The 49936-nt window shown below is 64.7% G+C and carries 41 protein-coding genes, 1 tRNA gene, 2 pseudogenes and 1 other annotated feature; of the genes and pseudogenes, 13 read left to right on the top strand and 31 right to left on the bottom strand.

From position 1 onward, the window contains the following. Nucleotides 1-236: 236 nt before the first annotated feature. The gene (locus DWA33_RS21865; protein ID WP_244601371.1) at nucleotides 237-2963 is read right to left on the bottom strand and encodes a cation-transporting P-type ATPase; all 2727 of its coding nucleotides are present in this window, start codon (nucleotides 2961-2963) and stop codon (nucleotides 237-239) included. 499 nt (nucleotides 2964-3462) lie between these two features. Between DWA33_RS21865 and DWA33_RS21860 the strand changes: the two genes are divergently transcribed. The 3 genes from DWA33_RS21860 (at nucleotide 3463) to DWA33_RS21850 (ending at nucleotide 6281) form a co-directional block, all read left to right on the top strand. Continuing rightward, a complete protein-coding gene (locus tag DWA33_RS21860; RefSeq protein ID WP_114360607.1) occupies nucleotides 3463-3768 on the top strand; it encodes a hypothetical protein in 306 nt (101 codons plus the stop codon). 24 nt (nucleotides 3769-3792) lie between these two features. Continuing rightward, nucleotides 3793-4827, top strand: coding sequence for an AI-2E family transporter (locus tag DWA33_RS21855; protein ID WP_114360606.1), 1035 nt, complete (start codon nucleotides 3793-3795; stop codon nucleotides 4825-4827). 236 nt (nucleotides 4828-5063) lie between these two features. Then, nucleotides 5064-6281 carry an ABC transporter substrate-binding protein gene (locus DWA33_RS21850; protein WP_114360612.1) on the top strand — a complete coding sequence of 406 codons (1218 nt, stop codon included), beginning with the start codon at nucleotides 5064-5066 and terminating at the stop codon, nucleotides 6279-6281. A 260-nt stretch (nucleotides 6282-6541) separates the two neighbouring features. Here DWA33_RS21850 and DWA33_RS21845 read toward each other — a convergent pair whose 3' ends face one another. The 3 genes from DWA33_RS21845 to DWA33_RS21835 are packed head-to-tail and all read right to left on the bottom strand — an operon-like array spanning nucleotide 6542 to nucleotide 9700. After that, nucleotides 6542-7222 carry an ABC transporter ATP-binding protein gene (locus DWA33_RS21845; RefSeq protein WP_114360605.1) on the bottom strand — a complete coding sequence of 227 codons (681 nt, stop codon included), beginning with the start codon at nucleotides 7220-7222 and terminating at the stop codon, nucleotides 6542-6544. Next, the gene (locus DWA33_RS21840) at nucleotides 7215-8441 is read right to left on the bottom strand and encodes an ABC transporter permease (protein ID WP_114360604.1); all 1227 of its coding nucleotides are present in this window, start codon (nucleotides 8439-8441) and stop codon (nucleotides 7215-7217) included. Before DWA33_RS21840 ends, DWA33_RS21845 begins: the two co-directional genes overlap by 8 nt. After that, a complete protein-coding gene (locus tag DWA33_RS21835) occupies nucleotides 8438-9700 on the bottom strand; it encodes an efflux RND transporter periplasmic adaptor subunit (RefSeq protein ID WP_114360603.1) in 1263 nt (420 codons plus the stop codon). The genes DWA33_RS21840 and DWA33_RS21835 overlap by 4 nt, the downstream gene beginning before the upstream one ends. A gap of 148 nt (nucleotides 9701-9848) precedes the next feature. Here DWA33_RS21835 and DWA33_RS21830 point away from each other — a divergent pair, with 148 nt between their 5' ends. The 4 genes from DWA33_RS21830 (at nucleotide 9849) to DWA33_RS21815 (ending at nucleotide 12280) form a co-directional block, all read left to right on the top strand. Then, a complete protein-coding gene (locus DWA33_RS21830; RefSeq protein WP_114360611.1) occupies nucleotides 9849-10850 on the top strand; it encodes an alpha/beta fold hydrolase in 1002 nt (333 codons plus the stop codon). A gap of 77 nt (nucleotides 10851-10927) precedes the next feature. Next, nucleotides 10928-11233 (top strand): hypothetical protein, encoded by a 306-nt coding sequence (locus tag DWA33_RS21825; RefSeq protein ID WP_114360602.1) that lies wholly within the window; start codon nucleotides 10928-10930, stop codon nucleotides 11231-11233. 98 nt (nucleotides 11234-11331) lie between these two features. Continuing rightward, nucleotides 11332-11559 carry a DUF3222 family protein gene (locus DWA33_RS21820; protein WP_114360601.1) on the top strand — a complete coding sequence of 76 codons (228 nt, stop codon included), beginning with the start codon at nucleotides 11332-11334 and terminating at the stop codon, nucleotides 11557-11559. After that, on the top strand, nucleotides 11549-12280 hold the full coding sequence (locus DWA33_RS21815) for a transglutaminase-like domain-containing protein (RefSeq protein WP_114360600.1): 732 nt from the start codon (nucleotides 11549-11551) through the stop codon (nucleotides 12278-12280). The genes DWA33_RS21820 and DWA33_RS21815 overlap by 11 nt, the downstream gene beginning before the upstream one ends. On the opposite strand, the gene DWA33_RS21810 is transcribed toward DWA33_RS21815, so the two are convergent. From DWA33_RS21810 to DWA33_RS21745, 14 genes are all read right to left on the bottom strand, one after another. Next, nucleotides 12271-13137 carry an FTR1 family iron permease gene (locus DWA33_RS21810; RefSeq protein ID WP_114360599.1) on the bottom strand — a complete coding sequence of 289 codons (867 nt, stop codon included), beginning with the start codon at nucleotides 13135-13137 and terminating at the stop codon, nucleotides 12271-12273. The genes DWA33_RS21815 and DWA33_RS21810 overlap by 10 nt on opposite strands. A gap of 219 nt (nucleotides 13138-13356) precedes the next feature. Further along, entirely contained in the window at nucleotides 13357-14823 is a 1467-nt protein-coding gene (locus DWA33_RS21805; protein ID WP_114360610.1) for a diguanylate cyclase, read from the bottom strand. A 604-nt stretch (nucleotides 14824-15427) separates the two neighbouring features. Then, nucleotides 15428-16192 (bottom strand): SDR family oxidoreductase, encoded by a 765-nt coding sequence (locus DWA33_RS21800; RefSeq protein ID WP_114360598.1) that lies wholly within the window; start codon nucleotides 16190-16192, stop codon nucleotides 15428-15430. Beyond that, nucleotides 16189-17727, bottom strand: coding sequence for a class I adenylate-forming enzyme family protein (locus tag DWA33_RS21795; protein ID WP_114360597.1), 1539 nt, complete (start codon nucleotides 17725-17727; stop codon nucleotides 16189-16191). The genes DWA33_RS21800 and DWA33_RS21795 overlap by 4 nt, the downstream gene beginning before the upstream one ends. Next, nucleotides 17724-18755 (bottom strand): ABC transporter ATP-binding protein, encoded by a 1032-nt coding sequence (locus DWA33_RS21790; protein WP_114360596.1) that lies wholly within the window; start codon nucleotides 18753-18755, stop codon nucleotides 17724-17726. The genes DWA33_RS21795 and DWA33_RS21790 overlap by 4 nt, the downstream gene beginning before the upstream one ends. Next, the gene (locus DWA33_RS21785) at nucleotides 18733-19737 is read right to left on the bottom strand and encodes an ABC transporter ATP-binding protein (protein ID WP_114360595.1); all 1005 of its coding nucleotides are present in this window, start codon (nucleotides 19735-19737) and stop codon (nucleotides 18733-18735) included. The genes DWA33_RS21790 and DWA33_RS21785 overlap by 23 nt, the downstream gene beginning before the upstream one ends. Nucleotide 19738: 1 nt before the next feature. Beyond that, nucleotides 19739-20590, bottom strand: a complete 852-nt coding sequence (locus DWA33_RS21780) for an ABC transporter permease (protein WP_114360594.1) — start codon at nucleotides 20588-20590, stop codon at nucleotides 19739-19741. A gap of 2 nt (nucleotides 20591-20592) precedes the next feature. Then, the gene (locus tag DWA33_RS21775) at nucleotides 20593-21561 is read right to left on the bottom strand and encodes an ABC transporter permease (protein ID WP_114360593.1); all 969 of its coding nucleotides are present in this window, start codon (nucleotides 21559-21561) and stop codon (nucleotides 20593-20595) included. Nucleotides 21562-21581: 20 nt separating this feature from the next. Next, a complete protein-coding gene (locus tag DWA33_RS21770; RefSeq protein WP_114360592.1) occupies nucleotides 21582-23189 on the bottom strand; it encodes an ABC transporter substrate-binding protein in 1608 nt (535 codons plus the stop codon). 75 nt (nucleotides 23190-23264) lie between these two features. Next, nucleotides 23265-23699, bottom strand: a complete 435-nt coding sequence (locus tag DWA33_RS21765; protein WP_114360591.1) for a PaaI family thioesterase — start codon at nucleotides 23697-23699, stop codon at nucleotides 23265-23267. Continuing rightward, the gene (locus DWA33_RS21760; protein WP_114360590.1) at nucleotides 23696-24709 is read right to left on the bottom strand and encodes a quinone oxidoreductase family protein; all 1014 of its coding nucleotides are present in this window, start codon (nucleotides 24707-24709) and stop codon (nucleotides 23696-23698) included. The genes DWA33_RS21765 and DWA33_RS21760 overlap by 4 nt, the downstream gene beginning before the upstream one ends. 63 nt (nucleotides 24710-24772) lie before the next feature. Continuing rightward, nucleotides 24773-25639, bottom strand: coding sequence for a VOC family protein (locus DWA33_RS21755; protein WP_114360609.1), 867 nt, complete (start codon nucleotides 25637-25639; stop codon nucleotides 24773-24775). A 216-nt stretch (nucleotides 25640-25855) separates the two neighbouring features. After that, nucleotides 25856-27025, bottom strand: coding sequence for a M20 aminoacylase family protein (locus tag DWA33_RS21750; RefSeq protein WP_114360589.1), 1170 nt, complete (start codon nucleotides 27023-27025; stop codon nucleotides 25856-25858). 54 nt (nucleotides 27026-27079) lie between these two features. After that, nucleotides 27080-28279, bottom strand: coding sequence for a PLP-dependent cysteine synthase family protein (locus tag DWA33_RS21745; protein ID WP_114360588.1), 1200 nt, complete (start codon nucleotides 28277-28279; stop codon nucleotides 27080-27082). A gap of 214 nt (nucleotides 28280-28493) precedes the next feature. Between DWA33_RS21745 and DWA33_RS21740 the strand changes: the two genes are divergently transcribed. Further along, entirely contained in the window at nucleotides 28494-28961 is a 468-nt protein-coding gene (locus DWA33_RS21740) for an Lrp/AsnC family transcriptional regulator (protein ID WP_114360587.1), read from the top strand. A gap of 42 nt (nucleotides 28962-29003) precedes the next feature. Further along, nucleotides 29004-29338 (top strand): annotated as a pseudogene (locus DWA33_RS21735) (IS3 family transposase); the annotation flags it as partial. Then, nucleotides 29207-29323, top strand: a sequence feature (AL1L pseudoknot). Its footprint overlaps the pseudogene before it by 117 nt. Nucleotides 29339-29580: 242 nt before the next feature. Here the strand turns inward: DWA33_RS21735 and DWA33_RS21730 are convergent. The 4 genes from DWA33_RS21730 to DWA33_RS21715 form a co-directional block, all read right to left on the bottom strand. Then, nucleotides 29581-31476: a hypothetical protein gene (locus tag DWA33_RS21730; RefSeq protein WP_147270295.1), complete on the bottom strand. Its 1896-nt coding sequence runs from the start codon at nucleotides 31474-31476 to the stop codon at nucleotides 29581-29583. Continuing rightward, complete coding sequence (locus tag DWA33_RS21725; RefSeq protein WP_147270294.1) at nucleotides 31469-34567, bottom strand: HTH domain-containing protein; 3099 nt, start codon at nucleotides 34565-34567, stop codon at nucleotides 31469-31471. The genes DWA33_RS21730 and DWA33_RS21725 overlap by 8 nt, the downstream gene beginning before the upstream one ends. 37 nt (nucleotides 34568-34604) lie before the next feature. Beyond that, nucleotides 34605-35825 carry a restriction endonuclease gene (locus tag DWA33_RS21720; protein ID WP_114360584.1) on the bottom strand — a complete coding sequence of 407 codons (1221 nt, stop codon included), beginning with the start codon at nucleotides 35823-35825 and terminating at the stop codon, nucleotides 34605-34607. A gap of 258 nt (nucleotides 35826-36083) precedes the next feature. Beyond that, a tRNA-Ile gene (locus DWA33_RS21715) sits at nucleotides 36084-36159 on the bottom strand. Between the two features lie 410 nt (nucleotides 36160-36569). Here DWA33_RS21715 and DWA33_RS21710 point away from each other — a divergent pair. Beyond that, on the top strand, nucleotides 36570-37976 hold the full coding sequence (locus DWA33_RS21710) for a GGDEF domain-containing protein (RefSeq protein ID WP_114360583.1): 1407 nt from the start codon (nucleotides 36570-36572) through the stop codon (nucleotides 37974-37976). Nucleotides 37977-37992: 16 nt separating this feature from the next. Here DWA33_RS21710 and DWA33_RS21705 read toward each other — a convergent pair whose 3' ends face one another. Beyond that, the gene (locus DWA33_RS21705; RefSeq protein WP_114360582.1) at nucleotides 37993-39237 is read right to left on the bottom strand and encodes an MFS transporter; all 1245 of its coding nucleotides are present in this window, start codon (nucleotides 39235-39237) and stop codon (nucleotides 37993-37995) included. A 265-nt stretch (nucleotides 39238-39502) separates the two neighbouring features. Here DWA33_RS21705 and flhA point away from each other — a divergent pair, with 265 nt between their 5' ends. Beyond that, entirely contained in the window at nucleotides 39503-41632 is a 2130-nt protein-coding gene (gene flhA / locus DWA33_RS21700) for a flagellar biosynthesis protein FlhA (protein WP_167443259.1), read from the top strand. Nucleotides 41633-41964: 332 nt separating this feature from the next. Continuing rightward, nucleotides 41965-42165 (top strand): hypothetical protein, encoded by a 201-nt coding sequence (locus DWA33_RS21695; protein ID WP_114360581.1) that lies wholly within the window; start codon nucleotides 41965-41967, stop codon nucleotides 42163-42165. Between the two features lie 182 nt (nucleotides 42166-42347). Here the strand turns inward: DWA33_RS21695 and DWA33_RS21690 are convergent, their stop codons facing one another. The 4 genes from DWA33_RS21690 to fliI form a co-directional block, all read right to left on the bottom strand. Further along, entirely contained in the window at nucleotides 42348-43292 is a 945-nt protein-coding gene (locus DWA33_RS21690; protein WP_114360580.1) for an anti-sigma factor, read from the bottom strand. Further along, entirely contained in the window at nucleotides 43292-43840 is a 549-nt protein-coding gene (locus tag DWA33_RS21685) for a sigma-70 family RNA polymerase sigma factor (RefSeq protein ID WP_114360579.1), read from the bottom strand. The genes DWA33_RS21690 and DWA33_RS21685 overlap by 1 nt, the downstream gene beginning before the upstream one ends. Before the next feature lie 178 nt (nucleotides 43841-44018). Then, nucleotides 44019-44447, bottom strand: coding sequence for a flagellar export protein FliJ (gene fliJ, locus DWA33_RS21680; RefSeq protein ID WP_114360578.1), 429 nt, complete (start codon nucleotides 44445-44447; stop codon nucleotides 44019-44021). Nucleotides 44448-44555: 108 nt separating this feature from the next. Further along, nucleotides 44556-45881 carry a flagellar protein export ATPase FliI gene (fliI, locus tag DWA33_RS21675; RefSeq protein ID WP_114360577.1) on the bottom strand — a complete coding sequence of 442 codons (1326 nt, stop codon included), beginning with the start codon at nucleotides 45879-45881 and terminating at the stop codon, nucleotides 44556-44558. Nucleotides 45882-46248: 367 nt separating this feature from the next. Here fliI and ctrA point away from each other — a divergent pair, with 367 nt between their 5' ends. Next, a complete protein-coding gene (gene ctrA, locus DWA33_RS21670) occupies nucleotides 46249-46950 on the top strand; it encodes a response regulator transcription factor CtrA (RefSeq protein ID WP_011157191.1) in 702 nt (233 codons plus the stop codon). A gap of 282 nt (nucleotides 46951-47232) precedes the next feature. Here ctrA and DWA33_RS21665 read toward each other — a convergent pair whose 3' ends face one another. From DWA33_RS21665 to DWA33_RS25555, 4 genes and pseudogenes are all read right to left on the bottom strand, one after another. Further along, complete coding sequence (locus DWA33_RS21665) at nucleotides 47233-48111, bottom strand: CheR family methyltransferase (protein WP_114360576.1); 879 nt, start codon at nucleotides 48109-48111, stop codon at nucleotides 47233-47235. Next, a complete protein-coding gene (locus DWA33_RS21660; protein WP_114360575.1) occupies nucleotides 48108-49289 on the bottom strand; it encodes a protein-glutamate methylesterase/protein-glutamine glutaminase in 1182 nt (393 codons plus the stop codon). Before DWA33_RS21660 ends, DWA33_RS21665 begins: the two co-directional genes overlap by 4 nt. A 79-nt stretch (nucleotides 49290-49368) precedes the next feature. Further along, entirely contained in the window at nucleotides 49369-49734 is a 366-nt protein-coding gene (locus DWA33_RS21655) for a response regulator (protein ID WP_011157188.1), read from the bottom strand. Nucleotides 49735-49801: 67 nt separating this feature from the next. Beyond that, nucleotides 49802-49936: pseudogene (locus DWA33_RS25555) on the bottom strand (chemotaxis protein CheW); the annotation flags it as partial.

Here is a 49936-nt window from a genome sequence, read left to right as displayed (position 1 = left end):
ACCGGCGCCCCGTCCCGGATGGCCGTCCGGGACGGGGCATTCCCCGAAGGGAATGATGAAGGATAGCAGATCGCGCTAATACAAGGAGCCCGGCGAAGCCGGGCGTCTCGAAGGATGGGGCAACGCATTCCGTGCGTCACATGGTTCGAGACGGCGCTACGCGCCTCCTCACCATGAGGTTGTGCGTGTGGCAGGCGGTGCGGATCAGCTCTGATTCGATGAAAAACAGAACTGCTCTAGCCTCGGCTCGACCATCGCTTCTCCAGCTCCACCAGCACCAGCAGCGCCACGCCGACCGCGACGATGACGACACCGTCGGCGGGCGCGATCGGCCTGGTGTCGAACACCGCCTGCAGCGGCGGCAGATAGGTGAAGGCGAGCTGCGCCAGCACGACGATCGACACGCCGATCAGCACCGCGGGGGTGCCGACCACGCCCTGCCAGGTGATCGACGGGCCGCGGATGTAGCGGACGCTGAACAAATAGAAGATCTCCATCACCACCAGCACGTTGACCGCCATGGTCCGAGCCGTCTCGACCGGCAGACCGCGCGCGGTCGCCCAGGCGTAGATCCCGAAGGTGCCGATGACCATCAGCACCGAAACGAATCCGATTCGCCACAGCAGCAGCGGCGATAGCAGCGGCTGATTGCCGGGCCGGGCCGGACGGCGCATCGCGTTCGGCTCGGTCGGCTCGAACGCCAGCGTCAGCCCGAGCGCCACCGCGGTGATCATGTTGATCCACAAGATCTGAACCGCGGTGACCGGCAACGTCAGCCCGAACGCGATCGCCAGGATGATGGTGAGCGCCTCGCCGCCATTGGTCGGCAACGTCCAGCCGATCACCTTGACCAGGTTGTCGTTGACGGTGCGCCCTTCGCGCACCGCCGCGGCGATCGAAGCAAAATTGTCGTCGGCCAGCACCATTTCGCTGGCCTGCTTGGCGGCTTCGGTGCCCTTGCAGCCCATCGCCACGCCGACATCGGCGCGCTTCAGCGCCGGCGCGTCGTTGACGCCATCGCCGGTCATCGCGATCACCGAGCCGTCGTCCTGCAGCGCCTCGATCAGCCGGAGCTTGTGCTCGGGGCTGGTGCGCGCGAACACCGCGGCCTCGCGCGCCTGCCTGCGAAACTCGTCGGGCGCGGCGTCGTCGAGCTGCCGCCCGGTGACTGTCGCCGGATCGTCGGCGAGACCGAGCTGCTGCGCGATCGCCCGCGCGGTGGCGGCATGGTCGCCGGTGATCATCTTCACCCGGATGCCGGCGGCTCGGCACTCGGCGACGGCGTCGATCGCCTCGGGACGCGGCGGATCGATCAGTCCGACCAATCCCAGCAGCGTCAGCCCGGACTCGACGTGCTCGGGCAACAGATCGCGCAAGGCGCCGTCGCAATCGCACCGCGCGATTGCCAATACACGCTGCCCGTTCGCCGCCATCGTCTCGACCGCGGCCTCGAACGCATCGCGATCGAGAGGCTGCACGCCGTCCGATGTCGCAACGGTGTCGCACATCGCCAACACCACTTCCGGGGCACCCTTGACGTAAGCGACCGCGCCGCCGCGCTCGCCGGCATGCAGCGTCGCCATGTAGCGCGTGCGGGCGTCGAACGGCAGTTCGTCGAGGCGCGGGAATTCCAGCCGCGCCGCGGAGCTGTCGTGGCCGGCCTTCAGCGCCAGCGTGATCAGCGCGCCCTCCATTGGGTCGCCGTCGACCGACCAACCATCGTCGGCCTTGCGCAACTCGGCGTTGTTGCACAACAGCGCTCCGAGCGTGAGCTGCTCCAGCACGGCATCAGCCGCCGGATCGACCGGCTCGGCCCCTCGGATCTGAAATCCTCCGTCGGGCGCGTAGCCCGCGCCGTCGACATCGATCCGGCCGTGCGCGGTGACGACATTGCGCACGGTCATCTCATTGCGCGTCAACGTGCCAGTCTTGTCGGAGCAAATCACCGACACCGAGCCGAGCGTCTCGACTGCAGGCAGCCGGCGGATGATGGCGTTGCGCCGCGCCATCCGTTGCAGCCCGACCGCGAGCGTGATCGTCATCACCGCCGGCAGGCCTTCGGGGATCGCCGACACCGCCAGCCCGATCACGATCATGAAAGCGTCGTCCAGCCGATACGCCTGCACCAGCACCGCATAGGCGAACACCAACACCGAGACCGCGAGCACCACAAAGGTGATCTGCCGCGCGAACTGGTCCATCTGCCGCACCAACGGCGTCGCCAGCTTCTCCACCGCGCCGATCATCGCGCTGATCCGGCCGAGCTCCGTGCGCGCGCCGGTTGCGACCACCACGCCGCTGCCCTGCCCCTCGGTGACCAGCGTTCCGGAAAATGTCATCGAGCTGCGGTCGCCGAGCGCGGCGTCAACGGCCACCGCAGCGCTGCCCTTGTCCACGGGGACCGACTCGCCGGTGAGAATCGCCTCGTCGATGCGCAGATTGCGCCCGCGGACGATGCGCAGATCGGCCGGCACCCGGTCGCCGGCTTCGAGCAACACGATATCGCCGGGCACCACCTGGTCGGCCGGGATCGTCGTCCGGCGGCCGTCGCGCAGCACCGCGGCGTGCGGCTCGATCATCTTCTGGATCGCATCCAGGGCCTTTTCGGCCCGGCCTTCCTGGACGAAGCCGATCACCGCGTTGATCAGCACCACGCCGAAAATCACCGCCGCATCGGTGACGTGGCCGATCGCGGCCGACAGCACGCCCGCGGCGAGCAGCACGTAGATCAGGAGATTGTGGAACTGCAGCAGGAACCGCAGCAACGCGCTGCGCGGCGGCGCGCCCGGCAGGGCGTTCGGCCCGAACACAGCGAGCCGTTCGGCCGCTTCCTGCTGTGTCAGGCCGTCGGCGCTGCCGTTCACCGCGGCGAGGACGACCTCGACCTCCGCGGCGTGCCATCCTTGTTCGGGGGCGACCGCAGGATCGGTGGTGCTGCTGATGGATGAAGTTGCGTTACGCAATGATGACGCCTCTCTTCGAAATCTGACCATCGTCTGCCGCGAGTCGAATCTGGATCGCTCGGCGCCGAACAATTCGCCCGCGGATGCGATTGCGCAGAGTGCAGGACCAGCAGACTGACGTATCACCATCACAGCATTGATTCATGTCATTGCCGCCCCTCACTGCATACCCTCGCGGCCGCGCCGCTGTGATGCAAAGACGACCCAATGTGCAGATCGCCCTGCGCCGCCGCTGCTTTCATCGTTCGACGATGCGGTCGCCGAAGCTGCGGAACTAATGCGTCACGATGTCGCCTCGGCGGAGGCCGGTCGCCGTCGGGGCAGCCGACGCAGCCTCGCTGCCATCACGTCAGCCGCGCGAGCTGAGGAACCAACGCGAGCAGGTATGGGTTTCGTCGGAGTGTACGGATGAAGCGTCCGCGGGCGAGAGGTGTCGGGAGCAGCCCGGCACGTCGCTCGGACTCACGGGTCCACCCGATCACAACGAAAGGATCATTCCATGCTGTTACGCTCTGCTGCCGCAATAGCCGGTGTGATCGCGGCAACTCCCGGCCTCGCGAAAGCCCAGAGCAGTTTCCCTGCCTGCCCGTCACAGCAGAAGATCGAGCAGGTTGTCGGCAGCAAGGGACAGTTCGTCCCCGACGAATGCCGACATCTGAAGATCACCCGCGTTCGGTCCGGCGGCACCGAGCTGTGCATCCTGGACTTCCGGTCCGGGACGAATCCCGGAATCCTCGACAACATCGCCGATGCGACTTTGCCGACGCAGTGGTGGATCGCCTGCGACGACTTCAATCCTCGATAGCCCGGCGCAGCGGTGGACTCGGCGATGAACACCGAGTGGCGTTACTTCCGCCGTCTGCTGATTGCCGCGGGCGTCGTGTTTCTGTGCTACGTCGCGTGGTCGGTCGCCGACCTGCTGCCGCTGGTTTTCGCCGCCGTGCTGCTGTCGGTGCTGATGGCCGGCTTCGCCCGGGTGATTCAGTCCCGCCTGTCGGTCGGACACGGCTCGGCGCTCGCGATCGTCGTCTCCGCGCTGATCGTCGTCGTCGGGGCATTCGGCTGGCTGTTCGGCGCCGAACTTGCGGGCCAGCTCGGTGAGGTGTTCCGCCGTGCGCCGGACGCGCTGAACGCTCTCGGCAGCCAGTTCGGCTACGACGACGCGGCCGCGCGGATGCGCGACGAGCTCTCGTCCACCCCGAGCAGCGGCCTGCTGTCGCGTGCCGCCAGCATCGGCTACTCGTTCGTCGGCGGAATCCTCGACATCCTGCTGGTGCTCATCGCCGCGGTGTATCTGGCCGCCGATCCCAACGTGTATCGGGCCGGACTGGTGCTGCTGTTTCCGCGCGCTCAGCACGATCGGATTCAGGACGCGATGAACGTCACTGCGGCGGCGCTGCGACTCTGGTTCCTCGGCCAGCTGGTATCGATGGTGCTGGTCGGCTTCGCGTCAGGGTTCGCGTTCTGGCTGATCGGGCTGCCCTCCCCCATCGGATTGGGACTGATCGCCGGCTTGACTAATTTCGTGCCGATGATCGGCCCGGTGGTCGGCGCGTTGCCGGCGCTGCTGCTGTCCTTCACCCAAGGCGGTTCGGCGGTGATCTGGACCGGGCTGGCGATTCTGATCATTCAGCAGCTCGAGGGCAATCTGATCACGCCGATGGTGCAGCGTCGCGCCGTTCAGGTGCCGCCGGCGCTCATCCTGTTCGCGATCGCCGGCTTCGGGCTGCTGTTCGGCTGGCCCGGAATCATCCTGGCGGTCCCGCTGGCCGTGACCTGCATGGTGCTGGTGCAGAAGCTCTGGGTCCGTCAGACGCTCGGCGGACAGACCTCGGTGCCGGGCGAGCGTGACGCGGCGGCGTGAGCACTCGGCGAACGCGCGGAACACGCGCGCCGGCCGCGAATTCCGCACAAAGCAAATATCAGCAGTCTTGCCCGCGTAGCCGTGGGGCCGCGCCCCTGTGACGGAATAATCGCCGTCGTTCGTGCCATGCGCTGATTGGTCCACGCGATCGGCATTGCACCGCCGTGCCGCGCGTGCGTAGTATCGTCGCCGTGACGATCGAAAAAGATCGCGCCAAGAAAACGGGATGGAAACAGATGAGACTGTTCAAACTTGCGGCCGTGGTCGCGGCGACCTCTTTGCTCGCGCCCGGTGTCTCGCTCGCACAGAAGGCCTATGGGCCGGGCGCCAGCGACACCGAAATCAAGATCGGCAATTTCGTGCCCTACAGCGGCCCGGCGTCGGCCTACGGCATCGTCGGTCAGGTGCAGAGCGCCTACGTCAAGATGCTGAACGAGAAAGGCGGCATCAACGGCCGCAAGATCAATTTCATTTCGTATGACGACGCCTATTCGCCGCCGAAGGCGGTGGAGCAGACCCGCAAGCTGGTCGAAGGCGACGAGGTGCTGTTCCTGTACCACACGCTCGGAACGCCTTCGAACACCGCCGTCATGAAGTACCTGAACCAGAAGAAAGTGCCGCAGCTGATGCTGTCGAGCGGCGGCACGCGGTTCGGCGACGATCCGAAGACCTATCCGTGGACGATGCCGTTCAACCCGCCCTATCAGGCGGAGGGCCGGATCTACGCGAAGTGGATCATGGCGACCCACCCCAACGCCAAGATCGCCGTGCTGGTGGCGAACGACGACTACGGCAAGGACATCTACAAGGGCGTCAAGGACGGGTTCGGCGCCAAGGCCTCGATGATCATCTCGGAGGCGACCTACGACATCACCGATCCGACCATCGATTCCCAGATGGCCAAGCTCAAGGCGTCGGGTGCCGATCTGTTCCTCAATCTCTCCACGCCGAAATTCGCCGCGCTCGCGATCCGCAAGATGGGCGAACTCGGCTGGAAGCCGGTTCACGTGCTGAACAACGTGTCGTCGTCCGTGGGCGCAGTGATCAAGCCGGCCGGGATGGAATATGCGCAGGACGCCATCACCGCGAGCTATGTCAAAGATCCGACCGATCCGACCTGGAAGGACGATCCGGGCGTGAAGGAATGGGACGCGTTCCTGCAGAAGTACATGCCGGGTTCCGATCGTTCCAACGGCCTGTTGCTGTATTCCTACGGCGCCGCACAGACGCTGGAACACATCCTGAAGCAGGCCGGCGATAATCTGACGCGCGAGAACATCATGAAGGTGGCGACCAGCCTGAAGGGCTACGCGCCGGCGTCGCTGCTGCCCGGTATCACCATGAACACCTCGCCGACCGATCACTTCCCGATCGAGCAGATGCAACTGATGCGCTTCAAAGGCGATCGCTGGGAGATGTTCGGCGAGGTGCTTGAGGCGAGGGTTACGAACTAACCACCAACGCTAGAAGTGACGACGGATTCGCGGGGCCAGCCCCCGCGCATCCTTTCATTTGAACGATTGGCGCTGCCCCACCACTAGCTGTCATCCCCCGCGCATGCGGGGGATCTAGTATTCCAGAGCGGCTCTGGCGACGCCCTGAGCGACCAGCCAATACTCTGCAATACTGGGTCGCCCGGACGAGCCGGGCGATGACGGCGGAGTGTGACGCGGGCGACGTGCCATGCCTCGTCTAAAGCAGCGTCTTCTTTGCCCTACCCCGCAATCCTGCCATCCACCACGCGGACGATCCGGTCGCATCGTGCGGCGAGGTCGTCGTTGTGGGTCACGAGTAGAAACGTGGTGCCGCGTTCGCGGTTGATTTCGCGCATCAGTTCGAACACGTCGTCGGCGGATTTAGTGTCGAGGTTGCCGGTCGGCTCGTCGGCGAGGACGAGGTCGGGGTCCATCGCCAGCGCGCGCGCGACCGCGACGCGCTGTTGCTGGCCGCCGGACATGTTGGTGGCGCTGTTGTTGCGCCAGCGGCTGAGACCGACGCGGTCGAGCAGTTCGTCGGCGCGCTGCTCCATCGCCGTATCGGGGCGGCCGCGATCGACCAGCATCGGCATCATCACATTCTCGCGGGCGGTGAACGCCGAGATCAGGTAGTGATACTGGAACACGAAGCCGATGGCGTGGCCGCGCAGATGCGTCAGCGCCGAGTCGCCGAGCTGTCCGGTGTCCTCACCGTTGATCAGCAGGCGACCGCCGGTCGGCCGGTCGAGCAGGCCGATGATGTTGAGCAGCGTCGACTTGCCCGAGCCGGACGGCCCCATCAGCGCCAGGAAGTCGCCGCGCTGCATCGTCAGGTCGATGCCGTGCAGCACCTCGGTCTCGACCGGCGTGCCGACATTGTAGGATTTGCGGATCCCGTCGAGGGTGAGGACGTCAGCCACGGATCGCCACCACCGGATCGAGCCTTGCGGCACGCAGCGCCGGGGCGATCGCCGCGGCGACGCCGGTCGCGGTGGCAAGCACCGCGGCCCACACGAACAGATCGGGTTCGAGGATCAGCGGAAACAGCTCGCTGCCGTCGACCTGACGCGCCGAGCGATGCCAGGTGAACAGCGCCAGCGCGCCGAGCGCAGAGCCGAGCACCGACCCGACGAAGGCGAGCAGCCCGCCCTGGATCAGAAACACCTGAAGGATCTGGCCGCGCCGCGTCCCCATCGCGCGCAGGATGCCGATGTCCTTGGAACGCTGGATCACCGTCACGATCAGCACCGCGGCGATGCCGAACGCTACCGACAGGCCGACGAACAGCCGGATCAGCGTGTTGGAATTCTGCTGCGCCTGCACCGCGGTGAAGAACTGCGCGTTGGTCTTGATCCAGCTGTCCGCCTTCACCCGCAGCATCGCCTGCACCTCCTGGGCGATGGTCTCGGCCGTGTAGATGTCTGCCACCGTCAGATCGATCGAGGTGACGCCGCCGATCAGCCCGAGCATGCTCTGGGCGTTGCGCAACGTGACGAAGGTGTTGCGCTGATTGGCGGCCTTGTTGCCGAAATCGAAGATGCCCTTGATGGTGAGGATGCGATTGCCGGCGAGAGGCGTCGACACGATGATCTTGTCGCCCAGCGACGCGCCGAGATCGCGCGCCAGCTCGATGCCGATCAGGATGCCCTCGGTGGTGACCTGCGCCTCGCCGGCGACGATGAAGTCCGGCACCCTGACGATCTTGAAATAGATCTCCGGTTCGATGCCGTACAGCGTGACGGCGCGGCTGGTGTCGCCGCGCAGCGCCAGCGCCGAGCCCGATGCGGTGGCGGCGGCGTAGACCACGTCCGGCCGGGCCTGCATCTCGGCGCGGATCTTCGGCCATTGGTCGATCGAGATCATCCGCTGGGTCGGGCGCTGCACCACCGCGGCCTCGACCGTGCCGGGCTCATCGCGAAGCGGCCGGGCCACCTGATCCGGCGGCAGCAATTGGATCTGCGGCACCGAGGTCAGCACCCGCTTGATGAAATTGGCCTGCAGACCGGCCAGCATCGCCGACATGAACACGATGACGCCGACGCCGATCGCGATGCCGCCGACGATCACCAGCGTCTGCACCGCGCCGTCGAGCAGAAACCGCACCGCGGCGATCCACTCGAACGGCAGCCAGCGCTTCATCGCAGCACCGCGCGGATGCGCTGATCCGGCACGACGCCGGTGGCGAGCGGAATCACCCGGTCGCCGGGAACGAGGCCGTCGATCACCTCGTAGAAGCCGACGCCGCGCAGGCCGAGCTTGACCGGCTGGCGTACCGCGCGGCCGCCGCTCGCTTTCAGCACGTAGGGCGCGGCGGTCGCGTCGTTCACCGCGCGCGCCGTCACGATCACCACGTCGTCGCGCCGCGCAGTGGCGATGTCGACCGACACCGTCATGTCCTGGCGCAGATAGTCCGGCGGATCGTCGACCTTGAGCTTGATCTCGACCGAGGCGCGGTTGATGTCGACCGACGGATTGATGTAGCTCAGCGTCGCATCGAACCGCTTGTCCGGATAGGCGTCGGCGGAGGCCAGCGCGTGCTGGCCGAGCGCGAGCTGGCCGAGATTCTTCTCGTCGATCTGCACCACGATCTGGATGTCGCCCGCCGGCGCCAGCACCAGCAGCGCCTTGCCCGGCTGCACCACCGTGCCGCGCTCGACCGCCCGCGTGATCAGCACTCCGTCGCGCGGCGCCACGATGGTGGCGTAGCCGAGCCGCGCCTGCGCGGTGTTGAGATTGGCGAGCGCCTGGCTGAGCTGGGTCTCGGCCATCACGAAGTCGCTGCCGCCGGGGCTGGAGGTGAACACCTGCAGCTCGGCGGTGCGCACCTGGGTGCGGGCGACATCGAGATTCTTGGTGGCGTCGTCGAGCGTCGCCTTGGTGCCGTAGCCGGAGGCTGCCAGCTTGGAGGCACGCTCGTAGATCGCCTCGGCGTTGAGCAGGTTGGCGTGGGCCTGTTTCAGCGCTTCGTCGGCCGCCGGCTTGGTAAGCTCGCGCAGCTGGCGTACCCGTGCCTGGGCCTGCGCCACGGCGCCTTCGGCCTGCACCACCCAGGCCTGCAATTCCGACGCCTCGATCGCGACGAGCTGCTGGCCCTGGTGGACCTGCTGACCTTCCTTCACCAGCACGTCCTTGACCGTGCCGGTGATCTGGCTGGCGATTTCGACGCGATATGGTGTTTCGATGTGGCCGCTGGCCACCACGGTCTGCACCAGGTTGCCGCGCTGTACCGCGACGGCGACCACTTCGGGCCCGAGCAGCAGCCGGACGAGCCCGAGCCCCGCCGCGATCAGGACCACAGCGATACCGAGCGCGGCCCATTTGTAACGCCACAATCCGCTCGCCCAGCGTGCGGCCAGATTGGGACGCGGCGCCTCGATCTGCTCGGTTTTCTGCAACATGATGATCCGCGGTCGATCGCCCTGCCGAGAGCTAGCCTCGGAACCGGCGGGGACCATTGCGAAAGATCAATTGCGGCATCACGCCCGCGTGCTCAACTTCACCAAATGTCGCGGACTCGCCGCGGAGAATCGCCCACCGAAGGATGCGATGACGACTTTGATCTTGCTGGCGCTGAGCGTCGTCGCGCTGTTCACTGCGGCGGGCTGGGTGTCGTGCCGGCTGGCGCGCCGGCTGGAAGCGCGCTATCCGCCCCGCGGCGTGTTCATCAACGCCAACGGCGTGCGGATGCACGCCATCGATCTCGCCCCGGCGCGGGCGCCGGAGCCGGGCCAGCCCGCGGTCCTGTTGCTGCACGGCGCCAACCTGTGCTGCGAAGACATGCGGATGGCACTCGGCGAGCGGCTGGCGCGGCGGCTGCGGGTGATCATCCCCGACCGTCCCGGCCAGGGCTACAGCGTCACCGGCACCGGACCGGTCGCCTCGCCGGCCTATCAGGTGACGCTGATCCGCGAAGTGCTGCGCGACCGCAACGCCGGTCCGCTGATCGTGGTCGGTCATTCGTTCGGCGGCCTGATCGCGCTGCGCTATGCGCTCGACAATCCCGATACCGTTGCCGGGCTGGTGCTGATCAATCCGACCACGCATCCGCGGCCGCAGGGCCTGCCGCTGTTCCAGCGCGCCGCCGAAGTGCTGATGCAGCCGCTGGTCACCTATACGCTGCTGCCGCCGCTGTCGCTGGCGATGATGAATCGGATCGCGGCGCGGATTTTTCGCCCTGAGACGCCGCCTTCCGACTACGCCGAGCGCAGCCGGCTGGCTTTGGCGCTGACCGCCAAACGGTTCGCCGCCAGCCTCGAAGAATATGCCGGGCTGCGCGATCAGTTGATCGACCACATTCCACGCTACGCCGCTATCCAGGTGCCGACCGTGATCGTCGCCGGCACTGCCGATCCGGTGGTGCCGCCCCAGGTCCATGCCGAGGCGCTGGCCCAGGCGGTGCCGCAGGCGCGGCTGCTCCGCCTGAACGGCGCCGGCCACATGGCGCATCACGCCCACGCCGATACCATCGCGGCCGAAATCGAACGGATGGCCGACGCGGTCGCGGGGCGCGCCGCCCCGGCCCGAGCCGAGGCCGCCGAACGGAGCTGACCCGCGGACGATCGGACCGGCGATGAAACCACCGCCCGGCCGGCGCGTTCCTGTTCGGGAACGAACCGGAGTCCGTCATGAACCTCGCAAGACTGGTCTGTACCGTCACGATGCTGTCGATCGCGAGCACCGCACCGGCGCTGGCCGGTCACAAGCACCGCCACCATCACCACCTCGGTTACGTCGTGTACGAGCACCACCCGTTTCTCCACCGCGAGTTTCGCTACCATCTGCCGCCCAGCGCCGCCTACAGCCATAATTACGGACCGCCGGTGTGGCCCGGCCAGGCCTATGCCACCTACGACGGACCGCTGTCGGCGCTGTGCGGCCAGGGCGCTGCCGCCTATCGCGGTCAGGACGGCCGTCGTCATCCCTGCAACTGATCAAAAGCCGAGCCATCCGGCTCGGTTGCAACCGCCGGCGAACGGCGGCACACTCCCGCCGCGGCCACCGGCCGCCACGCGTTTCACGGAACCGACCCATGACTGATACCGCCGCCGAAGACGTCCGCAAGATCGCCACCGCCCTGTTGAAGACGGCCATCGAGATCGTCTCCGAAGAGGACGGCGGCGCGCACAACCAGTGCAAATTGTGCGGAGCGTCGGTGCCGTGGCTGCAGACCGGCGACGAAATCCAGCACGCGCCGGATTGCCCGGTGGTGATAGCGCGCAACATCCTGTCTGCGAGGCCGAAGCTGCATGCGGTCTGAGCCCGGCGTCGGCGGCCCCAGGGCCGCGTCCGAGATCGCGGTCTGCCTGGCACCGGCGGAATTCATCGACAGCGACCACCCCGAGGTGATCGCCCGCGCCACGCAGGCGACGCGCGGCGCCGAAACGCTCGCCGACAAACTCCGGGCGCTGTACCTCGCGGTGCGCGACGGCGTCCGCTACGATCCGTATGTCGACTTTTCCAGCCCGGAGATTTTCCGCGCCTCCAGCGTGCTGCGCGCCGAGCGCGGCTATTGCGTCGGCAAGGCTTCGGCATTCGCCGCCCTGGCGCGCGCCTCCGGGATTCCGGCGCGGGTGTGCTTCGCCGACGTGCGCAATCACCTCGCCACCGAGAACCTGACCCGAACGATGGGCACCGACCTGTTCGCCTGGCACGGCTACGCCGAATGCTTCACCGGGACGCGCTGGGTCAAGGCGTCGCCGACCTTCAATCGCACGCTGTGCGACAAGCTCGGCGTCGCGCCGCTCGACTTCGACGGCTCCTCGGATGCGGTGATGCAGGCGTTCGACAACAACGACGCGCGGTTCATGGAATATGTCCGCGAGCACGGCGCGTATTTCGACGTCCCGGTGAAATTCGTGCAGGCCGAGATGAAGCGGCAGTATCCTCACCTTGCCCAGCAGACCAGCCTGCGCGGCTCGATGGAGGACGAGGCGGCGCAGGATGCGGCCGCGCGCGCGGCGCGGTCGGCTCAGCGCTGAACTTCGCTCTGGCTCTCGGCGACGACCATCGCTTGCGACGGCGAGGTCTTGTGCAGCAGCAGCGCGATGCCGGCCCAATACGCCAGATAGACGCCGAGCTGCAGCACGGTCGGCTGCGCCCGATAGCCGGTGAGCCCGGCCACCAGGGCGCCGACCGGGCCGCTGTCGGGCAGCACGGCTGAGGTGTCCCACAGCCGGCCGGTCGCCGGCAGCATTCCGAGCCGGGTCAGGGTGTCGAGTCCGCTGATCAGGAGCGCAGCCGCCATCAGCAGCATCATCGCTTCGGTGACGCGGAAGAAACGGCGCCAGGTGATCACCCGGCTGCCGGCCTGCAGCGCCAGATAGGTTGCCACCGCGAGTCCCAGCCCGACAACGGCACCGAGCACCGGCTCGGCCGGCGAGACCTGGCCGACCGACGCCAGCGCCCCGAGCACGAACAGAATCGACTCGGCGCCCTCGCGGGCAATCGCCAGCGCGGCGAGCGTGAACATGCCCCACCAGCTCCCGGCGATCGACTCCTGGTTGAGTGCGGTCTCGAGTTCAAGCCGCAGGGTGAGGGCCTGACCGCGGATCCAGCCGACCATGTGCACGATCAGGGCGGCGGCGAGCAGCGCCGCGAAGGCGCCGTAGATCTGGCGGCTGCCCGGCGGGATCGAACCGCCGAACATCGCGATGGTGGTGCCGAAGCCGACGGCGATCAGCAGCCCGGTGGCGGCGCCCGCCCACAGGAAGCGCCGGCCGCGCCCCCCGACGTCGTTGCTGCGCAGCCAGACATTGAGGATGCCGACGATCAGCAGCGCCTCGACGCCTTCCCGCCACACCACGACGACGACGCTAGCGAACTGCGCTCCTATCATTCCGACCGGTCTCGACGCCCACTCCGTCAGCCGCTCACACACAATCGCCAGTGACCGCGCGATTCGCCAGCAACAGATGGCCCCATGGTACAGCAGTTTGCGGCCGAGACCGCAGGATCGACGGCGGACCAGTCGGCCACGATGGCCGTCGGCGGACGGTGCGAAGGTTTGATCGGCTAAACCGGCGAGCGGCATTCACGGCGCGGCGGCGCCGCAAGCTCACGCGGCCATCGAGCCGCCGTCGAACAGCGGAAAGAATCGTCGATCGTCATGCAGCATGTGACCGATGATCACCGAATTCACCAGGAACTCACGTAGCTCACCCAGCGATTGGCCGCCCGCCAGCATCCCGTCCCGGAGCTGCCGGGCGCGGAGCAGAAGATGATCGTGCTCGAGGCGATGCAGCGCGAGCTCGTCGTAACCGGTCGCTTCAAGCACCGACTCTTCGTAGGCGAAGTGGTCGACCACTCTGCCGATCAGCAGATCGACGAGCTCGGCCAGCTTCGCGGCCCCCAGCGTTTCGATCTCCCGGCCGAGCACGACGTTGGCGAGATCGAACAGCTCACGGTGTTGCGCGTCAATCGTCGGCTCGCCGCAGGCGTAGCTGTCGTGCCAGAGAATCGTGGGATGCGTCACGACCGGCTGCCGCGCCTTGCCCTCGGTGTCGAGCGACAACCGGCTTCGGCTCGCCTGCTTGGCGGCATACATCCAGTGATCGGCCCGTTCGACGAATTCCTCCACCGCTTCGCCGCGCCGGAGTTCCGCCGAGCCGATCGAGATCAGCAGCCGCCCGAGGCTCTCATGGGTCGAGCGGCGGTGCAATTCGCGCGCGGCGATCGCCGTCCGGATGTTCTCGCCGATCAGCAGCGCCTCGCGTAGCGCCGTTCCGGGAAGGATGATGGCGAACTCGTCACCGCCGAAGCGGCAGACCACGTCGTCGCGGCGGCAGCTGTGCTTGATCGTCGCCGCCGCCAGCCGCAGCACGTCGTCGCCGACGACGTGGCCATGGCGGTCGTTGAACTGCTTGAAATTGTCGAGGTCGACGATCAGCAGCGACAGCGGACCGCCGGCTTCACCGGCGGCGATCAGCCGCGCCAGCGACGTCTCGAAGAACTTGCGATTGCCGACATCCGTGAGCGGATCGGTCATGCTCTCGAGCCGGACCTGGTCGAGCTGGTGCTGCAGATCGCGAACTTGTGCCGCTGCGTTGCCGAGCCGATCGACCAGCAGCGCATTGGTGGCGCGCATCTCGATGGTCCAGCGCAACAGGTCATCGACGATGGTCGCGGCGCCGCCGTCGCTCAGCCCGCCAGCCAGCCGCGGCGCGGCGTCCGACAGCCGGCACTGATAGCCCTGGGAAGCGTCGGAGGCTTCGGCGATGACGTCGATCAGCCGGCTCGACTGCGACTGCACCTCGGCGCCGATCGCGTGAATCCGCGTCGCCGCCTTGGTCGGAAACAGTACCTGCTCGTACAGTTCGGCGATATCGTGCGAGGTCGGCCGCGGCTTCGCCGCGAGCAGCGCGTCGACCGCTTCGGTGAGCGCTTTGTGCCGGCCGGCGAAGAACGCGTACCACAGTTCGAAGCTCTCGGGGTCGAGCGAAAGATCGAGATCCCGAATCTGCTTCAAGGCCTGTGCGGAAACGCGATCCTTCCAGTCGCGATCGACATCGGTGTGAATCGTCATGACGGGCAAAACAGTCTCGTCGGCCAGCGCCGTCGGCCACGATCGTCGCGGCCGCCTTCGAGGCGCTCATGGGCTGTCATCGGGCGCGGCAGGGCGGCTGTGCGTCTCGCATTGGAAACAACTGGCCCCAAATCATCTTGTGAACAATCATGCGACAGGCCGCACTATCATACCCCTCGCACAGATCCGCCGCGGGATTCGCAGTGCAGCAGGAGCGCGACTTAATCATGAAATCAGTTCGGGTGCATGACACCCTTGTACCGCTGAGCAGTTTCAACCGGCAGAAATCTCGGATCGCGCACGGAAATTGGTAGGAAACGGTCAGATTGCGCTGGTCTCCGCGCGGGTTCACCGCGACGGCGCCCCACCGCGGTGCGCATAAACGAACCCAGCGTGCGATCGCCGGCCAATGCTGCCGCTGCCACGGCCCGCCCAGGCACGCTCGGCGCGCGGTTTGGACCGACGGTGGAGGAGTCGACCACGCCCCAGGACCGAACAACAAGCTCGGCCTAGGTGTGCGGAGACGTCAGGGCCTCGTGGCGGTATCAGGCGTGCTTGGGTCGAACCGACGCTGTTCGAGCCCTTCACGGCCTGCGATCGACCATCAGATCCGTTGCCCGCCGGAGGCGTCGATACGTTGGCCGGTGATCCAGCCGGCGGCGTCAGACAGCAGAAACATCACCACCGCGGCGATGTCGTCGGTCTGGCCGAGCCGGCCGAGCGCGATGGTTTGAATTGCGGCAGCCGCCCGGGCCGGATCCTTATCGAGCGGGTTCATGTCGGTGACCGTCGCGCCGGGCAGGACTGCGTTGACGGTGATGCCGCGCGGCCCGAGCTGCTTGGCGAGGACGACGCTGAGCGTCTCCAGTGCCGCCTTCGACGGCGCGTAGATGCTCATGTCCGGAAACGCCGCGCGGGTGCCCATCGACGAGACGTTGACGATGCGGCCCCCGTCCTTGATTGCCGAATGTAGGGCCCGAGTGAGGAAAAACGGCGCGCGCAAATTCACCGCGATCATGCGGTCAAAGATTTCGTCGTCGACCTCGTCGATGCGGTAGCGGCCGCCATAGCCGGCATTGTTGACCAGAAGATCGAAGCTGCGCCGGCCCGTGCGCTGCTCGACCGCGTCGAGGAACGCCGTCGCCAGCGCGTCCGGTCCGGTTCGCTCGGACAGATCGGCCTGGAGCAGAAATCCGTCGCCGCCCGCAGTGCGGATCGCGTCGAGGGTTTCCCGGGCTGCATCGGCGCCGCCGGCATAGTGCACCCCGACCAGTGCGCCTTCGCGCGCCGCCGCGATTGCGATCGCGCGTCCGATGCCGCGGCTCGAGCCGGTCACCAGCGCCGTCTTGCCGGTCAGTGTTCCGCTCATTCGGCGGCTTCCGCGGTCGAGGACACCGACCAGCCGTTACCGGCTTCCAGCTCCTTGGCCTGGCGGATCAGCGCCGCGCGGTCGATCTTGTTCGTGCCGGCCCATGGCAGATCGGCGACGAAGCTGACGCGGCGTGGGTGCTGATAAGTCGGACCGTTGCGCAGGGCATAGGCCTTGATGTCCTCGGTCGTGGCGCTCTTGCCGTCGGCCAGCACCAGGAACGCCACCGGCATCTGGCCGCGCTCCTCGTCGGCGAGCGGAACAACCGCGGCCTGGCGTACCGCCGGGTGGGTCTCCAGCATCTTCTCGACGTCGCCCGGATAGATGTTTTCGCCGCCGCACACGAACATGTCGTCGGCCCGGCCGATGAAGTAGTAGAAGCCGTCCTCATCGCGGCGCATCACGTCGCCGCTGTAGTACCAGCCGTCGCGCATCACAGAGGCGGTCTTCTCCGGCATGCCGCGATAGCGCGTCATCAGCGCCGGGTTGCGCATCAGCAGCACGCCCTCGTCGTCGCTCGGGCCGTCGACCAGCTTCACCATCGACGGGTCGATCGGATAGCCGATCGTCAGCGGCGGCGGCGTCTTGCCGTCGGGATGCGGTCCGAACACCGACGGACCCGCTTCCGTGGTGCCATAGCCGTGGGTCAGCTGGGCGTGCGGAAACGCCGCCTCGATCTTGTCGGCCATGGCGCGGGTGATCGGCGCCGAGGCCAGCGCCAGCCGCTTCAGCTTGCTGTAGTCGTTGGCGGCCAGGAGGTCGGGCTCGCGCAGCAGCCGCGCGAACATCGTCGGCACCGCGGTGACGGCAGTGACGCCGTGGTCCGCCATCGCCTGCAGATAGCGCCGGCTGTCGAAGCCGGGCATCAGCACCACGCTGGCGTTGCTGGCGAAAATGCTCTTGGCGCCGAACAGACCGTTCATGTGGAACAGCGGCTGGGCGATGATGTAGACCTCGTTGCAGGAGTCAGCGCTGACGCCCTTTGCGGCGAGCGCCCAGAGCTGGCTGTCGTGGCTGAGTTCGACACCCTTCGGCCGTCCGGTCGAGCCGGAGGTGTACAGGATCTGGCCGAGTTCGCCCGGCTGCGCCTCGACCGTTTCGAATTCGCCCGGCACGATGCGCGCGGCGAAGCCTTCGGGTCCCGCATCGTCGAAATCGAGGAACGCGAAGCCTTCGGGCAGCAGCGGACGCGAAGCCGCGTCGACGAAGACGAATTTGGTATCGGAGTCGCGCAGCACGAAGTCGATGGTTTCGGCAGGCTGCTTGGTGTTGACTGGAAGCGCGACGAAGCCGGCCCGAATGATGCCGAAATAGGTCGCGATGTACTCGGCGCGGTTGAGCGACAGAATGGCGACCGTGGTGCCACGCGCAAGGCCGAGTCCGGTCAGATGGGACGCGACACCGTTGGCGAGCCGATCGATCTCCCGATGGGTCCAGACCCTGGGCTCGGCGGTCCGCAGATCGATGATCGCGGGACGATCGAGATCGAGGGAGCGATCCACCAGATCACCGAGGTTCTTCCACCGAAAGCTCATGCTCGTGCTCCTACCTTGTACTTGCCTTCGACGTTCCGACTGAAGGACGAAATGGAAGTGCTCGCCGCACCCTCGAGCTGATCGACCAGATCATAGTGACAGGCCGTCCTGCGGTTCTCACCGAGCGGCCGCAGCACCGGTCGCTCCTGGCGGCAGCGGTCGGTGACGAACGGGCAGCGCGTCGAGAACGCACAGCCCTGCGGCAGATTGGTCGGACTCGGCAGATCGCCCTGCAGGACGAAACGATTGCGGCTGCGCATGACGTGCGGGTCGGCCACCGGCGCGGCGGCGAGCAGCGCCTGCGTGTAAGGATGCGCCGGATGCTTCCAAATCGTCTCGGCCGAGCCCGTCTCGACGACCCGGCCGAGATACATCACGATCAGCTTGTTGGCGATGTGCTGCACCATCGTCAGATCGTGGGAGATGAACAGATAGGAGACGCCGAGCTTGTCCGACAGATCCTGCAGCAGGTTGATCACCTGCGCCCGGATCGAGACGTCGAGCGCCGACACCGGCTCGTCGCAGATCACCAGCTTGGGCTTCAGCGCCAGTGCACGGGCGATGCCGATGCGCTGCCGCTGGCCGCCGGAGAACTCGTGCGGATAGCGGGACGCCGCATCCGGCGGCAGCCCGACTTGCGTCATCAGTTCGGACACGCGCGCCGCGATGGCCGCCTTGTCGTAGCCGGCGACCTGCAACGGCTGCGCGATCAGATTGCCGACCGTGCGTCGCGGGTTGAGTGAGTTGTACGGATCCTGGAAGATCATCTGCATCTTGGCGCGGATCGGACGCATGGCCGACGGCGACAGGCTGCTGATGTTCTGGCCGTCCAGCACTATCTGGCCGTTGGTGGCCGGGATCAGCTGCATGATCGCCTTGCCCAGCGTGGATTTTCCGCAACCCGATTCGCCGACGAGCCCCACCGTCTCGCCCGCCTCGATCTCCAGGCTGACGTCGTTGACCGCGTGAACGACGCCGGACGACGTCTGGTAGTCGACGACGAGGCTACGCACCGACAGAAGCGACATGGCGGTCCTCCATTTCGTCAGCCAGGAAGCAGGCGGCCGCGTGTCCGGCGCCCTGAGGGATCAACGCCGGCTGTTCGATGCGGCAGCGATCGAACACCAGCGGACAGCGGTTGGCGAAGGTGCAGCCTTGCGAACGGTCCGACAGGCCCGGCACCGTCCCGGGAATTTCGACGAGCCGGCGGCGCCGCTCGTCGCCCGGCTTCGGCGTCGCGCCGATCAGACCGCGGGTGTAGGGATGGCGCGGGTCGCCGAACAGAACGTCGACCGGTGCCTCCTCCGCCTTTTTGCCGGCGTACATCACCGTGACCCGGTCGGCGACGTCGGCGATCACCCCGAGGTCGTGGGTGATGAAGATCACCCCCATTCGCGACTCGCGCTGGATGTCCTTGAGCAATTCGAGGATCTGCGCCTGGATAGTGACGTCGAGCGCCGTGGTCGGCTCGTCGGCGATCAGCAGCTTCGGCTCGCATGCGATCGCCATGGCGATGACCACGCGCTGGTTCATGCCACCGGACAATTCGTGCGGATAGGCGTCGAGCCGGCGTCGCGCATCCGGGATGCGAACCCGGTCCAGCAATTCCAGCGCGCGCTTCTCGGCGCCGCGGCGATCCAGCTTGAAGTGGCGCCGAAGCACTTCGGCGAGTTGATAGCCGACGGTGTAGACCGGGTTCAACGAGCTCATCGGATCCTGGAAGATGATCCCGATCTCGCGTCCCCGCACCGCCTGCATCCTGGTGTCGCTCAGGCGGGTGAGATCGCGGCCTTCGAGCAGGATCGCGCCGCCCGTCACCTTCGCCGGCGGCGTCGGCAGCAGCCCCATGATCGCCAGCGACGTCATCGACTTGCCGCAGCCGGACTCGCCGACCAGCCCGAGCGTCTCGCCGTGTTCGACGGTGAGTGAGAAGCGGTCGATCGCGCGCAGCACGCCGCGCCGCGTGAACAGGTCGACCGCTAGATCGCGGATTTCGAGCAATGCCGCCATCTCAGCGGTCCCTCAGCTTGGGATTGAGCGCGTCGTTGAGACCGTCGCCGATCAGGTTCATCGCCAGCACGGTGAGCATGATCGCGATGCCCGGAATCGCGCAGATGTACCAGGAGCGCCGGATCAGCGTGCGGCCGTCGCCGATCAGCGCGCCCCAGCTTGCGACGTTCGGATCGCCGAGACCGAGAAACGAGATCGCGCTCTCGAACAGAATCGAGCTGCCGATGATCACCGAGGCGAGCACGATGACCGGCGGAATGGCGTTGGGCAGGATCTCGCCAGCCATGATCCGGATGTTGCTCATGCCCATCGAGCGACACGCCATCACGAATTCGCGGTTCTTCAGCGTGAGGAATTCGGCGCGCGTCAGCCGGGCGATGCCGGGCCACATCGTGACGCCGATCGCCATCGTGATGTTGTCGATGGTCTGCCCCAGAATCGCCACCACTGTCATGATCAGCAGGATGTTGGGAACGGTTTGAAACAGCTCGGTGATCCGGGTCAGGATCTCGTCGACCCAGCCGCCGAACCAGGCCGCGGCCGCACCGATCACGACCCCGATGGCGGTCGCGGTCAGCGCGGCGACGATGCCGATCATCAGCGTCGTGCGCGCGCCGTAGACCACCATCGCGAAGATGTTGCGACCGATCGAATCCGTGCCGAGCGGGAAGCGCGGATTGGTGAACGGCCAGACCTCCGGCCGCGACACGATGCGCAGCGGGTTCTTGTCGATCAGCCAGGGCGCGGCGAGCGCCAGGGCCAGCACTACGACCAGGATGATCATTCCGAGCAGCGCGCCGCGGTTGCGCGCGAAGCGCCCGGCGAATTCGGCAAAAGCGGATCGATCATTCATGATCACCGGCTCCGGATGCGCGGATCGAGCCGGTAGTAGGCAAGATCCACGAGCAGGTTGGCGACGGCGACTACGACCGCCGACAGAACGAACACGCCCAGCACCACCGGGTAGTTGCGGCTCATCACGCTGTCGAGCATCAGACTGCCGATGCCCGGCCAGGAGAACACCGCCTCGATCACCACCGAGCCGCCGAGCACGGTGCCGAGCTGCAGGCCGAGCAGCGTCACGACCGGCAGCAAGGCGTTGCGGAACACGTGGGCGAGGATGACGCGGGTCTTGCTGAGGCCCTTGGCGCGCGCGGTGCGGACGAAGTCGAGCGAGAACACTTCGAGCATCGAAGCCCGCATCACCCGCGTGTAGATCGCGGCGTAGAACAGCCCCAGCGACAGTGCCGGCAGAATCAGGTGGCGGATCACGTCGACCACCTGCCCGACCGCCCCGAACTGTTCGCCGATCGTGGTCATGCCGCCGACCGGCAGCCAGTCGAGATGCACGGCGAAGAAGATGATCAGCATGATGCCGAGCCAGAACGTCGGCGCAGCAAAGAAGAACACGGCCGCCAGGGAGATCACGACATCCCAGACGGTGTTGACCTTCACCGATGCGACGACACCGGCGATCATCCCCAGCGTCACCGCCACCCCGAGCGACGTCAGCATCAGCAGCAGCGTCGAGGGCAGCTGCGCCATGATGATGTCGAACACCGGCGCATTCTGCCGATACGAATAGCCGAGGTCGAAGCTGAACACCGACCAGGTGTAGCGCAGCAGCTGCACGATCGCCGGTTGATCGAGGCCGTACAGCTGCCTGAGATGCTGCAATGTCGCCGGATCGGTGACCTGCTGCTCGGACGTCATGATGTCGAGCAGCGATCCCGGCGCCATCTGGATGAGCGTGAAGTTCATCACGATGACGCCGAGAATGAGCGAGACGATCTGAAACAGCCGTCGCACGATCGCGCGTTTCATCGCTTCATCTCCTCCGGAGTTCAGACGTCGAGCCAGACGTCCGACAGGCTGTCCGCTGAAATATCGGCACGATTGCCGACGCCCTTGACCTTCTTGGCCATCATCGTGGTCGGGATCAGTTCGACCAGGACGGTGATCGGCAGATCTCGCGCGGTGATCTCCTGCAATTTGAAGGCCAAATCCTTCCGCTTGGCTTCGTCGGTCTCGATCGACATCTTGGCGACGATGTCGTCGACCTCGGTATTGGAATAGCCGGTGGCGTTGCGGAAGGCCGCACCCTTCACGATCCCGCTGGTGGTGAGATAGTCGGTCTGCTGCGGAACCAGCTCGACGCGCGCCGCATAGTTCGACAGCGCAATGTCGTAATCGTAATCGCCGTAGATCTGCTTCAGCGAGGTCGCCCGGTCGGGCACCGAGAGCGTCACCTCGACTCCGATGTCCTCGAGGTTCTGCTTCACGAACTGACCGACCTTGCCGTTCTCCTCGAACCAGCCGGCGGCGAGCAGATGAATCTTGAAGCGCGACTTGCCCTTCTTGGGGTAGCCGGCGTCGTCGAGCATCTTGGCTGCCTTCTTCGCGTCGAATTCGTAGCGCGGCAGGTTCGGATTGTAGAACTTCGGGTTGGTCGAGCTGACGAACGAGGTTCCCGGCTTGGCGCGACCGAAATACACCACGTCGGCGATGGTCTCCCGGTCGATCGCGGTCAGCAGCGCGCGGCGTACGGCCGGATCCTTGACGATGTCGCGGCGGCTGTTGAATTCGATCGTCGATGCCCACGCGGCCCCGAGATAGCCGTCGGTCGAGGCGACGAACTTGCCGGTCTTGGACAGGCGGTCGATGTCCGGGGTCGGGATCGGATTGAAGATGCCGAGCTGCAGTTCGTCGGCCTCCAGCGCCGCGGTGCGCGATGCGGCGTCGCGCCAGTAGCGCATCACCAGGCCGTTGAGATACGGCTTGCCGGCGTCCCAGTATTTGTCGTTGGCGGCGTATTCGATGTGGCTGCCGCGCACCCACTGCTTGAACTTGAAAGGACCGGTGCCGATCGGCGCATTGTTGGCCGGGTTGGTGGCGATTTCCGAACCGTCATAGACGTGTTTGGGAATGACCAGCGAGCTCGCCAACACCGACTTGAAGAAGAACTCCGGCGTCGGCTCGTTGAAGGTGACGCGCACGCCCTGCTCCGTCGCCTCGGCCCCGGAAAGGTTCTTCAGCGCCGCCTTGGCGATGGTGGGCAGCCAGTATTTGTTGATGCTGAAGACCACGTCGTCGGCGGTGAACGGCTTGCCGTCGTGCCAGGTCACGCCCTTGCGGAGCACGATGTCGTAAGACTTGAAGTCGGCCGAAGGCTTGACGTCGGTGGCGAGCACGGGAAGAAACTCTGCCTTGCTGTCCTGACGCAGCAGCGGCTCGAGAATCTTGGTCGAACTGATCAGCGGGCTGGAGCCGCCGCCGCCGGGCACGAACACGGCCTGCGGCTCGAAGCCGCCCCAGGTCGCGACCAGCACGCCGCCCTTCTTCGGCGTTCCCTGCGCCGACGCCGTGGATGGAAACCCAAGCGACGTTCCGGCGGCGATCGCCGCGAGGGCGGACGTGCCCAGAAATACCCGTCTGTTGATGGTGCTAGTCATCTCGAACCTCCGGTCCCGAACTGTTGGCGATGTCAGTCTGTCCGCCGGGCAAGGCTCGGCGGAGATGGGTGAAGATCAGTTTCCCGACGCGGGGATCGCGTACGATCCGCGGCCGATCGCGACCAGGGCGCCCTTGTCGTTGAACAGATCGACATCGGCGACACCGACGGTGCGGCCGACGCGGCGCACGGTGGCTTTGGCGACGAGCCCGGTGTCCACCGCGGGACGCAGATAGTCGACTCGGAAGTTGATCGTCGGGATGCCGCCGCCGACCAGCATCGCGATCGCGAAATCGCCGACGGTGTCGATGATCGAGGCGAGCGGGCCGCCGTGCCATTGCTTGGTGCCCGGGCCGCGCTCGAATTCGGCACGGAACGGCGCATGCATGGTCAGCGCCTGCCGTTCGAGATCGAGTTCCGTCACCTTCAGCCCGCAGAACGCGATGAACGGCGAGTTTTCGACCATCGCCTGCAACTCAGCGACGCCGAGCGTCTTCGCGGTGGCGCTCATGGCGTTACCACGAGCTTGCCGAGCACCTTGCGCGCCTCGAGCACCCCCATCGCCTCGATCGCGTCCTGGAGCGGAAAAGTGCGATCGACGACGGCCTTCATCTTGCCGGCGCGGATCAGCTCGAACAGCTTCAGGATGTCCTCACGCTCCCAGCCGTTGGAGCCGAGGATGCGCAGTTCGAAGGTCCAGATGAAGCGGATGTCCTCGGTCGGATCGAAACCCGCGGTGGCGCCGCAGGTCACCAGCCGGCCGCCTTTGCGCAGGCACTTCAGCGAGGGCACCCAGGTGTCGCCGCCGGTGAAGTTGACCACCATGTCGACGCCCGACCCTTTCGACGCCTTGCCGGCGCGCGGCTTGCCGTGGCGGGCGCGGCACTCCTGCATGAAGTCGACTTCGTTGTAGAGAATGATCTCGTCGGCGCCGATCTCGGTGAGCCGCTCGCCCTTTTCCGCCGATCCGGCGCAGGCGATCACATAGGCGCCGGCCGCCTTGGCGAGTTGCACGCAGCAGATGCCGACGCCGCCGGACGCGCCGAGGATCAGCACCTTCTCGCCCGCCGAGACCTGGCCGATGGTGGTCATCATCCGCAGCGCGGTGCCGTAGGCCACCGGCAGGCTCGCCGCCTGCTCGAACGAAATGTCGTCGGGCAGCGCGATCAGCTGATGAGCACGGGTGACGCAGTATTCGGCGAGGCCGCCATGGCGCGTCTCACCCATCAGGCCGCCTTCGACCCGGTTGATCGGATCGATCAGCACGCGGTCGCCGATCTTCCAGCCTTCGACGCCGGCGCCGAGCGCGGCGACTTCGCCGGCGATGTCGATCCCCATGATGATCGGCATCGGAATGCGGATGCCGGGCATTCCACGGCGCGTGAAGATGTCGTGATAATTGTAGGAGGTCGCCTTCACCTTGATCAGCACGTCGCCTTCGCCGGGCTCCGGATTGGCGAAATCCTCGACATATTCCATCTGGTCGAGACCACCGTGGTCACGAAGCAGCACTGCACGCATGCATCTCTCCTTTTCTTTGTTGTGTGTTGCGGCGCTCTGGCGCGCCGAAGGCGTTGGCGGTGACTACTCGGAAAACTCGATGACGACGCCGAAGCTGTGCGCCGGCCCGACGCGCAGACGGCCACCGGTTGCGGTGAACGGCACGCCGCCGGCCTGCAGCGCCTGTTGGGCTTGGGCGATCGACGCGGTCTTGAAGCCGAGCCCGATCATCTGCGTCTTGCCCTCTTCGGGAAGCGGCGCATCGGCGCCGTAGTGCTGTGTGGCGGCCTCACGGGTCAGCGCCACCACCCGCGCTTCCGCGGCGCCGAAGCCGTAGCCGCTGGGGATTTCCTGCAGCAGCCCCGGACCGAACATGCCCTCGAACAGGCTCAGCGCCGAACGCGGATCGTCGCCGCAGAACACGAATTCAGAGATGTTCTCCACGCCGTTCGGATGCGTCTGCCATTCCGAGCGCCACACCAGTTCGGGCGTCTTGTGGTGACAGAAGAACGTCCGGCCATAGTCGAAGCCGAGCTTCGGCAGATGCAGCACCGTGAAGGCCGCATCGAACGTTCCGGCACCGGTTTCGACCGGCCGAACAAAATCGAGCGGAGTCTCGGCGGTCACGCCGGCGTGCGAGGCGTTGAGCTGCGCGCGCGCCGGATCCGGGCAGCGCCAGACGATGCCGGAGAGTCCTTTGGGGTCGTGCCACTGCTCGGGGCGCTGCTGCTTCTTGCCCGGCTCGTAGCCGAGCAGTTCGAGATAGTTGTTCCGGAAGATCGCAAGGTTGTTCGACGAGCCGAGCGAATGATGGCCGCGCGGCGTGAGGTGGAATCCGAGCGCCTGATACGCCGCCGCCGCCTGATCGAGTTCACCGTGAACGAGCACGATGACATGATCGAGCTCGGCGGGCAGTCTGGTGCGCTGGTGGGTATCCTGTGAGTCAGACATCCATTCCCTCTTCTTCTTGGCCGCCGCGTCGGGCTGCAAGTTCTATTTCGCCGAGTGCGGTCGCACGTCGTTGCTGTCCGGCACTTCGGCGAAACCGCCGAAGGTATTGCAAAAAACCCGATCGAGCGGGTCTCCATATTTTCCGGCGTTTCGAGACGTTCCGTCTCTCGGCGAGATGCTTTGCAGAACGCTCTTCTCCGGTCGTCCCACGCAGCTTCAACTCAGCGGCATGCGCTGGCGCACCAGCGTGGTCCAGTACGAACACCCCCACGGGATGACGTCGTCGTTGAAGTCGAAGCGCGGATGATGCAGCGGCGCGCTGTCGCCGTTGCCGATCATGATCATCGCGCCGGGCCGTTCGTTCAGCATGAAGGCGAAGTCTTCGCCGCCCAGCGTCGGCGTCATCGCGGCGTCGACTTGCTCGGCGCCGGCCACTTCGCCGGCGGCCGCGACCGCGCGATCGACGCCGATCTCGGCGTTACGCATCACCGGATAGTGCCTCAGATAGGACAGCGTGCCGGTGGCGCCGAAGCCCGCCGCGATGCTCTCGGTGAGGTCGCGCAGCCGCTTCTCGACCATGTCGCGGGTCTGCTCGTCGAGCGTGCGGACGGTGCCGCGCAGCGTCACCGTTTGCGGAATGACGTTGAACGCATCGCCGGCCGCCATCTGGGTGATCGAGACCACGGCCGATTGCAGCGGATCGAGATTGCGCGCGACGATCGCTTGGCTCGCCTGGATCAAGGACGCGGCGATCACCACAGGATCGATCGTGGCGTGCGGCTGTGCGGCGTGGCCGCCGCGACCTTCGATGGTGATGATGATCTCGTCGACCGAACCCATCTGCGGTCCCGGGCCGGTCGCGAAAGTCCCCAAGGCGAGCCCCGGGCGATTGTGCATGCCGTAGAATTCCTGGATCGGAAACCGCTGCAGTAGGCCGTCGTCGAGCATCGCTTTGGCGCCGGCGCCGCCTTCTTCCGCAGGTTGGAAAATCAGCGCGACGCTGCCGTCGAACGCGCGATGCTCGACGAGACCGAGTGCCGCACCCAGCAGCATGGTAGTGTGGCCGTCGTGGCCGCATGCGTGCATTTTGCCCGGGACCTGTGAGGCCCATTCGGCGCCACTTGCCTCCAGAATAGGCAACGCATCCATATCGGCGCGCAACCCGATCATGCGACCCGAACTACGCGTTTGGCCGTGGATGATTCCGACCACGCCGGTGCCACCGATGCCTTCATGGACTTCGTCGACACCCGCCTCGCGCAGCCGCGTCGCGACCCGCTGCGCGGTGCGATGCACGTCGTAGAGCAGTTCGGGGTTGCGATGCAGGTCGTGACGAAACTCCTTGAGCTCGTCCAAGTAGCGCGACGTCCAGTTTTCAATCGGCATGCGGCGGTTCCTGATGTTCGCCAATCACAGCAAAGTCGAATTCACACCCGGCGTTCACCTGCGTTGCGCAGGCGCCGGCCAGCTCGCACATTCAAATCCCGCGCCATCGCCCGGCATCTCGAACACGCCCGAGGCGAGGAACCGCTCGAGCGCCGCGACATAGGGCGCGGTGTCGATGCCCTCGGCCTTCAACCAATCGTCGTTGTAGTACGTGTCCGAATAGCGCTCGCCGTCGTCGCACAGCACGGTCACCAGCGAACCGGACCGGCCGTCGCGCAGCATCGCGGCCGCGCACCAGCACAATCCGACGAAATTGGCGCCGGTCGATCCACCGACACGATGCGACAGCCGCGCCGCCAGCACATGCGCGGCGGCGACCGACGCGGCGTCGGGAACGCGCATCATCTGATCGATCACGCTGGGCACGAAAGACGGCTCGACGCGCGGGCGTCCGACGCCTTCGATGCGCGAGCTGCGAACGCAGTTCGCGGTGCGCTCGCGCGACTTGTAGGCTTCGAAGAAGCACGAATTCTCCACGTCGACGCCGCACAGCCGCGTCTTCTTTCGGCTGAACCGAATGTAGCGGCCGATCGTCGCGGAGGTCCCGCCGGTGCCGGTGCTCATCACGATCCACTCGGGCACCGGATGAGGTTCGCCGGCCATCTGCTTGAAGATGCTCTCGGCGATGTTGCCGGTGCGCCAGTCGATCGCGCGCTCGGCATAAGTGAACTGATCGAGATACAGGCCGTCCAGTTCGGCGGCGATCGTCTGCGCCGCGGCGTAAACCTCGGACGATCTGTCGACGAAGTGACAGCGGCCGCCGAACCGTTCGATCGCCGCGATCTTCTGCCGCGAGGTCGAACGCGGCACGACCGCAATGAACGGCAGGCCGAGAAGTTCGGCAAAATACGCTTCGGAGACCGCCGTCGATCCCGACGACGCCTCCACCAGAGCGGTCCCCGGCCCGATCAGGCCGTTGCACAGCCCGAACAGGATCAGTGAGCGCGCCATGCGATGCTTGAGGCTGCCGGTCGGATGCGTGCTCTCATCCTTGAAATAGACGTCGATGCCGTCGAGCCCGGGAAAGCGAAGCTTGAACAGATGCGTGTCGGCCGAGCGCCGTGCGTCCGCCTCCAGCCTGTCGATGGCGTTTCGCACCCACTCCGGCTCGGCCGCCTCACTGCCGAACGGGCCCGGCACCCGCCTGGGCTCCGCAGGAAGATTGCGCGCCGTCGCCATTTGAACCGTCGTCATCACTTCACGAACCCCGCGCGCCGTGGAAACAGCGGGACGGACGCCCCCCGTATCCGCCTCCTGCACCAGCGAGGACCCGGCACGCCTGATCATCGCCCGACGCCGCGCAGATCATTCCGCGGCCGTCTTGGCGGTAAGATTAGTGATTGATTTTGCAGGAATGTTCACATATTTCACTCATCTAACGACCAATTTTGAGGAGTTTGACCCGATAATGGCCCATAAGATCGATCAAATTGATCTTCGGATTCTTGCGGCCATGCAGGCCGACTCGTCGCGCTCGCAACGCGAGCTCGCGGACGAAGTCGGGCTGTCCCAGAATGCGTTCTGGCGACGGCTGAAGGCGCTCGAAGCCAGTGGCGCGATCACCGGCTATGGGGCGCGCGTCTCCCAGGAAGCCGTCGGCGTGCCGATGACGGTGTTCGTGATGGTGCGGACCCGGCGGCATTCAGCCGAATGGCTCAAGCGCTTCCGGGCGCAGATCGAATCGATCTCGGAGATCGTGGCGTTCTATCGGATCAGCGGCGACTTCGACTACATGCTGAAAATCGCCGCCCGCGACATGAGCAACTACGACAAGGTGTATCAGACCATCATCAACAAGACCGAGCTGGAAACCGTCACGTCGTATTTCTCGATGGAAGCGATTATCGACGGGCGCCCGTTCCCGATCGGGCGCTGAAGCAAGGCGTTGCGCCGGTGTTCAGCATGCGCCGCCGGCGTGCACCCGTCGCGCTGGGCGGCGGTGACGTCGATCGCGGCCAAGATCGGCTACACGCCGCAGACGCTGCATGACTGGCTCAAGAAGGCGGAAATCGACAGCGGGAAGCGGGCCGGCGTTCCGACCGAGATGGCCGAGAAGCTGAAGGTCCTGGAGCGGGAGAACCGCGAGCTCCGGCAGGCCAACGAGATCCTGCGCAAGGCCAGCGCCTATTTTGCGACGGCGGAGCTCGACCGCCGGCCCAAGCCATGATCGTATTCATCGACGATCATCGTGGGGCGCATGGGGTCGAGCCAATCTGCAGGGTTTTACCGATCGCCCCTTCGACCTACCATGATTTGCAACAGCAAACCGAACTAGCCTAGCGGCAATGACCCGGGTCAAGCCGTCAGGCCGAAGGCGAAGCCCGAAGGTTCGCCTTGACGGTGCAAGGGGCTGCAAGCTCGTAAATTTGCGCGAGGGATAGCCACCCGAAGGGCCGAGACAAGCTCCGCTAGGCTGGGTGTGTCCTACGCAGCAAGCGTATATGGCCCGGTCGGCGTAAGCCGACGCGCCCAAGTGCATCAAAGATGTTTGATGTTCACGCCGCACGCCGCGCTAGCCTTGAAGCTGCCAAGGCGCGTCCAAGACGTTGTGATAGCGCATCCCAGACGAGCTGGAGATGACGAAGTGAGTCATGAAGGTCGGGCGACGCCGACGGCTTCGCCAAGAATGATACTGATTCCAAACGCCGCGCCAACGTGTCTGCCGCCTTGGTGCGGTCCACGTATGCGCTCGCACACTCGACCAAGCGAAGAATGATTTCGAAGGTCGTTTCGTCTTCTTTCAGCTCGCGGATTTTTTCTAGAGAAAATTGCGCGACGGAATCAGCCAAGGCTTCGTCATGCGCCAATACCGCAACGTATGAGAGCAACTGCAACGCGAACTTGGTATTGTTATCGAATAAACGCGCCGATGTCTTTTGCAAATCGGCAATAACTGTATGACAGGCTATTACGAACTCTTTCGGCGCTCCTACGATGTAAACGCCTGGCGTGCAGTCAATAAGTGCATCCAATGTTGGCGCGTTGCAGAACTTTTGAAAGGAGTCGCGAAAGCCCGCGCCTTCCTCCAGTGTGGGCTGCTTGCGGCGCGCGCTTTCACCAATCGCCGGAATTACGGCGAACACGGACAATTTCTTTTGGGTTATCCACTCGCGCGCTATTTCAATGCGCTCAACCCACGCGGCGGGCCTTGTAGCTTCCGGAAATTTCTGGAGCGCCGCATCAGCGCGGCCAACGGCGTCCGCTGTGAGATGATTTCCCGACGCCCATTCGGGTTTCCATCGCGCTTCGGACACCTCTTCAAGTAGAGTTGATAGTAGAAATGCTTTTCCAGAGTGATTCACGACCCACTCAAATAGCTTCTCCGCATTGTCCGCACCGCAGGCACGCGTTACTAATGACGCGTTGGCTGCTGCAGTAATGCGACGCCAGAATGGCGGTCTGCGTTTAAGTTGCTGATGCTGTGCCAAACGGACCAGAGTGAGAATAAATATCGCGGCAAAAAACGTGCAGCGCTCAAGCAACTGTTCCATATCGCCGAATAGCTGGTCGAGAAGCTTCGTGCCCGCTGCCTCGAAGCGAGCATCCGTAGCGAACCGCTCGCAGCAGACTTCAAACGCGCCAATGACGGCAAAATGATCGGGTAATGACGATGCGCGCTCAAAGAGATTCAATATCGTATCGGCTGGCAGTTCCCTAAATATGTCAACCGGAACAAGGCCGGGCGCGCACCACGACAACGAACTCACAAAGAAGGCACCGGTAGGACTTTCGTGGAACGCGCGCGCTCGCTGTTCCTCGGCCTCCAGATGCAGAAACTCCTCCAAGGTTTCCGAATTCCGCCAGCGAGCAACCAAATTGTCCCAGTATCCCATATCCTCGGGCAGCAAGTCGGCATTCGACAGATCGCGAGCCGCCACTTTCGACCTAATCTTTTGGATGATACTTTCGGGTGAGCCGGACATAGTGCTTACTGCAGTTACAAAGTCATCGTCTGTGACCACCTGTTTGCTCACTATACCTCGCAACTCATCCACGGAACCGCTAGCGAGTGACCGCTCCTTCAGATAACGGTCGAGATAAGAGCGTCGAGTGTCCCGGTCCGGGCTAAGGAGGCCTGCGTGTGTGAACACGAATGTATTTTTATTAGCGGCAATTCGCGCAGTCCCGTTCTCGGTGATGGAAATCTCCGCTTTTAACCGCTTACCATTTTCGTCAACGATGGACGTTACCGTCTTTCCCGCCAGTACATCCCTGAATGCGGCCAACAGTCGATCCTGGTGAACGGTGACATCAGGACCCAAATGCGCAGGCCTGTGCGTAGGGATATCAAACTTACTCGCGATAGCTCCGTCCGAGATGACATCGGACGACAATTGCCCTTCGAGTTTGCGTAATGCGAAAACCGCCTTCAAGCGCGGCAGGTCAGGCAAGGTTTCGGCGACCCTTACCTTTACGCTTCGCTTTGCGCCTTTTTTTTTTCGCCGCCCGCCTCTTTGGCTTCGCCGCGGCTTGGTGGGCCTTGTGCTTTTTTTTGACTTTTTCAACAACATCATCCTCGCCAGATAAAATGAATGCACGCAATTGTTCGACTACGGCTTGATACCGGTCGGGCCATACGGCACGCAGTGGCTCAAGGCAACTAAGTTCAAACCACGCGTTGTAAGCTGCAATTGTCTCGGTTTCGCCTAGCTCGACTGGAAATGCGAGCGTCGACATGATTACGCGATTGACGGCCTCTACCCACTCCGGTGGAGGCTCGTTGTCCCACCGGGCGCCCCAATCCTCGGGTTTAGGAACAATCTGCATCACCATATCCGACAGGCCACCCGCGAGCTCTGCGTTATGGACTGATTTCCAAATCGGGATGATTGCCGCCTTGACGGCCATGCTCGTGTTGGCGAACCAGCGGATTTCTCGCGGAAACGAAGGTATCTCCGAAACGCGCGCCAAGTCGATACTTTCCTGAATGGCTCGTAGTTCTGCGGACATTGCGCTGTGGCTACGGCCTACAGCATGAGACATTTCTGCAGTTTCAACAGGCACAATAGCCGCTCCGCCAACGCGCAATTTGTGACGTGCAGAAAGACGCTCGGCTTCGGAAAGCGTTCCTCTGCCGCGAAGTTCTTCCAAGACATCAAGCGTCGACAGACAGGGAATGCGCTTTCCATTTACATCGGCGGCGAAATTCTCCTTGTTCAGGGCCCGGTCGTCGCAAACCACTGCGTCGACGGCTGTCAAGTCTGACAAAAGGTGCAACGTCGACGGTGTATCATCCTCCCGCTTGCCACGCTCAATCCGGCGCGGCCCGAATGACACTCTGCCGGATGCGTTCGCCGTTCTAATGTTGTCCCGAATATCGTCGATGATATTCAGCACCTCCTCCACGTGTTGATGATGCTCGATGAGCGCCAGTGCCTCGTCTTCCGCCACGCCTTCGATCCGAACATCCTTGAATGTCTTCATGACGGCGTCGAGGAGGCCGGTTGTCTGCAGATAGATAAGTGCCAACTGGTCGATGAAGAGCGGTTTCGAAGAGTCCGGCTCAGCGCAACCCGGGAGACCTTTGTCTTGGAGATTGAAATAGTTTCTCGCTGTTTCTTCTTCGGCATGATTAACCGCGCCGCGCTCAACAAGAACCTTCAGCAGCGCATGCATGTCCGACAAATGAGGAAGGTGCGCCGTTACGTCGGCTGGTTTTTGCTCCAGACCAGGTCGGTGAACCGGTCCCGGCCGCAAAACTATCCCGCCAGCATCGACGGCATTCCGAATCAGCGCGGAAAGAGACGAGTCGAATTCTTCCGATAATGGCTCGGCGTCACTCTCGAGAGGCCGCACAATTTTGATGCGATTGCGCAATATTGTCTGTTCAAGCTCCCGCGCTCGCTTTATCCGCGACTTTTGCACGTGTTGGACGCGGCGCCTGCCATCGAACAACTCCGTGAGGATGGTCGCAGGAAGAGCAATTGTCTTAAACGTCTTGAATACCTTCGGAAGCACGCCAAGCCATCCGAGGACTAACAGTCCCGAGATATCTAGGCCCAAGCTCGTGATCGCTGAACCGACGCGCTCCGGTGGCCTATGTCCACTGAAAAGCGGAATGACGTACTTCCTGCGAGCGTCTTCCAAACTCGAATTACGAACGAGATTTCGCAACAGAATGTCGACAACAGTCGTTCGGAGTCCCGGCGCGGCGATGACTAGTGGCACTTCCGCCTTGTTGACCCGTTCGCTGATATCCGCCGTGCGCTTATCCCATTCACGCTGCTGCGGAAGGATATCCTTAAGCTCGAACTGTTGGATGGGGCCTCTCTTTCCAGAGTGTTGCAGCGCCTTCCTGAACCACTCGTGGCTCTCAGGCACTTCCTCTTCAAGCCCAGCTTCAATTATCGCAGTGTAAGCGCCGAGCCAAACATGCGGGCTGTCGCCTGCTTTCGAAACTGCAGCCCGCACTAAGTCCATAAACGGCCCGTGTCCTGATTGCTGTGCAAGGTGTGCCGCACGTATCAACGTCAGTCCCGAGTGCTTCGAGACGTCATCAAGATATGCCGCCAGCGGCTTGGCCAGAGACTCCCATTCGCCAGACTCGACCGCTATAGCGATTTCGAGCTGCAAGTCGCGGTCAGAGCTCAAAAGTGCGTCTGCCGCCGTTTTTGCTTCCTTCAATCTGCCTTTTCGGAAAAGCGCCCACGCGTAGTGTTGCAATAACCCAGGTTCAAGTTCTTTCAGGAGCGGATGCGCCTCAATAACCCGCATTAATTCTGCATCGTCACCGAGACGTGCATGGGCCTGCGCAGCTCGCGCAATGTCGTGGGGGTCAGAGGATTGTGCGAACAGCTCCTCCGAATATTTGGCTATTGCGCGGTGGTCGTTTTTGGCCGTTAGCGACATAACCAAGGAGCGCAGAGCTTCGGGATTTCTAGTTTGCTCATAGACCTTCAAGTCTTCAGCGACCGGGTCTTCACCTTCCGACTTTTTAATCAGGGCTTCGAAACCAGCGACGCCCTCTGGCGTAAGCTCGGCACGGTGTTTGTCGAGTAACAGCCGTGCAGAAGCCGTGTCACCGGCCAGCGCGAGCGCCTGGATCTCGATGGTAAAGATCGGCGGGACTTTATACGACGCCTCAAACCGTGTCCGGTATCGTGCGATTAATTCCGCAACGCTCGCGGGCTCCTTGGAATGTATCCTAATGATAAGCGCGGCCTTCAGGTCATCGTCGTCCAGACCGCCAAGGTCTTCACGCGCTGACAGGTACTGTTCGATTTCTTTCGGATCGAAGCTAGAGTCGAAAGCGAATGCGAGTGACAGGCGTTCTTTCGCGATGCGAATGTCTTGCATTTCCTCCCGCAGACGCGCAAGGCCTATTTCCCTGCGATGCGGATGCAGCAATTCGCACCAGCGCAAGTAATTTTCGGCTAACCGTTTCGCCTGATAAAGTTCAAGCTGTGCGGCAACCGGAAGCAATGCAATCAGATCACCTATGGCGAGGTCGAGGCGTGCTGCGGTCGTGCCGACGTCGAGCACAGAACGCGTCCCACGCCGGGCGTCCATTTGAAAACTACTAAAAAGCAAGGTCTCTGTCCGGTATCGGCAATACCGAAGCCATGTTCACTATCGCACGCAGAAAACGAAAATATGGACCCTGATTGAATTGTTCGGTCGAGAGCTCTTCCAGGCGGGACCGCAATGCGTCCAAATCTTCCGTTTTAAGGTGGGCTCCGGCCAGTGTTCGCAGACCGTTAGTTGTCAAATCTCGGACGGAAAGTTGCTTGTCGGCAAACCATTTCAGAGCCGCCTCAGGTCCCCGATGCCGCAAAATTATGTTCAACACCGTTGAGCGCGAGTCCGCGTCAGTGCGATCCCTGATGAGGGCGAGCGCTCCATCGATGTCGCCGCGCCTTTCAAGTACTCGCGCGCGGGCTAGCCGGTCAGACTCGGCACCGGGCACGGTTTGCACTATCGTCAGAAGTTCTTCGGCCTTTTCCAGCGTACCTCTTACCGCCGCGCTGCGTGCGGCCCGCAAGATTATTGCGCGGCGAAGGTCCGGAGCAACGGTGGTGTACGGGGGCTCGCAAGCAATGTCGGCAACGCTTCCATACTCATCCGTCGCCATGGCCTCGGGAAGAAATGACCGGCGCATCGCGCGGTCATATCGAGCCGCCAGGTCGCGCTCCAACGCCTCGGTCAGTCCGGCATTCTGCTGTGCATCGGAAATATAGCTTTGTTGCTGGTTAAGACTTGCGTCACTCAACCCTGCCAACACCCGCTTAGACGTCTCGTCAGCAATGGCGGTGGCGGCCTGCTGAGTTGCATGAGACAGGTCGGGCAAATAGCCATAAGTGCGCAATAGGTCCGGATACTTTGCGAGCCTTCTCGTTATTTCTTTCCAGCTTTCGATTCTAACCGCGAATAGCTTTTCTTTTTTGTGTGCTTCCGTTATTGCGCGCGCATGGGCTTGCACCGTTTTATCATTCGATGCGGTGGTTGCGATGACAAAATGCTTGAGACCCGGCTTCCACGTTTTCGCCTTGGCAACCTCTTGGTCAATCTCATCGGTCGTGAGCTCTTTGGGCGGCCAGATGTCCTTCTTTTTGCATTGAACGCCCGTATAATTCTTGCCGTCCGGGCGTCCATAGATATCTACTCCGCCTTGTGGTTGGCCTTGCCGACCGTGACGTTGCGTAGCCGAGTCTTTCCATTCCAGTGCATAGAAGTCCGCGCACAAGCTCTCGAATTCTTCCCAAGAATCCGGTGGCGGAAATTGTTTGGTGGGGAGAGACATCGACGCTTTGCTGTTCGGACAGATGGAACTACCTTGGGTGAAAACGCAGCCGCGAGGTCAGAGTGAAAACTGGACTATTCGCGCGACTAATGCGGCGAGCCGCCAAACGATCTGCGTGAAACAACTAATGCTGGCGAACCGCATCAGCAGATGTCAAGGAACCCTCGCCGTTATTGACCGATATTAGGGGAAATTCGGCACGGTTTATCGCTCCCGCTCGAAATCGCCCTTTGGACGGCGGCGCATGGCCGTTAAGACTGGTGGGCCCGGCAGGACTCGAACCTGCAACCAGACCGTTATGAGCGGTCGGCTCTAACCATTGAGCTACAGGCCCCGCCGGCGGCCGCAGAGGGCGGCGGACGGTGCGGTCTCCCCATACAATGGCGCCCCGGCTGCGGCAATCGGCAGCTTGGGCCGGGCCCGGCGCCGCGAGAATGGTGGCCGCAGGCACCGAACGCCGCGACGGTCGCATCGCGACCGGCCCGGCCGCTGCAGCAATTCGATCGTTAACGCCGGATGAAGCGGCGCCGCCGCGGGCGTGAATCGCCCCGGAAACCGCTCGCCCGGCGTCTTCCAGCCCCCAGTGCGGTACCGGCGCCGCGGCATCCGCGGCGGCAAAGGCGGCATCCGGCCGGGCATTCGAGCATCGGCGCCCCCAGCCGGGCAACAACAGCCGGCCGCGCTTAACCCGCCCCAAACAATCGTGGCGCTAGGGTCGGCAAACGATCGACCGTAGGCGCGCCAATGCCGCTCTTCCCATGGAACCCGCTGTATGAAACCGGCGATCAGCGGATCGACGAACAGCATCGCGGGCTGTTCGACATCACCAATCAGCTCGCCGGCGCGATCCAGCACCGCGACGCGATGCCAAAGCTGTCGGCGCTGATCGAACGGCTGCGCGACTACGCGCGGATGCACTTTTGCGACGAAGAGGCGCTGATGCGCTGCTCGCGGCTGCCCGCCGCCGAGATCGACCGGCACGTCTGCGTCCACCGGACGTTCCTGCGCGAGGTCGACCGCCTCGCCGCGCGCACCGATCTGACCGACGTCGAAGCCGCCGAAGCCTTTCTGGCGTTTCTGATCAACTGGCTGGTCGGCCACATCCTCAAGCTCGACCGCCGCATCGCCCAGGCGCTGATCGACCGCACCAAGACCGACGACCACGACGAGTTGGCGGTCGAGGAGGTGCTGATCGACGCGTTGATGGAGAGCGAGCGGCGGTTTCGCATGCTGTCGGACGAGGCGCCGTCGCTGATCTGGGTCAGCGGCCGGTCCGGTCAGCGCTGCTTCGTCAACAAGGCCTGGTACGACTTCGTCGGCATCGATCAGACTGCCGCCACAGATATCGACTGGGCCGGCTTCGTGCATCCGGAGGATCGCGAACGCTACCTGTCGTGCATCGGCGACGTGCTCGCCACCGGCCGAACCGCGACGGTCGAGGCCCGGGTGAAGACCGCGTCCGGAGATTGGGGCTGGATCGTGGAGAAGATCAGTCCACGGATCAGCCGCAACGCCTGCATCGGACTGATCGCGGCGGCGACCGACATCACCAACGCCAAGGCCTCGGAGATGCTGCTGTCGGAGGTCAACGGCCGGCTGGAGCGCGAGGTCTCCGAGCGTACCCGGAAACTCAAGCTGCTGGCGCTGGCCGATCCGCTGACCGGCCTCGCCAACCGCCGCTCGCTGCTGGAGCGGATCGAGCGCGAGGTGGCGCGGTCGGCGCGGTCCGGCGACGAGCTGTCGCTGCTGTTCATCGACGTGGACCACTTCAAGACCATCAACGACACCCTCGGTCACGCCGCCGGCGACGCCGCGCTGATCGAGGTGGCGCGATTGATCGGACGGTCGCTGCGCAGCACCGACTTCGTCGGCCGGCTCGGCGGCGAGGAATTCGTCGCGGTGCTGGTCGGCACCGGAGAAGCCGGCGCCTGCGAAGCGGCCGAGACGGTCCGGCGCACCATCAGCCGGCACGATTTCGACGGGCTCGGGCGACCGGTCACGGTCAGCATCGGTGTCTCCACCCATGGCAGCGGCGACAACGGCACCGCGCTGCTCGACCGCGCCGACCACGCGATGCTGCAGGCCAAGCGCGACGGCCGCAATCGCTGCCGCTCGGCCGGCCGCGACGGGCACGACCGCCTGTCGGCCTGACGCCGCCCTCCCCGGCTCACGCCATCGCCACCCGCGGCCCGCGGCGGCGGGCGCGCAGCAGCAGCATCAGCATGATCGCGACGTTGAGCGCGTTCCAGGCCATGCCGTTGACGAAGGCCGCGGCATACGAGCCGGTGGCGTCGAAGATCACCCCGGAGATCCAGCCGCCGAACGACATCCCGAGCACCGACGCCATGATCACGAGGCCGACCCGGGTGGCGGCCTCGCGTGCCGGCATCGCCTCGCGCACGATGATCGCATAGGCCGGTACGATGCCGCCCTGGAACAGGCCGAACATCGCCGAGATCACGTACAGCGAGCCGAGGCCGTCGAAGAACAGATAGAACAGCAGCGCCACACCCTGCGCCACCGAGCCGAGCAGCAGCGTGCGGATGCCGCCGATCCGGTCGGCCAGGAAGCCGGAGCCGATCCGGCTGATGATGCCGAATGCCAGCATCAGCGACAGCATCTCGGCGCCACGCGCCGCGCCGTAGCCGAGGTCGCCGCAATAGGCCACGATGTGGACCTGCGGCATCGCCATCGCCACGCAGCAGGCGATGCTGGCGACACACAGCAGCGCGGTCAGCGTGTTGGTGGGAAGCTGCAGATCGATCTTCGGCGGCGGCGCCGCGGCGTGGCTGGTGGCGGCGTGGCCGCGCATCTGCGCCCGCAGCAACAGAACGACCAGCGTCATCGACACGGCACAGAATGCGCCGATCAGAAGATGGGTGGCGCGCCAGCCGATGGTGGCGCTGCCCCAATTGACCAGCGGCGGCCACAGCGTGCCGCCGAGATAATTGCCGGTGGCGGCGATCGTCACGGCGAGGCCGCGATAGCGCTCGAACCAATGCGAGGCTTCCGCCATCAGCGGGCCGAACGTCGCCGAGGCGCCGGCGCCGATCAGGAAGTGCAACGCGATGAACTGCCAAAGCGAGGTCGACAGCCCGGCTCCCGCATAGCCGAGCGCGATCAGCGCGATGCCGGATCCGATCGCCGCGACGATGCCGAACCGGTCGGTCAGCTTGCCGGTGGCGACCCCGCCGAGGCCGAAGCCGAGCATCGCCATGGTGAAGGCCAGCGAGGCGGCGCCGCGGCTGGCGGCGAACTCCGCCTGCACGGTCGGCAGTACGACGACGACCGACCACATCCCGACGCTGCCGATCGAACCGATCACCAGCGCCAATCCGAGCCGGACCCACGCCTGGCGCGAGTCGAGCGTGAACGCCGGCGTTTTGCCGGTCTTTCCCAAGGGCGTTTCCATGGTTGCAGAGTTTCCGGACCGCGCGCTGCGGTCAAGCCGGGCGCCACGGCACCCTGCCATGCGGTCGCACCCCCGCCGGCGTTAACTCTTTGCTAACCATGCACCGGGCAAATTTTGCCCAGTGAATTGAAGTGTCGTCGGCCGCGAACATCGGGGAATGCCCGTGGACGCCAGTGCGGTGCCTCACGTCGGCCCCAGCGGCCCCACGGCCGCTTTGCGCCCCGGCGTTCGTGGCAAGCGACATGCGCGAGAGGCGACGGCGGACATGACGGACACTACGGTCGGCCAGGGCTCAGGGTCGGGCATCCCCAGCGTCAAAGAGATGATCGCGATCCTGCGGCGCGGCGATCTCGCGCTGGCGATCGGCGTGCTGACCATCCTGGTCGTGCTGATCCTGCCGCTGCCGGCGATCATTCTCGACCTGTTCCTGGCGATCTCGATCACGCTGTCGATTCTGATCCTGATGACGGCGCTGTTCATCCAGGCGCCGCTGGAATTCTCCTCGTTCCCGACTGTGCTGCTGATCTCGACGATGCTGCGGCTGTCGCTGAACATGGCGTCGACCCGGCTGATCCTGTCGCACGGTCACGAGGGCACCGCGGCCGCCGGTCACGTCATCGAGGCGTTCGGCGGCTTCGTGATGGGCGGCAATTTCGTGATCGGGATCATCGTGTTCACGATCCTGATCATCGTCAACTTCGTGGTCATCACCAAGGGTTCGGGCCGTATCGCCGAAGTCGCCGCGCGCTTCCAGCTGGATTCGATGCCCGGCAAGCAGATGGCGATCGACGCCGACCTGTCGGCCGGCCTGATCGACGAAGCCACCGCCAAATCGCGGCGCAAGGAGCTGGAAGACGAGAGCGGCTTCTTCGGCGCGATGGACGGCGCCTCGAAATTCGTCCGCGGCGACGCCATCGCCGGCCTGCTGGTGGTGTTCATCAACGTGATCGGCGGCATCGTCATCGGCGTGATGCAGCAGGGCCTATCGTTCAGCGAGGCCGGCCACACCTACACGCTGCTGACTGTCGGTGACGGCCTGGTGACGCAGATCCCGGCGCTGATCGTGTCGACCGCAGCCGGCCTGCTGGTGTCCAAGGCCGGCATCACCGGCTCGGCCGACAAGGCGATGATGGGCCAATTGTCGGGCTACCCGCAGGCGCTCGGCATGGCCGCCGCGGTGATGCTGGTGCTGGCGGCGCTGCCGGGGATTCCGACGCTGCCGTTCCTGGCGCTCGGCGGCGGGGCGGGCTATCTCGCGTTCAAAGCCGGCAAGCGCAAAGCGCAAGTCAGCGCCGAGGCGGCGCAGGCCGCGGTGGCGCCGGAAGCGGCGGCGGCTGCAGCGGCTGCGGCGTCCGCCGAGGAGCCGATCGCCGCGGCGCTGCGGATCGACGACCTCAAGATCGAACTCGGTTACGCGCTGCTGCCGCTGGTCAACGGCCCGGACGGCACCGACCGCCTGACCGAGCAGATCAAGGCGCTGCGCCGCTCGCTGGCGATCGAGATGGGCTTCGTCATGCCGGCGGTGCGCATCCTCGACAACGTCCAGCTCGAGGCCAACACCTACGTCATCAAGATCAAGGAGGTCGACGCCGGCTCGGGCCGGATCTGGCCGAACCAGTTCATGGTGATGGACCCGGCCGGCGAGCAGGTGACGGTGCCCGGCATCCACACCACCGAGCCGACGTTCGGCCTGCCCGCAACCTGGGTCGACGCCAACTTCAAGGAAGAGGCCTCGCTGAAGGGTTACACCGTGGTCGACGCCGCCACGGTGCTGTCGACCCACCTGACCGAACTGCTCAAAGCCAACATGTCGGACCTGCTGTCCTACGGCGAGACCCAGAAGCTGCTGAAAGACCTGCCGAAGGAACAGGGCGAACTGGTCAAGGACATCGTGCCCGGCCAGATCACCGTCTCCGGCATCCAGCGCGTGCTGCAACTGCTGCTCGCCGAACGCGTCTCGATCCGCGACCTGTCGACCATTCTCGAAGGCGTCGCCGAAGCGCTGGCGTTCTCGCGCAATCCGTCGACGATTGTCGAGCATGTCCGCGCCCGGCTGGCGCGCCAGATCTGCGCGCAGAACACCTCCTACAACGGCTACCTGCCGCTGATCGCGCTGTCGGCGAAATGGGAGCAGGCGTTCGCCGAGTCGATCATCGGACAGGGCGAAGACCGCACCCTGGCGATGGCGCCGTCGAAACTGTCGGAATTCATGACTGCGGTCCGCGACAAGTTCGAACAGGCCGCCCGCGAAGGCGAAGCGCCGGTGCTGGTGACCTCGGCGTCGATCCGCCCGTTCGTCCGCTCGCTGGTGGAGCGCTTCCGCGCGCAGACCACGGTGATGTCACAGGCCGAAATCCATCCGCGGGCCCGGTTGAAGACCGTCGGCAGCGTCTGAGCGATTGGTTGCACTGCGCCGCAGCGAGCTTTCCGCTGCGCGACTTTTGGGCAACAGACAAGCTCTATGGCGGCCCGAAAGGTACCTTGACACTGCTGCGTCGCCAACGGCCAGAACTGCTCCTGTCATCCTTGATTTGATTAATTTTCAGTAAGTTAGCCAGGGATTTCGCACTGCATTCTCGCGCAGGATCACAGTTGTTCACGCGCTTGTGACCACCCCTGCGGAACGGGCCGAGGATTTCCTACGTTTTCTGCGTGAGTTCTTTGAACCTGCTTCGGGATCGCAAACACGAATTTCCGAGGGTGGAGAAGACACCAGGAGGCTCCGCGATGAACCATTCGATCTACAGTGCCGATCGCACCACCCACCTGAAGATTGTGGCCGTGGCATTGGTGGCGGGGATCGCGGTGGCGGGCCTCGGGATCAGCGCGCGCCTCGGCGCCGACGACGGCTACACCCAGACCGCTAAGGTGATCAAAGCAGGCAAACCGATGGCGATCAGCAAGGCGGAGACCATGGTGGTCCGCTAACCGTTCCAGCCGTCACGCATGCCGGATAGCCCCCCTGGCCAACGCGTGAGCTGAGGAGGTCCCACTCACCCCAGGTGGAGACCCAAAGGAAAACGCCCGCTCCCCACGGGCGTTTTTCTTTTGTGAAATAGCTCGGTCTGACCGATCTCGTTCGGGCCACCGTGCCGGCCGGCGCCGTGCAGTTACTTCTGCGGCGCGGTTCGCATCGGCTCCGGCGGCACGCTCTCCACCAGCTTGCCGGTGAACACGATCGGGCCGGTGGCGACGCCGGTCGGCGAGCCGCCTTCGGGTTCGATCGTCACCGCGTAGGTCGCCTTGTTGACCAGCTCGGGATCGAACGAGGACAGCACCGGATTGACGGTGAAATCGCGCCCGCCGATCACGCCGAGCGAGCGCGGCTTCTGCAGCTTGTCGGAGACCAGCCAGAGTTCGTAGCTCTTGCCCGGCTCCGGCGTGGCGGCGACGCGGCGCACGGTGAAAGTCTTGGTGGCGGCGTCGACGGTGAGGATGAACGCCGGGGCGTCGCCGTCCTTCTGCAGCACCGCGACGTACTGCGCAGGAATCGGCGGCGGCGGTGCCTCGACCGTCACGACCTTGGTGCGAACAGGCGGTCGAACCGCATCAGGCAGGATGTCCGGCTGATACACTTGCGCGCCGACCACGAGCAACAGCGACGCCGCGACCGCGCTCGACAGCATCGCCAGGCCGCGCCAGACATAAGCGCGCTTGGCGAAGTACACGACGCGCTTGGATTCCGGGCTGAGTTCGGTCGACTCGCTCGACGGTGCGGGCCCGATGTCGTTGGCGGGGCGGGGCAAGATCGGCTCTCCCGGCGCACCGAGCACCCCCGAAGCTGCGTCACCGCTCGGTGACGCAGCCGGCGGCGGCACCGCGCGCTGTGACTCGGTGGCGATCGCCGCCTTGATCCGATCCCACACCTCGCCGCGCGGCTCGACCAGCCCGACCATCTGATTAAGCGCGCCGAGCTTCAGCTCCCAGGCCTGCACCAGCGCCGCGAACGCCGCGTCGTCGCGCATCAGCGCCTCGGCCTCCGCCCGTTCGGCGGCGTCGAGCGTGCCGAGCGCATATTCCGCGGCGAGCGCGCTATGGTCTTCGCTGTGAGCCATCAGGTCAGTCCCAAACACCCCCGAACATCGAGCAGGCTGCGGCGCAGCCAGGTCTTGATCGTGTTGGCCGGCGCCCCGAACTTGGCGCCGAGCTGCTCACGGCTCCAGCCGTTGTAGTATGCCAGCAGAACCAGCTTCTGGCGGTCGGGCTCCAGACGGCCGATGCACTCCAACAGCCGCTTCAGTTCCTCGGTCATCTCGCGGCGCGCCAGCGGATCCGGCGTCTCCGCCGCGACGTCGTTGGCAGACGGCTCCTCCTCGATCGAGACTTCGCCGCGCTTGCGCGCGACGTCGATCGCCCGGTTGCGCGCGATCGACGCCATCCAGGTGATCGGCGAAGCGACCTTGGAATCGAATTGCGCGGCGTTGTTCCAGATCTTGACGTAGGCGTCCTGGATGACTTCTTCGGCGAGATCCTGTCGCCGCAAGATACGGAGAACGACGCCGAACAGTTTCGCCCGGGTAGCATCGTAGAGCCGCTGGAACGCGTCCTGATCGCGCTCGGCGACCGCGGCGATCAGCGAAACCAACTCAGCCGGCGACAGCATTCCTAAGACCTCACCATGGCCGTTGCGGCCACGCCCCGGTTCGAGCCGGGCGACCCGAACCGGACCAGCATATCGTGCAACGCAACGTTCCACCACGTTGCTGCACAGGCTGTGGATACCGCAAACGAAAGCCCGGACCACGCGGTCCGGGCTGTTTCGATCGCCGCAATGTCAGGCGTCAGATGACGGCGCCGGCGCCGCCGAGCCGCGCCCGCATCAGGCCGATGCTGTCGAGATCGGCCTGCTCGCGGGCACTCTCTTCGGCGCGCTCGCGGGCCTGATCGCGCTCGTCGAGCAGCTCGACCTTCTTCATTTCGTCGAACGCCTCCGACAACTGGCCGCGCGCCTCCTCGAGCTGCACCCGCAATTCGTCGGCGGACCGGGTCAGGTTCTCGCGCCGCTGAATCGCTGCCTTGGCGTAGGTCGGATAGGCGAAGTGGGTCGGGTCGGCGATACCGGCGCGTTCCTGTTCGGTGATGATTTCGCGCTCCAGATCGGCCGACATCCGCTCGAAATCGGCAATCATCGCTTCGATCTGGGCGACCCGCCGGCGCCGCTCGTCGACCTGAAATTTCTTCAGGCGGATCAGCGTGTCACGTGACTTCATCGACTCGTACTCCCCAGAAGTCCCGATTCAACGCGGGACAACGCCGGCCCGCCGCGCAGGGGCAACCGGCAAATCGATTGACGTGCCAAGTATGATGGCCGGACAAAGTTAGCGTTCCGTTTCTACATTGCTCAGGATCTGCTCCAATTGTGCATATCCAGACTGCAGGCTGGTCGCCTCGTCCTTGCCCTGACGCAGGAAGTCTTCCAGCGGTTCGTGCAGCCGCACCGCCTCGTCGACCTCGGCGCTGGAGCCCGGGCGGTAGGCGCCGAGCCGGATCAGCTCCTCCATGTCGGCGTAGGTCGCCATGATCTGACGCGCGCGCTTGATCAGCGGCAGATACATCGGATCGGCCGATTTCGGCATCGTCCGCGACACCGATTTGAGCACGTTGATCGCCGGATAGCGGCCGCGCTCGGCGATCGCGCGCTGCATCACGATATGGCCGTCGAGAATACCGCGCACCGCGTCGGCGACCGGCTCGTTGTGATCGTCGCCGTCGACCAGCACGGTGAAGATGCCGGTGATGGTGCCTTCGCCGAGCCCCGGGCCGGCGCGCTCCAGCAGTTTCGGCAGCTCGGTGAACACCGTCGGGGTGTAGCCCTTGGCGGTCGGCGGCTCGCCGGCCGACAGCCCGATCTCACGCTGCGCCATCGCGAAACGCGTCACCGAGTCCATCAGACACAGCACGTCCTTGTCGTTGTCGCGGAAGTACTCAGCGATCGCCAGCGTCAGATACGCTGCCTGCCGCCGCATCAACGCCGGCTCGTCCGAGGTCGCCACCACCACCACCGAACGCGCCAGCCCCTCCTCGCCGAGGTCGTCCTGCAGGAACTCCTGCACCTCGCGGCCGCGTTCGCCGATCAGTCCGATCACCGACACCGCGGCGTCGACGTTGCGCGCCAGCATCGACAGCAGCACCGATTTGCCGACGCCGGAACCGGCGAAGATACCCATGCGCTGGCCGCGGCAGCAGGTGAGAAAGGTATTGAGCGCGCGCACGCCGAGATCGAGCGGTGCTCCGACACGCTTGCGCGAATGCGCCGGCGGCGGCTGGTTGCGGAACGGCATCGGCGACGGGCCTTGTACCAGGGGCCCTTTGCCGTCGATCGGTTCGCCCAAAGCGTTAACGACGCGGCCGAGCCAATGCGGCGACGGTCGCACCTGAGCCGCGGCGTTGGCGATGATCGCGCGGCAGCCGCGACGCACGCCCTCGAGCCCGGCGAACGGCATCACGATCGCATTGTTGCCGGTGAAGCCGATCACCTCGCACGGGATCGAACGGTTCGTTCCGGTCTCGACAACGATGCGCGCCCCAACGCTCATCGCGTGAATCGGCCCCGCGATCTCGACCATCAGACCGCGGACGCCGACGACGCGCCCGTAGGTATTGACGCTGTCGATGTCGCCGATCTGTTCCGCCAGGGCCTTCATTGCGAAACCCTTAAGTTCGTCGACGCGAGGGCTGTCACCTTAACTTCGTGTTTACCCGCATCGTTAATCATTGCGTCACTGTCTTTGGTAGCTGAGCACGCTCGCCCCTCAGAATGAAGGGCGAGTCGAAAGAGTCGGTTAGCGCCTACTCTTAAAGTGGAACTTGAAGGGGCCGGTCAGCAAAAAGCTGCTTTCCCGCAACACCTTAGTGCGATTCGACAAAAATTGCACGATGGGACCTTGCGGAGCCGAATCAGTTTTTGTTAACCATTCCTCGTCAGGATCCGAATCAGTTCTTCAAAGGCGTTTCCAGTGCCGCAAGTGTGCGGACGCCTGACGCCCGTAGCGGCGCTTAGAGGGGACTGGCATGCGCGTATTGCTGATTGAAGATGACAGCGCGACTGCGCAGTCGATCGAATTGATGCTCAAATCCGAGAGTTTCAATGTCTACACGACGGATCTCGGTGAAGAAGGCGTCGACCTCGGCAAGCTGTACGACTACGATATCATCCTGCTTGATCTGAACCTGCCGGACATGTCCGGTTATGATGTTCTCAAGCAGCTTCGCGTCTCCAAGATCAAAACCCCGATCCTGATCCTGTCCGGCCTCGCCGGCATCGAGGACAAGGTGAAGGGTCTCGGCGTCGGCGCCGACGACTACATGACCAAGCCGTTCCACAAGGACGAGCTGGTCGCGCGCATCCACGCCATCGTCCGCCGCTCCAAAGGCCACGCCCAGTCGGTGATCCAGACCGGCGATCTCGTCGTCAATCTCGACACCAAGACCGTCGAAGTCGGCGGCCAGCGCGTGCATCTGACCGGCAAGGAATATCAGATGCTGGAACTGCTCTCCCTGCGGAAGGGCACCACGCTGACCAAGGAAATGTTCCTCAACCACCTCTATGGTGGCATGGACGAGCCGGAACTGAAGATCATCGACGTCTTCATCTGCAAGCTGCGCAAGAAGCTCGCAAACGCTTCCGACGGCCGCAACTTCATCGAGACCGTGTGGGGCCGCGGCTACGTGCTGCGCGAGCCGTCCGAGGACGACGTCCGCATCCCGGCCTGACCAGGTTTACCCAGGAGCGCCAGCCGGCGCTCTCCTTCCGAGTGAGCCTCCAGCCCCGCCGCAAATGGCGGGGTTTTTGTTTTTGGGAGATGGTCAGGCGCACCACTCCCCTCGCCCAGTCATTTCGAGGCGCGCTGTAGGCGGACGCGTTGACGCCGGGACTACTTTGGCTGCGGGCTTGCACAACAACCTCGGGATTCCGGGTTCGCTGGCTGCGCGAGCGCCCCGGAACGACGAAGGACGTGTAGTAATGCTGAGGTTGAAGAGCCCGAGGGCCGCTCCTCAGCCGGCGCGCAGGCTGCTGAGGGCGGTGGTCGCGGGGAACGCCGGGACGATCGAAGGCGCCGACTTCAGGTTCGGCAGATAGACGCCGCGGCGCGACGCGTGCGGCTTGAACACTTCGGTCAGGCCGACGACCGTTTCGGCCGCCCCGAGGGTGAGATAGCCGTCCGGCTCGAGCCGCTTGGCGATCCGCTCCAGGATTCCGACCTTGGTGGCCTGGTCGAAATAGATCAGCACGTTGCGGCAGAACACGATGTCGAACGTGCCGAGCGCGGAGAAGTCCTGCAGCAGGTTGAGCTGGCGGTGCTGCACCATCGCCCGGATCTCGGGACTGAGCTCCCACACCTCGCCGGCCTGCTTGAAGTATTTCACCAGAAGCTGGATCGGCAGGCCGCGCTGCACTTCGAACTGACTGAACAGGCCCGACTTGGATTTCGCCAGCACCTGCGGCGACAGATCGGTGGCGATGATCTCGAACCGCCAGCCGGCGACCGCCGGCCCGAGCTCCTTCAATGTCATCGCGATCGAATACGGCTCCTGCCCGGTCGACGACGCCGCGCACCAGATCCGCAGCGATCGCCGCGCGGCTCGCGCCTGCAGCAGCGCCGGCAGCATCTCTTCGCGCAGATGATCGAACGGCATCTTGTCGCGGAAGAAGAAGGTTTCGTTGGTGGTCATCGCCTCGACGACGTCGGCGATCAGTGCCTCGGCGCCCATCCCCTTCATCTTCTGGACCAACTCGGCGATCCCGCCGAGGCTGAATCGGCGCGCCAGCGGCAACAGCCGGCTCTCCACCAGATATTGTTTGTCGGCCGACAGATCGAGGCCGGACCGTTCCTTCAACAGCTTGCGCAGAAACTCGTAGTCGGCCGGATTCATGAGCGGTCTCCAGCGAACAGGCGAACCACTTTCGGGCCGATCTGATTGAGCGGCAGCACCGCCGCGCAAACGCCGGCATTGGCGACAGCGCCGGGCATGCCCCAGACGACGCTGGTGGCTTCGTCCTGAGCGATCACGCTGCCGCCGGCGGCGACGATCTCCTTGCCGCCGCGCATGCCGTCCGAACCCATGCCGGTCAGCACCACCGCCAGAATGCCGCTCTGCCAGACATCGATCGCCGAAGTGAACAGCGGATCGACCGCGGGCTTGCAGAAATTCACCGGCGGCCCGTCGTCGAGCGCGATCACCGGATTGCCGCCCTGCTTGGCGACGCGCATGTGCTTGCCGCCGGGAGCTAGGTAGATATTGCCTGGCTTGATCGCCTCGCCATCGATGCCTTCATGCGCCGGATGCCGGCTGGCGCGAGCGAGATGCTCGGCAAGAATCGTGGTGAAGGTCGGCGGCATGTGCTGCGTGATCAGCACCGGGAAGCGGTCGATCACCGGTCCGATTTCGGCGACCACCGACATCAGCGCCTGCGGTCCGCCGGTCGACGAGCCGATCAGCAGGACCCGCGGCGCGGTCGGACCGAACGAGCGCTTCACCAAGGCGGCTTGGCTCGCGACGCTCGGCGTCGCGGGTGTGAGGGGGGCCAGCGGCGCCGGATGCGGATCGCGGGCGCGCTCGACCGCCGGTGCGGCGGACGCGGCCGAGGCGCGGCGGCGGACACGACCGCCGAGCGAGCGGATCTTCTGCAGCAGGTCGTGTTTGAAGATGTCGGCGGCGTGCGGCTCGCGGGTGGTTTCCGGCTTCGGAATGTAGTCGGCGGCGCCGAGCGACAGCGCCTTGAAGCTGATCTCCGCGTTGCGGCGGGTCAGCGTCGACGCCATGATCACCACGAGATCGCGCTTCTTGGCGAGCAGTTGCGGCAGCGCGGAGATGCCGTCGAGCTCCGGCATCTCGATGTCGAGCACCGCGACGTCCGGCTTGACGCGTTCGAGCTGATTGACGGCGTCGAGCCCAGTGCGCAGCGAGGCAGCCACCACCATGTCCGGCTCGGCTTCGACCCAGCGCGAGATCAAACCGCGGATGACGACCGAGTCGTCGACGATCATCACGCGCAACGGCTCGTATTGCGCCGAATTCGTAGCGGGACTACCTGCCAGAGCTACGCTCATAGAACACCGACGCAACGCATACTTCCACTCCCCGTCGCGTCCCCGAACGCGCCGTCAAAGACCGACCTTCCGACCCCCGTCAGATCAGGCCGACTTCCTGAAACTTCGCCGTGACGATGTCCTTGTCGAACGGCTTCATGATGTACTCGTTGGCGCCGGCGTGCAGCGCGCGCGCGATGTGCGCGACGTCGTTCTCGGTGGTGCAGAACACCACTTTGGGCGCGTCACCGCCCGGCATCCGGCGCAGATTGCGGAGGAACTCGTAGCCGTCCATCACCGGCATGTTCCAGTCGAGCAGCACCGCATCGGGCAGCCCGTGCTTGCAGGCTTCGAGCGCCTTTTCGCCGTCTTCGGCCTCGACGATCTCGAAGTCGAGTCCTTCGAGGATGCGTCGCGCGACCTTCCGGATGACGCTCGAGTCGTCGACCACCAGACATGTCTTCATTTTCTGCCTCTATCAGTTCACGCCCGGTTGGGCAGTTCGTGCGATTACGCCGCGATCATTCCAGACGTCATGCAGCCATACGTTGGGTTGCGATTTCGAGGACTTTGTCGACGTCGAGGACGACCATGAGCTGTCCGTCGAGGCGGTGGACGCCGTTGGCGAAGGAGGCCATGCGGGGATCGAGGTTGACCGGGTTGGTCTC

It is taken from the genome of Rhodopseudomonas pentothenatexigens, assembly GCF_900218015.1.
In the GTDB taxonomy this organism is placed as follows: domain Bacteria; phylum Pseudomonadota; class Alphaproteobacteria; order Rhizobiales; family Xanthobacteraceae; genus Rhodopseudomonas; species Rhodopseudomonas pentothenatexigens.
This window is presented reverse-complemented; position numbering and strand designations above follow the sequence as displayed.

Excerpts from the sequence above, each read along its gene's own strand:
- DWA33_RS21800 (WP_114360598.1), bottom strand. The coding sequence starts at position 16,192 with ATGAGCGGAACACTGACCGGCAAGACGGCGCTGGTGACCGGCTCGAGC.
- DWA33_RS21705 (WP_114360582.1), bottom strand. The coding sequence starts at position 39,237 with ATGGAAACGCCCTTGGGAAAGACCGGCAAAACGCCGGCGTTCACGCTC.
- ctrA (WP_011157191.1), top strand. The coding sequence starts at position 46,249 with ATGCGCGTATTGCTGATTGAAGATGACAGCGCGACTGCGCAGTCGATC.
- fliJ (WP_114360578.1), bottom strand. The coding sequence starts at position 44,447 with ATGAAGTCACGTGACACGCTGATCCGCCTGAAGAAATTTCAGGTCGAC.
- DWA33_RS21750 (WP_114360589.1), bottom strand. The coding sequence starts at position 27,025 with ATGCCGATTGAAAACTGGACGTCGCGCTACTTGGACGAGCTCAAGGAG.
- DWA33_RS21685 (WP_114360579.1), bottom strand. The coding sequence starts at position 43,840 with ATGCTGTCGCCGGCTGAGTTGGTTTCGCTGATCGCCGCGGTCGCCGAG.
- DWA33_RS21690 (WP_114360580.1), bottom strand. The coding sequence starts at position 43,292 with ATGGCTCACAGCGAAGACCATAGCGCGCTCGCCGCGGAATATGCGCTC.
- DWA33_RS21710 (WP_114360583.1), top strand. The coding sequence starts at position 36,570 with ATGCCGCTCTTCCCATGGAACCCGCTGTATGAAACCGGCGATCAGCGG.
- DWA33_RS21850 (WP_114360612.1), top strand. The coding sequence starts at position 5,064 with ATGAGACTGTTCAAACTTGCGGCCGTGGTCGCGGCGACCTCTTTGCTC.
- DWA33_RS21720 (WP_114360584.1), bottom strand. The coding sequence starts at position 35,825 with ATGTCTCTCCCCACCAAACAATTTCCGCCACCGGATTCTTGGGAAGAA.
- DWA33_RS21805 (WP_114360610.1), bottom strand. The coding sequence starts at position 14,823 with ATGACGATTCACACCGATGTCGATCGCGACTGGAAGGATCGCGTTTCC.
- DWA33_RS21655 (WP_011157188.1), bottom strand. The coding sequence starts at position 49,734 with ATGAAGACATGTCTGGTGGTCGACGACTCGAGCGTCATCCGGAAGGTC.
- DWA33_RS21665 (WP_114360576.1), bottom strand. The coding sequence starts at position 48,111 with ATGAATCCGGCCGACTACGAGTTTCTGCGCAAGCTGTTGAAGGAACGG.
- DWA33_RS21740 (WP_114360587.1), top strand. The coding sequence starts at position 28,494 with ATGGCCCATAAGATCGATCAAATTGATCTTCGGATTCTTGCGGCCATG.
- DWA33_RS21815 (WP_114360600.1), top strand. The coding sequence starts at position 11,549 with ATGCGGTCTGAGCCCGGCGTCGGCGGCCCCAGGGCCGCGTCCGAGATC.
- DWA33_RS21790 (WP_114360596.1), bottom strand. The coding sequence starts at position 18,755 with ATGTCGCTTCTGTCGGTGCGTAGCCTCGTCGTCGACTACCAGACGTCG.
- flhA (WP_167443259.1), top strand. The coding sequence starts at position 39,503 with ATGACGGACACTACGGTCGGCCAGGGCTCAGGGTCGGGCATCCCCAGC.
- DWA33_RS21770 (WP_114360592.1), bottom strand. The coding sequence starts at position 23,189 with ATGACTAGCACCATCAACAGACGGGTATTTCTGGGCACGTCCGCCCTC.
- DWA33_RS21840 (WP_114360604.1), bottom strand. The coding sequence starts at position 8,441 with ATGAAGCGCTGGCTGCCGTTCGAGTGGATCGCCGCGGTGCGGTTTCTG.
- DWA33_RS21820 (WP_114360601.1), top strand. The coding sequence starts at position 11,332 with ATGACTGATACCGCCGCCGAAGACGTCCGCAAGATCGCCACCGCCCTG.
- DWA33_RS21795 (WP_114360597.1), bottom strand. The coding sequence starts at position 17,727 with ATGAGCTTTCGGTGGAAGAACCTCGGTGATCTGGTGGATCGCTCCCTC.
- DWA33_RS21760 (WP_114360590.1), bottom strand. The coding sequence starts at position 24,709 with ATGCGTGCAGTGCTGCTTCGTGACCACGGTGGTCTCGACCAGATGGAA.
- DWA33_RS21785 (WP_114360595.1), bottom strand. The coding sequence starts at position 19,737 with ATGGCGGCATTGCTCGAAATCCGCGATCTAGCGGTCGACCTGTTCACG.
- DWA33_RS21745 (WP_114360588.1), bottom strand. The coding sequence starts at position 28,279 with ATGACGACGGTTCAAATGGCGACGGCGCGCAATCTTCCTGCGGAGCCC.
- DWA33_RS21780 (WP_114360594.1), bottom strand. The coding sequence starts at position 20,590 with ATGAATGATCGATCCGCTTTTGCCGAATTCGCCGGGCGCTTCGCGCGC.
- DWA33_RS21810 (WP_114360599.1), bottom strand. The coding sequence starts at position 13,137 with ATGATAGGAGCGCAGTTCGCTAGCGTCGTCGTCGTGGTGTGGCGGGAA.
- DWA33_RS21775 (WP_114360593.1), bottom strand. The coding sequence starts at position 21,561 with ATGAAACGCGCGATCGTGCGACGGCTGTTTCAGATCGTCTCGCTCATT.
- DWA33_RS21695 (WP_114360581.1), top strand. The coding sequence starts at position 41,965 with ATGAACCATTCGATCTACAGTGCCGATCGCACCACCCACCTGAAGATT.
- DWA33_RS21825 (WP_114360602.1), top strand. The coding sequence starts at position 10,928 with ATGAACCTCGCAAGACTGGTCTGTACCGTCACGATGCTGTCGATCGCG.
- fliI (WP_114360577.1), bottom strand. The coding sequence starts at position 45,881 with ATGAAGGCCCTGGCGGAACAGATCGGCGACATCGACAGCGTCAATACC.
- DWA33_RS21855 (WP_114360606.1), top strand. The coding sequence starts at position 3,793 with ATGAACACCGAGTGGCGTTACTTCCGCCGTCTGCTGATTGCCGCGGGC.
- DWA33_RS21830 (WP_114360611.1), top strand. The coding sequence starts at position 9,849 with ATGACGACTTTGATCTTGCTGGCGCTGAGCGTCGTCGCGCTGTTCACT.
- DWA33_RS21660 (WP_114360575.1), bottom strand. The coding sequence starts at position 49,289 with ATGAGCGTAGCTCTGGCAGGTAGTCCCGCTACGAATTCGGCGCAATAC.
- DWA33_RS21765 (WP_114360591.1), bottom strand. The coding sequence starts at position 23,699 with ATGAGCGCCACCGCGAAGACGCTCGGCGTCGCTGAGTTGCAGGCGATG.
- DWA33_RS21835 (WP_114360603.1), bottom strand. The coding sequence starts at position 9,700 with ATGTTGCAGAAAACCGAGCAGATCGAGGCGCCGCGTCCCAATCTGGCC.
- DWA33_RS21860 (WP_114360607.1), top strand. The coding sequence starts at position 3,463 with ATGCTGTTACGCTCTGCTGCCGCAATAGCCGGTGTGATCGCGGCAACT.
- DWA33_RS21755 (WP_114360609.1), bottom strand. The coding sequence starts at position 25,639 with ATGTCTGACTCACAGGATACCCACCAGCGCACCAGACTGCCCGCCGAG.